Here is a 40,491-nt window from a genome sequence, read left to right on the forward strand (position 1 = left end):
CCAAGGCCTCGCGTCCATGCAGCAGGCGTTCGCGAAAGCGGTCGTAGTCGGCCGCCTGGGGCGCATAGAAGGCCTGGAGCCGCTCGGCGTGAGACCCCCGGCGGGGCTGGCCGAGCAGTAGGCGCATCAAGATACGGGCGTCGGTGGCAATCATGCCCTGACGTCCGCGATGTGAAAGCCGGCATAGGTGTGGACGCGGTCGAGGAGACTCAGGCGTTGCGCCAGCTCTGGGTGGAATCGAAGCTGTTTGCGCAGCGGGGTGCGTTCCGCGCCCAACTCGATGCGGTCGAGGTAGGTCGGCGTCGCGTGCGCGCTGCGGAAGATGATGCGGGCGTCTGCGGTCGCGCGCTGCAGGATGGCCTCCCACTCCTCGGTCAAGGCGTCGGGGTAGTAGGAACTCATCCAGTCCATGTGATCGAGGAGGACGAACTTGGAGATCGGCTCTTCCGTGTTGCGAAGGAAATCCGTGACCGTCGAGGTATGCGTCAGGATCCGATCGACGAGTCCGTCCTTCAATGCCGCGAAACTGTCAGGCTTCAGATACTCGGGGCAGCAATCCTCGGTGTAGCGGCCGCGGAGATAGACCGACCAGAAGTAGTTGGAGGAGATGGGCAGCTGTCGGAAGACATACTCGATGGCCTCTTGAACGAAGCCGGCCACACCGCGCAGGTGCTGCGCCTGGACCTCCTTGCGCTGCGGATGCGGCACCCCGAGCATGCTCATGGTCAGCTGTCTTGAGAGCGTCCACTTGACACTGGGTGTCCAGATGAGGGGGCTGACCCGGGTGTCGTAGATGCGGCGCTGATCGTCGAGCGAACTGCTCTCGAAGAGCGCGTGCACGCTTGCCGCAAGGCGGGGGCGCACCTTGAGGTAGGTGTGAAAGAGTCGGGCGACGATTCCGGACAGACCATGGAAATAGAAGCTGCCGTTCGGATTGCCGAACCAGGCGACCCGTCGATCCCAGAACTCGGTCGCGGATCGCGACAGTTCTGCGCGCAGCACGCCCAAGTAGATGTCGCGGAGTTCGGGATGATAGCCATGACCGAAGATGGCGAAAAAATCGGCGTGGTCCAAGCGCCGGATACCCGCGAGCTTGAGTTCCAGCAGGGCGTTCTGACGCGGGTTCGCGTCGACGGCGTGGATGCACCTGGGGCCGGTCAGGGCGTAGTCGAGGACGTTGCATCCAGCGCTGGTGATGACCAGCAGGGTGTCGTCGGGCTTGAGTTCCAGGGCGATCCGATCGACCGCAGGATCTTCCCAGCAGGTGTTGTACACCAGGGCGCGCGAATAGATGGCGTTGAAGACCCGCTGATCGATGCGGTCGGAGAGGGTCGGCTTGGCTCGAACGGGGTGCGTGCTCAGAGTGAAGCTCCCGGCGATGTGGCGCTCCGGCCGCTCGCCATCAAGGTCGATGAAAATCGTGCCAGGATAGGCGCTTGAGATGACCGCGTGATGGCGATTGGAAGACGTCTGCATGGCGGCTGGATGACGCTCATGTTGCGTTGCGGCAATTAGAGCGCACGGTAGCGTTGCTCCCTCCTCGCCTTCGGCTCACAATCGTGGGCTAGGCGTCGCAAACAGCTTGGCTCGCTGCATCAGTCAGCGAGCGGCGGCAGGGCCGTGGACAACAAGAGTCGCGAGGCTCCCATCGTCAGCAAGCCCGCGACCATCCATCCAGTCAATGCAAACTCGGAGAACGATCGATGTCAGACAAGGCCCCCTGGATCACCTTCAGACCAGAGCTCAAAGTGCTCGATTGCACCGTCAGGGACGGGGGGCTCGTGAACGCCCATCAGTTCAGCGACGAGTTCGTCAGAGCCGCCTATCAGGCGTGCGTTGACGCGGGGATCGACTACATGGAGATCGGCTACAAGAACTCGCCCAAGACCTTCCCCAAGGAAAAGTTCGGTCCATGGCGTCACTGCGACGAGGCGGACCTGCAGCGAGTGGTGGGCGACCATGACGCGGAGAAGACTGGGCTCAAGCTCGCGGCCATGGCAGATGCCGGTAAGAGCGATTGGGAGACGCAGATCGTGCCTGCGGCCGAGAGTCCGCTGTCGACGATTCGTGTCGCCTTCTACGCTCACCAGGTCTCAGAGGCGGTGGACATGATTCGCCATGCCGACGCGCTGGGCTACGAGACCACGGCCAATCTCATGGCCGTCTCCAACATCACGGAAGAAGAGATCGACACCGTGCTGGAGGCCATCGCGGTAACGCCGGCGAGCACTATGGTGATCGTCGACAGCTTCGGCTACCTCTACCGCGAGCAGATCGATCGGCTCTACAAGAAGTATGCGGCGGCACTGGAGGGCACCGGCAAGGACATCGGCATCCACGCGCACAACAATCTGCAGCTGGCCTTCGCCAACACCATCGAGGCGATCATCCTGGGCTGCAACCGTGTCGACTCCACCCTGTTCGGCTTCGGGCGCGGCGCGGGCAACTGTCACACCGAGCTGCTGCTGGGCTTCCTGCGTAATCCCAAGTTCGAGGTGCGCCCGATCATCGACGTTATTCAGAAACACATCATGCCGCTCCGCCAAGAGCTGGATTGGGGGCCGTCGATCCCCTACAACATCACGGGCCAGCTCAATCAGCACCCGCGCAGCGCCATCGAGTGGCGGGAAGGGGCGACCCCGGACGATTTCCTGGGCTTTTATGACAAGGTCGTGGCCGAGGTCTGAGACAGGTCTAGCGGGGCGGCCCAGGTCTCTCCGAAGGCATTACGTCGGCTCCCGATGATGGATCGGGGCGACAGGAGCGCTTCAATTCAGCGTCCGGCGCAGCGCCGACTCGAGTGTTTTCGAATCTACCGGGAAAGGGATCGCGGCGAAGATTGGAAAGCGGTCCTCGAGGAGATCGAGCTTGTGTCGATACTCCTCCTGGTAGAAGCAGATGACCTTCACGTCCGGGTGCTTTTGCAGCCTCGCCATGAGTGTCTCGAGGTTGCTGGTCCGATCGCGAAAATCGGACTGGAAGTTGTACTCGGCGACGATGACGTGCGGAATCCATCGCTTGAGAAGTGCCTGCGCGCGACGCTGAGAGTTCACGACCTCGACTTCGAAACCCAGCGAGCGGTAGAGCGGCGTGAGATTCGGATAGCCGCCCAGCTCGATGATGGCGAGCAGCCGGGGCGCGCTCGGGGCCGCCTCCGAGGTCATGCGAAGACCACCCAAGTGGTGGCGATGTACTTTGCGCCTTGCCGTACTTCGGCGGCGCGGTGCTCGTGTGTCCAGAAGGGCGGGAAGAGCACCAGCTTCCCGCACTCTGGCCGGACGCTGATTCCCTGGTGCAGGAACTCGGTCTCCCCGCCTGGACCCGGTACCTCGTTGAGATACCAGAGTGCGACCAGCTGACGCTGACTCAGCTCATGACTGCCGCTGTCGATGTGCCAGTGGTAGTAATCCCCCGCCCGATAGCGCTGGACTTGATAGCCTTCGTCCTTGAAGGGCCCCTTGAAATAGGGGAATGCCGCGCGGAATTCCTTGATCGCGGCTGCGAGCGAGGCGAAGAACATCTGATCTACATCCTTCCATTCGGGCTTGTTACTGACCACCAGATCCCTGGTGCGCTTGATGCTGCTGTTCTCCGTTCGCAGCTGCCCGATGCGCCCGGCGTATTGATGTTGCGGGTTGGCCTCGAAGCGCTCGATCACCGCCTCGCAGAAGGCGGGGGGAAGGGCTAGCGGGCGTTCGAAGATGAAGCTACCAGGCTTCACTTCGCGGATGGTCTTGAGGTCGGGCAAGTTGTGCGCTGTGATGGCAGACATAGATGTCGATCTTCTGGTGGTTGCTTGCCCTATTTTCCGGATGCGCATCCCGGCGGGTCAATCGCGCTCGACTGATTTGCGCGAGCTTGACCGCTCGATGAGCATCGAGAATGTCGCTTGGCCTTGGTCATCAGTTGGGCCGTTAGGGTGGACGAGCGAGAGCGAAATCCACCGAATCCCGCGTCGGCGTTGGTGGACTGCGCTGCGCTTGTCCACCCTAAAGAAGACGACTGGCCGAAACGATGAGCGACGCCTGCCGCTTCTTTGCGTGTTTCATCGCTGAGCCTGACACAGGCGTCTGCTTGGACGCTCGCTACGCGGCACAATGGCCCTCATAGCGGCTGCGCCAGGACCAGCTCGCGGATCGATTGAGCAGATTCGACGCCCTGCTTGCGGTGGATCTCAAGCATGGATTGGGCAAGGCCCAGCCAATGTGTTCGCCCTCGGGCCGAGATCTCGTTGAAGCCCTCCAAACGGCCGTCGCCGAGCCAGTCAAGGTAGACCTGCTGCAGACTGGGGAAGATCTCTTTGCGCATGCTTGTCAGCTGACCCAGGAAAAAGTCGATCGAAGCAGTCTCCGCCTGCTCGGCGAGGGTAGGGAGCGTGACCAGGCAATCGGCGAGATGATCGCGCACGGCGCGTGCCATGATCTCGGCCGGCGTTCCCGCGAGGTCCTGGAGCATGGCACCCCAGGTATCGCCGAGCTGCTGGCCGGCGAGGACTTCTCCTTGCTCATGCAGGAGCAGCGTCTGGATCTGCTGATCGGTCATGGCATCCAGCGAGGCGTCGAGCGCCTCGTCGAAGTCGTAGCAGGCGAAGGCGCGACCCAGGGCGTTGTCCGGTCGGTTCCAGCGCCAGCTCTCCAGCTTCTCCCAGAGCATGCGACGCAGGGATTCGCGACGCACGAAGATGTTCTGTCCCAGGGTCATGGCCGGCGGCGCGGCGAGATCCCTTGCATATTCGCTCGCGACGATGAAGACGGATTGATCTCCCTCGCGCTGGTGCCGCTCGAGATCGCCAAGCACGAAATGGGGTTTGGCACCGCCGCCGAGTCCGCCGCTGTAGACCAAGCCCTGAGGCATCAACTCAGTGTTGATGGCATCGGCGTCGAAGGGGTCGTAGCATTGCCCGTCGATCTCGATGGGGCGCAGCTCGGCCTGCTCGAGCTGCTCCCACAGCTGCTCGCGCGCCTGCAGCCATTCACCGACCTGCTGTCGCTCCAGAGGCGCACCGAAGGGGAGCCGCTGCTCCCAGCGGAAGTACTCGCGCATCTTCATGAGGTAAATGCACAGCGAGTAGTCCGCGCCATGGCGGGCGTCGGAGATGTTGCAGTTGTATTGCACGGTCTCGGCCAGATGATTGAGGGCTGAATTCGTCATCGACTCACCTCTTACGCCTGGGTCGCCCGCGCCTTGCGGGGCGCGCGCCCTGGGCTTGGCTGTCTGTCTTGGTGCTCCGCGCACGGCCAGTCTTGCAGCGGCGCGCAAGCTTCGTAACCTAGGAGAATACTGTGGCCTTACGCATCAAAAGCCATTGGAAGGATGAGGATAGGGAGCGTTCGCTGCCCGAGATCTCCAGTGCGCTTGCCTACATCGCCTGGCGAATCGCCATGGACAAGGCGATCAATCTGCACTGCGAGCGTTTCCTCTATCGCGACGACGCCCAGCGCTTAGCGGTGATTCAGGAGTATCTGGTGTTCCTGATCCAGATCGCGGATCGACTGGCGCATGGCGATTTGGACGATGAGAGTCGCCGCCTGCTCGTGACCGAGTTTGCGAAGAACCTGTTCGCGCATGTTCAGGACAACAGTCAGGATCTGCTCGGGCCCGGCGACTATGGGGGGCCATTCATTGGCCTGCTGAATGCGCGCTCAGGTGATTACGCCGACTATCAGTTCGCCGACGATGGTCCCAGCTATGCTTTCTTGCGTCACCTGGGCTACGAGATCCAGACGCTCATGGGCGACAAGGAAGAAAATCGCTGGGTGATCGATCAGGTCATGGATAAGGACGGCTGGGATGCATACAAGAAGTTCGCCAGGGCTTACCGCGATCTCTTTGAATGAGAGCCTGTCCCAGCCTGATATCGCTCGGTGTGAAAAGGGTTCACCCTCGCGGATCTTCCGAAGGCATCATCGCCGTAAGTGCTCAAGCTGTGTGATGAGGATGCCGCCCAGGATGAGCGCTAGGGCATAGAGATGGTTTGGCTCGGGGCGCTCATGCAAGAAGAAGATGCCGCTCCCGACCGCCCACAGCGGGATCAAGTAGTTGAGCTGTGAGACGAAGGCAGGACCTGCCACCGTCACCAGCCTGAAATAGACGATGGCGGCCAGTGCGGTGGAGAAGATGCCGAGCAACCCGACCGCAATCAGCTCTGAGCGAGCAATTTCGAGCACTGCGACCGACTCGACGCCCGAGAGCGCCGACGGCGTCATGAGCACGGCGGCGATCGAGATCGTTGCCGCAGCCGTGAAGCGAGCGTCGCTGCGCGGACGCAGTCGGGCCAGGATGGAGGAGACCGCGTAGCTGATGGCTCCCGCGAGAACCGCCAGCATGGGTAGGATCTGAGTCTCGCCGTTCATCAGCGCATGCCATGCTGACGGACCCATGAGCACCACCACACCCGAGAAGCCCGACAAGAAGCCACCGATGCGATAGCGCGTGATGCGCTCGCCAGGGATCAGCCAGTGCGCAAGCCCCAGGGTGGCGAGCGGCATCACCGCCATAAGGATCCCTGCAACGCCACTCTCGATGAAGCGCTGGCCCCAAGAGACGAGTGAAAATGGCAGGGCATAGCCAAAGACGGCGATGAGGACCATGAACATCCAGAGGCGCGGGGTGGTCCTCGGTCGATGTCTCAGCGCGAGCGCCACGGGAATGAGCAGCATGGCGGCGACATAGAGTCTTCCCGCGACGACCAGGGCGGCTGGCAGTCCGCTCACCGCCACCTTGGTCAGGGTGAATGCGGAGCCCCAGAGCACCGTCAGCGTGAGCAGCATGGCCCATTCGAGCGGGCCGTGTTTGTGGGTCACGCCAGCTCGCGGTCTCTTTGCGGCTGTCCGGGAGCACTCGTCTGACAGCTCGGGCACCAGTAGGTCGAGCGCGGATTGCGACCGAGCATCTGTCTGACGATGGGCACCCCGCAATGCAGGCAGGGGAGTCCGGAGCGCTTGTAGACCCAGAGGCGACCACGACCGTCCTGGTGCTTGCGGGTGACGCGCGGGCCATCGGACAGGTTGTCCCTGAGCAGCCTCGCGGCGGTCTCGTAGAGCCGTAGAGTCAGCGGAAGCGGGACGTCGCGCAGCCTCGCGAGCGGCGGCACCCCCTGGAGGAAGAGCACCTCGGACTTGTAGACGTTTCCGATGCCGGAGGCAATTCGCTGATCCAACATGAGGTCGACCATGAGTGTGTCTGGCTGTGCCATCTGCGCCAACCGCTGCTCAAGCACTTCGGCGTGGGGCGGATCGCGCGTTAGATCAGGTCCTAAACGTGCTCGTTGGTCGCGCGCGTGGAAGCCCTCCGCATCCGTTAGTTCCACCTCCTTGGCGTTGAAGCAGACGTAGATGCGTTTCTCGAGCCCAAGCACAAGACTGGCCTGCCGCTCGGGCTTTTGCCAAGGCTCCCTCGGCCAGTAGCGGTGCCAGGAGCCATAGAGTCCGAGGTGGGTGCGGATGCTGAGGCCGTCGTCGAGCTGGATGAAGAGGTGCTTACCTTTGCTCGTTACCCGCGTGATCCGGGGGTGATCGGCGGTTGGCTGTGATCTGTGGCGGATCCAAAGCCGCTCGATGCGCTCGCCGAGCAACTCTGGCGCGAGCACGGCAGCAAGCTTGTGGATGGTATCGCCTTCGGGCATTTCAGACTCCTGGGGGCGCTTCGCGGTTCTTCGAGGCGTGATTTGGGTCGAGTGCCTCCTGGCAGCAAGCTGGTCTTGCAATTCGAGCGCTTGAGCGCCATGATCTCGCCGACGCCGCAAGTCTCGTGAATGCGACCCCTCCGCTTGCAGAGACACCTCCGCGATGTAGTCACTCTTTAAGAGGCGATACGCCCTCGTTTAGGATCCCGCTCGGTGTTCACGGCGCGCGCAAGACGCGAGCTTCGACCGAGTCTTTGGAGAACGTCAAGTATGGTTTTAAAGATAGGCGGCGATACGCTAGCGTTGGATGCCGAAATCCGTCGCCAAATCGAGTCAGAAGCCCAGAAGCTCGCCGATCGGTTCCCAGGCGAACGCATCGAAGCTCAAGTCAATGTCCAAGAAGAGTTCGATCAGCTCCACGGCCATCGCGTTCGTTGCGAGTTAAGCGCGAAGCTCGCGTCCAGCCGTCAAGTCGTCGTCCGCGAGGCTCGAAAGACCGCAAAAGAGGCGATCGCCGAGGTGTTCCTGGCTGCACGACGCAATGTGCGCCGGTTACGCCGCCAAAGTGTGATGGGTGTTGCGCCTAAGGCGCCCGCGCCGCCACGCGCCGCTCATGTCGTCACGCGCTGATGCCAGTTGGCTAGGATAAAGCGCAGCACCTCTCCCCGCTCCTGATCCGCATCGTGCGCTCGATCTGCCCACCGATCGTCCCCATCTTCGTCGACAAGGTTCGGCCTCGACTGACTGAGGTCCTTGTTGGCCGACTCTAGAGGGTTACCGCTGGGTGCATGTTACGCACTCTATCGGCGCCACATTCGGTGCGACGGCTCCCGATCTGCTGCGCCCCTATCGTGGCCGGTCGTTTGAAATGAGCAGGGCCTTTTATTCCGCATGAAGATGCCTCCTGCTCGCGATCTCCTCTAGCGTCGATTGCTGCTCAATTGCTGTAAGGAGAGATCCATGAAGGTTGCGATCATTGGCGGAACTGGGTTCGTCGGCTTCCATATCACGCGTCGCCTGGCGGCGGCCGGCCATGTTCCGCGACTCCTCGTGCGGCCCGGAAACGATGGCAAGGTCGCTCAGCCCGGATCCTGTGAGATCGTGCATGGTGAAGTCGGCGACTCCGCTGTATTGGAGGCCTGCCTGACGGGGGCGGATGCGGTCATCTATCTCATTGGTATCTTGCGCGAGTTTCCGGCGCAGGGGATTACCTTCGAGGCGCTCCAGCACCAGGGGGTCTTGGATACTATCGCCGCAGCGCAGAAAACGGGTGTCGGCCGTTTCCTGCTCATGAGCGCCAATGGCGTGCATGGCGACGGCACCAGCTATCAGCGGACCAAGTATCAGGCTGAAATGGCGCTCAAGTCCTCGTCGCTACGCTGGACCATCTTCCGACCCTCGGTGATCTTCGGGAATCCGGAAGGGCGGATGGAATTCTGCTCGCAGCTCAAGAAGGACATCATCGACAGTCCGATCCCGGCACCCTTGTTCTACGAGGGGCTCTTGCCCGTCAATGCCGGGGCCTTCGAGCTGGCGCCCGTCAGCGTCACGGATGTCGCGGATGCCTTCGTGCTGGCGTTGACTGAGTCCAGAACCGAATCCCAGACTTACAGCCTTTGCGGTCCGGAGCGACTCAGCTGGAAGGCGATTCTGACCACCATTGCCGCCGCCGCCGGGAAGACCAAGGTCATGCTGCCGGCGCCCGTGGTGGCGATTCGGGCGACGGCGGCGATGCTGGATCGTTTTCCATGGTTCCCGATCTCACGCGACCAGATCAAGATGCTGATGGAAGGCAACGTCTGCGCTGAGAATGACAGCTTCGCCAGACTTGGGCTGACGCCAACCCGTTTCGCTGTCGAGCAACTCGACTACCTCTGACAGCGCGCTTGCAGTCGCTCCAGTTCTTCCTCGTCGAAGCCGGCGCGACGGCGATCAGCGAGATTCAGAGGGCCGCGAATCTCGCCGGTCATGTATTGGTCGAGCAGACTGAAGTAGTGTGAGCGCGGCTCGAGTCCGCGCGCCTCGCAGAGCGACCGGAGCCAGCGTGATCCGGCCGCGACGTGGCCGACCTCATCGCGCAGGATGATCCTCAGGCGGCTTGCCGTCTCAGGGTCATCCGCAGCCTCGAAGCGCGCGATCATGCCGGGTGTGACATCGAGCCCTCTGGCCTCCAACACGCGTGGGACGAGCGCCATACGAATCAGCGGGTCGTGCGCCGTGCGCTGCGCCATCTCCCAGAGACCATTGTGGGCCGGGAAGTCGCCGTAGTCGTGACCGAGATCGCGCAACCGCTCGCGCAACAAGCCAAAGTGCGTCGCCTCCTCTACGGCGACCCGGATCCAATCCTCGTAGAATTCCCCAGGCATGTCGCGAAAGCGTTGGACGGCATCCCAAGCCAGGTTGATGGCGTTGAATTCGATATGCGCCACGGCGTGAATCATGGCTGCGCGCCCGTCGCGGCTGCTCAGCTTGCGCGCGACAAGCTGGCGCGGCGGCACCAGCTCGAGCTGGGCAGGAAGACCTGCTGTCTCGGTTGTGGCTGCGGCCTGGGTCGCGTCTGGCGAGAGCCGTCCGGTCTGCCAGGCGGTCGCTGTTTGCTCTGTGAGTGCCAGCTTTTGTTCGGGATCGGGCTCCGCCAGGCAGCGGGCCGCGGCGGTGAAGAGGCTTTCAATCGGGGCCTTGCTCACGTCTTGAGTCCTAAAACGATGTCCATCACGTTGGTGCCGGTTGGGCCAGTGCGGACGAGATCGCCGCTGGCCTCGAGCAATGTGCCGGCATCCGCCCGGCTCAAGGCCGCTTGGGCGCTGAGGCCGGTCATTTCCGCGCGATCTAGGGTGTCGGCATCCACCAGGGCTCCGGCGTCTTCGGTCGGGCCGTCGGTGCCGTCTGAGCCGGCGCTGAGCAGGAAGTGGCCTGCATGGCCCGCCAGCTCGATGGCGGCGGCGAGGGCCAGATGCTGGTTTCTCCCGCCGCGTCCCGGGCTGGACGGCAGCTGAACGGTCGGCTCGCCGCCCCAGATATGAAGCCCGCGCTCGCTGGCTAGCAGTGCTTTCGCCAAGTCGCGCCCGAGCGTTGCGGCGTCGCCCTTGAAGCGGTCCTCGTGTAAACGGACTGGCAGCCCGCGGTGGCGGGCCGCTGCAGCGATCGCTAACTTCGCTTGTGAGAGATTCGCCACGATCTCGACCGCAATCATTTCTGGCTGGCATGATCCGCGCTCACGAATGCCTCGATCGACCCATGCAGCGAGCCAATCGGGCAGATCGAGTTGACCGACACGTTGGGCCAGATCAGGCTCAGGGGTCAGGAGGCCCGACCCGATGACCTCGGGCAGGTCGCCGGGAACGTCCGAGATGGCTAAGGCACGCAGGGATCGGCCTTCGAGTTGACGCAGCAGACCGCCGCCCTTGATGAGGGAGAGCGACTTGCGGACCAGGTTCATCGCGGATATCGGGAGCCCGCTTCCCAGCAGCCAGGTGTTGACGCGTTGCAGCTCTGGGAGGCCGATACCTTGAACCGGCGCCTCGACGAGGCTGGAGGCCCCGCCTGAAATCAGAAAGAGGAGCTTGGCATCTGCTGGCAAGGTTCTCAGCGTCGTCAGAAGGTCCTGTCCCGCCTCGAGGCTGCCGTTGTTCGGCACTGGATGCCCCCCGATGCGCACGCGGATGCCGCGTCCTTCGAGCGCTGGAACCTCGGCATGACCGAGCTTGGTAACAACGAGTCCGGCGTCGAGCCGGTCGCCAATGACGTCACTGGCCCCCAAAACCATGGCCTCTGCCGCTTTTCCGATGGCGCAGACCCAGACTGGCTGTTGCATGGGGGTGTTGGCCAAGGCGCTGCGGACGGCGAGACGTCCGTTGACGGCTTTCAGCCCCGCCATCAACAACTCCAGCATCAGTTCGCGTGCTCCAGAGACGGCATCCTGGCTGGCGCTGGTCGATCTGGGTGTCATGGATGGGGCCTGAACCTGTATTCGCCTGAGCTGTCCAATGAGACTAGTGGGACTCGAAGTGTCTTGGGCTTTACGCTCGCTCTGCGCTGCGTCGTGACAGCCCGATTTGCCATTGAAGATCTCGACGACAATACTTCAAAAGACAACTTAGCCTCCTGCCATGGTAACGTGGAGGCCTTATCTCTTGCGAGAGCAGCTGTTCGGGGTTGAACCTCGAGACTCGAGGAGAGTACTGATATGAAGCTCTGTCCGAAATGCGGCCGATCCCGTTGGCCGTTCGTCATGGTCTTCGCGATTGCAGTCTTCATCGCCGGCATGACTTGGCTGATGCTTGGCTTGGCCACCATGGATGCTTGGATGCGCGTGCTCGTTGCGGTCGGGGTCTTTCTTGGTGTCGGTGCTACCTTGCTTCACTATGTTGTGAGCTGCTTGCGCCGACATTGCCGGCATGGGCATGAGTCACCAGCAGCGGCGAAGCCTGCGCTGGGCGGTTGAGTGCTAGGTTGGGCTCATGGCCGATGACAGGCCGCCGATCGGTGATGCTTTGGACCTGCTACAGCTCGGTCCCTGGCCATGGAATGCTGGCGAAAAGGACGGCGGGGAGCGGAGGTTAGTTGCGCTAGGCTGTGCGCGTAACCTGATCGCGTAGATAAATCGGTATGGCTTGCTCTGGAGGCAGTTGGCGGCCGGCGGAGAATTCTGTAGCGGCCAGCGTTGCGATGTCGCGAGCCTCGCAGAATGCCTCTGGGCTGGTCGTTTCCACAGCTCCGCCCATGCGCGCTTGCAGGATGGCTTGGTAGGCCGACCATCCAGGTCCCACCCCCGCCCAACCTTCGCTGGTGGGTGGCAGCGGGGCCCGGTCTGGTGGACAGACGCACTCTTCGCCATGAAGTTCGGCGAGCCCCGCGTCCCCGATCTGGTAACACCCCCAGTAGACCTCATCCATGCGCGCATCCAAGGCTGCAAGCAGGCGGCGCTGGCCCCTGCGTCTGAATTGACCTTGGGCCATGGCGGCGAGCGTTGAGATGGGGATAACCGGCAGATCCGCTGCGAAGGCGGCACCTTGAGTGACAGATGCCGCGATGCGCACTCCGGTGAAAGAGCCTGGTCCCCTGCCGAATGCGATGCCATCAAGCTCGTGGAGCTGCAGCCCTGAATCATCAAGCAGACTCTGCATCATGGACAGGATCAGCTCCCCGTGACGCCGTGGGGCGATCTGTAGCTCCTGTTGCACCCTGTCGTCGACGAGCAGCGCGGCGGAGCAGGCGTCCCCCGAGGTGTCGATCGCCAGCAGCTTCATCCGCAATCAGTCCGATAGGGCGAGACCGGGTGACTGGATGCCAAAGGCGCTAGCGCCGAAGGGACCTTCGATCTCATGGATGTAGGGATAGGGCGGGTGGAGTACCCAGCCCCTGAACGGGCTGTCGAGTGTGCTTTCAAGCTGGCGCGCCGGTCGATCTTCCGATACTTCCACGATAATGAGTCTGATGCGTCCGAGCAAGTTGTGAGGATCATCCAGATGGGTCTGAACCGCCCAGCCCTCGAGTCCGTCCATGAAATACTCGCTCTGCAAGATGGATTCCTTCGTCTTGACGGCGAAGCCGAGCAGGAGCAGAACCTTGTATTCAAAGACCGGATCGAAATCGCCGATGACGTCGGAGTGTGCGCCCGGCTCCCAGGAGCTGCCGACCCGTCGCGACATCAAATAAAGCTGAAGCTCATGCAGGTCTCGCCAAGTCCCGGCTGGCAGGGGTGTCCGCCAGAGCCCCGCGTAGCGGACTTGGCGATTCGCGAAGCGAAAGATGTTGCGGATGGTCCACTGCCGACGGCGTAGCTGGCGACGGCTTGGAAGCGGGTACTCTTGGTCGAATTGGTGCAATGCCTGGAGCAGGTTTACGAACATCAGCCGGCTCAAACGCTGCTCGAGCGTAACACCCGAGCCATGCTCGGCACCCGTGTCCTCGCCCGAATAGGGCTTTGGCAGGCCAGCGCAGGTCTTGAGGAGCGGGACTTTGAGTGTCGAGAGGATGGCGAGTCGGCGTTTGGCGCTGAGGTCTTCCTTACGCAGATTCTCCAAGGCCATCAACAACGCTGGCCCGGATTGCCGTACGCCAGCGCTCTTGAGCATGGCGAGCCAATCCTTCAATTTCTCCAGATTGCCATCGAAGCGCGGTCTCGTGCATTCCCGCATGACGAGCGGTGAAGGCAGCGAGGGTGCATCGAAGCTCAACATGATGCAGCCTCCTGATATCTTGGGCGATACGAATACACCTAGCCCTGAGTCTAGTGGGCCAGGGACGCCTTCGTAAGCGCGGATTGTCCCCTGTTAACCGCAATGCTAGCGATTTGACGCAACCGAGAGTGTCGAACAGGTCGCAGTTCGCCTTTCCCTATCCCCTTCTTGAGCCTGCTCCCCGAGCATGGGTCGAGACGATGCGAAATCACTGGAGGTATCGGCCAGGACCTGCGAATGCTTGAGGTCAGGCGGCGGTCTTGTCGGCGCCGTTCCGCCGAGGGGGCAGTGCTTGGACAGGAATTGCGCGACTCCTGAGCGTCCTGGTGCTCAGTCACCCAAAGTGCTCGGTCACCCAAAGCGTCTCGAAGTCCTGTCCACTTTGCGGTCTGAGGCTCGGGCCGCGCCGGCCTTCTAGTCGAAGGCCTTCAGGATGCCTTGCGTCTCTGCGGCGGCGATCCGCGGGCCGAGCGATGTGACGAGCTTGGCCGAGGCGGCCGAGGCGAGATCGCCAGCGCGTTGGAAGCTCCAGCCTTGGCTGAGTACGTAGAGGAAGGCCCCCGCGAACATGTCTCCGGCGCCGACGGTGTTTACCGCCTCGACCTTGATGGGGTCGATCTCGATCAGCACTTTGCCGTCCCAGACGATGGCCCCCTGAGGTCCCCGTGTAATCGCAAAGCCCTTAGCGATGGTCTTCATGTAGGCCACGGCTTCATTGAGGTCTTCGCTCTCGGCCATGCCCATGGCTTCGAATTCGTTGGCGAAGAGCAGGTCGACGCCCGAGCCGATCATCTCGAGCAGGCCCTCCTTGAAGAATTTCACCATGTTGGGGTCCGACAGGGAGATTGCCGTCTTCACGCTGGCGGCGTCGGCCAGGCGTTTCGCCTCGATGGCGGCGGCGCGCGCGGAGTCAGAGGTGACGAGATAGCCTTCCGTATAGAACCAGTCGGAATCGCGCAGGGCATCTTCGACGATCTCGTTAGCCGAGAGATTGCCGCTTACCCCCAAGAAGGTGCACATGGTACGGTCGCTGTCTGGCGTGACCAGCACGACGCAACGGCCGGTGTGGCCTTGCTGCTTCTCGGTGTGGTGATTGGTGTCGACGCCACCGTCGATGAGGTCCTGCATGTAGAAGTGCCCGAGTTCGTCATCGGCGACCCTGCAGGAGTAGTAGCCTTTACCGCCGAATTGGCTGAAGGCGATGATGGAGTTCGCCGCGGATCCCCCCGAGCCACGCTGATGGTGATGATCCTTGAGATGATTCATGATGCTGGTCTGCTGCTGCTCATCCACCAGGGTCATGACGCCCTTGTCGATGCCGAGGATGCCCAGATCATCGCTGTCGACCTTGTACTCCATATCTACCAGGGCGTTACCGATTCCGTAGATGTGATACTTCGACATGATTTCTCCGTTGGTTGATCGATGAGCTGCTGCATTGTACAGGTCGATGGAGCGGCTTCCGACCCTTTGAGCCGCCCATGACGACTTCGCCCGCTCCCGTGAATGCTGACGCGCCGCCGGTGCTCCGACTGGAGGCGCGCCTGGCCGCGAAATACCGCGGCCGCATCGCCGCGACGCATTCGGCGCCGGCGTGTTCCGCTCAATGGCGCGATTTTCCGACCGATTTTCCGCCGCAGCTTGCCCAGGCGCTGCACGAGCGCGGTATGGAGCGCCTCTACAGCCATCAGCGCGCGGCCTGGGATCTCGCGCGCGCCGGGCGCCACCTGGTGGTGGCGACCCCGACCGCGTCCGGCAAGACGCTCTGCTATAACCTGCCGGTCCTCGAGTCGGTCTTGACGCGCGGGCGCAAGGCCCTCTACCTCTTTCCCACCAAGGCGTTGGCGCAAGATCAGGTCGCCGAACTCATGGAGCTGAGTCGCGCGCTGAGCGCCGCGGGCGGGGCAGGTATCAAGGCCTTCACCTTCGATGGCGATACCCCGGGCGATGCCCGCAAGGCGGTGCGCACGCGCGGCGACATCGTCGTCAGCAATCCGGACATGCTCCACCAGGCCATCCTGCCGCATCACACCAAGTGGGCGCAGTTTTTCGAGGGGCTGGCCTATGTCGTCGTCGACGAGCTGCATAGCTACCGGGGCGTCTTTGGCTCTCATGTCGCCAACGTCTTTCGCCGGCTGAAGCGCATCTGTCGCTTCTACGGGGTGGAGCCGACCTTCATCTTTGCCTCGGCCACCATCGCCAATCCGGCTGAGCTGGCGGAGCGCCTGTGCGGCGAACCGGTCGAGGCGATCCAGGAGAGCGGGGCGCCGCAAGGGGCGCGGCATCTGTTGCTGTGGAACCCGCCCGTCATCAATCCGGATCTTGGTATTCGCGCCTCGGCCAGGTCGCAGACGACCCGCATCGCCCGCATGGCGGCCAAGGTCGGGCTCAAGGCGATCGTCTTCGCCCGCTCGCGGCTGATGGTCGAGGTCATCACCAAGTACCTCAAGGACGTCTTCGACCATGACCCGCGACGTCCCGCTCGGGTGCTGGCCTATCGTGGCGGCTATCTGCCGAGCGAGCGACGCCGCGGCGAGCAGGCGATGCGCGCGGGCAAGGTCAATCTGGTCGTGGCGACCTCCGCGCTGGAGCTGGGCGTCGACATTGGCGCCCTGGATGTCGCCATCCTCAACGGCTATCCGGGTACGGTGGCCGCCACCATGCAGCGTCTCGGGCGGGCAGGGCGCCGGCTGCGGCCATCGCTCGGCGTCCTGGTCGCCACCAGTGACCCGCTGGATCAGTTCCTGGTCCGTCACCCGGAGATGCTCTTCGGTGCCTCGCCCGAGCATGCCCGCATCCACCCGGATCAGCTGTTGATCCTGCTCGAGCATGTGAGATGCGCGGCCTTCGAGCTGCCCTTTCGCGACGGCGACGCCTTCGGCGGCGAGGACTTGGGGGAGATGCTGGGCTATCTGCGCGACGAAGGCGTGCTCCAGCATCAGGGCGATCGTTGGTATTGGGTCGCCGACAGCTATCCGGCCAATGCGGTCTCCCTGCGCTCGGTCGCGGAGGGCAACTTCGTCGTCATCGACACCACCGAGGGTGCCCAGACCATCATCGCGGAGGTCGACTACAGCTCGGCGCCTGGCACCATCTACGCAGGGGCGATCTATATGGTGCAGTCACAGCCCTATCAGGTGGAGCGTTTGGACTGGACCGGGCGCAAGGCCTTCGTCACCCGTACTCGCGCCGATTACTATACGGACGCGATCGACTACACCAGGCTCAAGATCCTGGACCGCTTCGAGGGGGCGGTCCTCGGGCGCGGCGTTGCGGCCAATGGCGAGGTGCATCTGGTGCGCCGCTATCCGGGCTACAAGAAGATCCGTTATTACAGCCATGACAACATCGGCTATGGCAATATTGATCTTCCCGATCAGGAGATGCATACGACCTCTGTTTGGTGGCAGGCCGAGCCGAGTGCCTTGGAGGCCGCCTTGCCGGACCGTCAGCAGGCGATTGAGGGCTTCCTGGGTGCGGCCTATGCCCTGCATCATGTCGCGGCGCTCAGGTCGATGGCCGAGCTGCATGACCTCGGGCGCGCGGTGGGGGACGGTCAAGGAACCTGGTTTGCCGTGGTCGGTGGCGATGGGCGTGGGCAGATGCGCGGGCCTGGCAACGATGCCATGGATCCGGCGGAGCAGGATCGCTTCGAGCCGACCCTCTTTCTCTATGACAATTACCCTGGCGGGGTGGGGCTTTCCGCGCCGCTCTTCGATGCCGCAGGACAGCTGGTCGGCGACGCGCGCGATCTCGTCGTCGGTTGCTCATGCGCCGCAGGCTGTCCGGCTTGCGTCGGCCCGGTCCTGCCGGGGGATGAGGAGCGCGCGCTCACGCCGCGTCAGGCCGCACTCGCGGTGTTGGAGCTTTTGTTATGTCGCGAAGGATAAATGCAGCGCTGCTGATCGGGCTCATCGGCACGCCAATCGCCGGCTCAATGGTCGCTATGGACTATGGTCGTGCCCTGTGGGGCGACGATCAGATCTGGTGGACGCCGCGCACCCAGGCGCTTGCGCTCGAGGAGACGGACTCCAACGTCCGGATCTATTTGGAGAACGAGCCCTTGCGTCACCATTTGGAGCGCTCGTCATTGACGGCCTTGGGCCAGGACGGTATGGCCTATTTCGTCACGCCGGACCTCTTCCGCGTGCGGATCAACAACTGGGATCGCGTCAAGGCGGGCTATCTGCATGCTGCGGTCTATTCGGCCTTCGGCTTGGGCGTCGCGCTGACCTGCTTGGTCCTGGGGCTGATTCAGTTCTTCCGAGAGCCGCCACAGTCGCGGCGGCGAGTCGCTGGTGCGCGGCCCCGATCGATCCGTCGCTGACCGCCTGAGGCGCCTTCGGGGGCAAAGCGGACTGCCCGAGGCGACTGCGCAACCGCCGTTGACCGCGTCGCCTGAGCAGGCGTCTTTCTCAGACCGCGTGCGCAGGCTGATGGTCGGCCCTCAAGGGGCTCGTCCAAAGACGGGAGACGCGGCTGCATTGGCGGAGCAGCTGGGCGCGGAGCCCATCGCGCCTGGGGTTCTGCTAATCGAACGGCGGCTTGGCGCGCGTCTGCGCCATGGTCGTGTTCTGCTCAAGCCCGAGGTCGCCGAGGGGGCGCGGGTGCCGCCTAGCTTGATCGAGCTTGCTTGGCGCGAGCCCTCTCCCGATTCCGCACCGAGTCGCCTGCTGTTCTTGGATACCGAGACCAGTGGGCTGGCCGGCGGCACCGGGACCTGGGCCTTCTTGACCGGCATCCTGATCGGAGCGCCGGATACCTTGATCCTGCGTCAGTACCTGCTCACCAGCCTGGACGCCGAGTCGGCCTATCTGGATGCGGTGGGCGGTGAGCTGTCAGCGCCAGCGACGCTCGTGAGCTACAACGGCCGTGCCTTCGACGCGCCCTTGCTGACGACGCGCTTTCGTCTTTGCGGTCAGCCCGATCCGCTCGGCCAACTCTGGCATCTCGATCTCCTGGCGCCGGTGCGCCGCGCCTTCGGCCGCGTCTGGCCCGATTGCAGACTCATGAGCGCCGAGTCGAAGCTTCTCGGGTTCGCGCGTGAGGATGACTTGCCGGGATCGGCGGCGCCTGCCGCTTGGCTCGGTTGGATTCAGCGGGGGGAGATGGCGGCGCTCGGGGGTGTCCTACGCCACAACCGCTGGGATCTGCTCTCCTTGGCCGGACTCATCCCCGTGCTGGGCGAGGCCTTCGAGGATCCCGGATGCCATGGCGCGGATACGCATGCTGTCGCGCGACATCACTGGGCCCAGGGGCGTCTGGGGCAGGCTCTGAGTCTGTTGGAGGCCGACTCCAGTCGGCTGACCGACACTGGGCTCATGGACCTTGCCGATCTCTATCGCCGCCAGGACCGCTGGGCCGACTGCTGCGCCATCTGGCAGCGGCTCGCGAGCCAGGGCAGCCAAGATGCGCTGAGCGCATTGGCCAAGTATCACGAGCACAAGCGTCATGACCTACCGCTTGCGCTCGAATACGCGGAGGCATTGGCCCCGAGCGCGGAGCGCGAACACCGCTGCCAGCGGCTGCGTCGGAAGCTCCAGGGCTGAGCCTGTTGGCGCTGCCTGTCACCTGAGAGACAATCCTGACTGCCACCTGCCACCTGCCACCTGCCACCTGCCACCTGCCACCTGCCACCTGCCAACTGCCAACTGCCCTCACCCCGAAGCCTCGGTCTTAAGCTCCGGTCCGACCGCCAGAAGTGTCGCGGCCGTGGCCTTTGGCACGATCGAGGCGTCGCCGCGCGCCAGTTCGCGGCCCTGGTCGAGGACGAGCACCTGATCGACCCAGTCCAGGCCGGCCGGACGATGGGTAATCAAGAGGACCGTTCGGTCGGTCATGAGCTTCGCCAATGCCTGCATGAGGTCGCGCTCGGTGGCCGCATCCAGCCCTTCGGTTGGCTCGTCGAGCAGCAGAATCGGGGCGTCCTTCAGCAGCGCCCGTGCCACTGCGATGCGACGACCCTGGCCGCCGGAGAGCCGGACGCCCGTTTCGCCGACCCAGGTGTCATAGCCGTCGGGCAGCTCGCTGATGAAGTCGTGGATCTGAGCGACCCGACAGGCCGCTTCAAGCGCACCCTGGGATGCCTCGGGGTTGGCGATCAGCAGATTCTCGCGAATGGTGGTATCGAAGAGGTAGGTGTGTTGGCTGACGACCGCGATATGGCGTCTGAGGTCGTCGCCATGGAAATCGAGCACGTCCTTGCCGCCGATGCGAATGGCACCCGAGTCAGGCGCCCAGAATCGCAGCAAGAGGTTGAATAGGGTGCTCTTGCCGGATCCGGTCGCCCCGATCACCGCTGCGCGACTACCCGCGGGAACCTGGAGCGAGATCTCAGCGAGGGCGGGCTTGCTGCTGCCTGGATAGTTGAAGGTGACCTGCGCCAGCTCGATGTCGAAGCGCGCTGGCATTGGTGAGATGCCGCTGGGGGCAGGGACGGCGGGCTGCGTATCTACGATCGCGAACAGGCGGCGTGCTGCGGCGAGGGTGCGGCCCAGCATTTGAAAGGCCTGGGGCAGGGGGGCTACGGCCTCGAAGCTCGCAAGCGTAAAGAGCGCGAGCATCGCCAGCTGCGGCGGGAGGATCCGCCCATCATGCACCATGGGGATGGCCAGCCATAGGAGCGCCCACAGGCTCAGGCTCGCGCACAGACCGACGGCGGCCTGGGTGAGGCCGTGATCGCTGCTGAGTCGGGTTTGATCCGTGACCAGGCGGCGGCTGATATCGTCGATGCGCAGTGCTTGGCGCTCGGTCATGCCGTAGAGCGTGAGTTCGGCCATCCCTTGCACGCCGTCGACGACGGCGGTTCGCAGGGCCCCTTCCTCCTCGGCGATGCGCTGCCCCGGGGCTTGCCCGCGCCTCTGTGACCAAATCGGTAGGCCGACGCCCGCGAGGAGGAGGAAGCTCAGCCCAGAGACAGCCAGCAAGGGATGATAGAAGAGTAGGAAGAGGGTGAAGAGGAAGATACTGACGTTGGCGACCACGACCGGCACCAGAACGCGCACGTAGAGGTTATCCAATGCGTCGATATCCGCGCGGATGCGACTGAGCAGGTCACCGCTGTGATATTGCTGCAGACGCGCGGGTGCCAGGGGCTCCAAGTGCCGGTAGAACCAGACACGCAGGCTCGCGATGAGCCTGAAGGTTGCCTCATGATTGATCAGGCGCTCGCCATAGCGGCCCCCGGTGCGAATCATGGCGCTGCCGCGGATGAGGGCGGCCGGCGTGAAGTAGTTCATGGCGACACCTGAGATGCCGGCTGCGGCCATTGCCGTCAGGAACCAGCCGGCTGCGGCCATGAGCGTCACGTTGGCAATCAGGGTCAGAATGGCGGCCAGCGTCCCCAGTAGCATCCAGCCTCGATAAGGCCGGAACAGCAGCCATAGGCGTTTCAGCTCTGTCATGCGCGATCCCCAGTTTCGGCCTGCGAGGCCGATGCGGCCTCGGGACCGCCGTAGGCGGTGATCATTCGAGAGTAAAGCCCCGCAGCCCCGGCAAGCTCCTGGTGGGTCCCTTGCTCGACGATACGCCCCTGGTCGAGCACCAGGATGCGGTCGGCGCCGCGCACGGTTGCGAGCCGGTGAGCGACAACCAAGAGGGTGCGGTCTTGTGCGAGTTCGTCGATGCCTTCCTGCACCAGGCGCTCGCTCTCCGGATCTAGGTTTGCCGTCGCCTCGTCCAGCACGACCAAGGGTGCGTCACGCAAGAAGGCGCGGGCGAGGGCGATGCGCTGGATCTGGCCGCCTGATAGGCCAGCGCCGCGCTCGCCGACAAGGCTGTCGTAGCCGGAATCGAGCCTCTCGATGAATTGATCCGCGCGAGCCCGACGCGCCGCATTGCGCACCGCCTCGACATCGGCGTCGGGTGCTCCCAGTTTGATGTTGTCGGCGATCGTGCCCTGGAACAGCCGGGGCTGCTGAGGCACCCAGGCGAGATGGCGGCGCCAATCGTCCAAGTCGAGGTCGGCGACATCTTGCTCGCCCACGAGGATACGGCCCGTGGTTGGGGTCAAGAATCCGAGCAGCAAGCTCACCACCGTCGTCTTGCCGGCGCCGCTGGTGCCGACCAGGGCGATGCGTTGGCCTGGCGGAATGTCGAAGGTCAGTCCCCGAAGGGCCTCCCGGCCAGCTTCGTAGCTGAAATGCACGGCGTCGAATCGGATCCCGAGCGGGCGTGTGGCGGCGAGCGGCTGGGTGCCCTGATTGGCTTGTTGCGGCTCGGTCTCGAGGATTTCGATGAGGCGCTCGGCTGCTGCGACCGCACCCATCTTGGCGTGGTATTGCGTGCCGAGATTGCGTAAAGGCGCGTAGAACTCCGGCGCGAGCATGAGGACGAAGAGCCCTTGCAGATAGCCGATGTCGGGGATCGCGATCCAGGGCGGCACGGGAACCGCCAGGTCGTAGAGACGGAATCCAATGAAGACGGCAACCAGGGCGATGCCGACGCTGGCGAAGAACTCGAGGACAGCGGAGGAGAGGAAGGCAATCCGCAGCACTTGCATGGTGCTGGCGCGATAGTCGTCCGAGACACGGGCAATGACATCGACCTCGCGGCGGCTTGCGCCGAAGAGCTTCAGCGTTGTCAGGCCCTGGATGACATCGAGAAAATGGGCGCTCATGCGCGTGAGCTGCTTCCACTGACGTTGATTGCGTGCCTCCGCGCCTGAACCAATGATGATCATGAACAAGGGGATCATTGGCGCGGTCACCAGGAGCACGAGCCCTGCCAGCCAGTCGGTTGGAATGACGGCGGTCAGGATGGCCAACGGCAGAATCATCACCAGGGTCATCGCTGGCAGGAAGCGCGCATAGTAGCCCTCCAGATCGTCGATCCCCTTGGTCAGGGTTTCGACCAGGGCGCCGCTGCGCTGGCCGGCGAGGTAGCTGGGGCCCAGTGTTTGTAGGTGTCGGTAGACCTGATCGCGCAGGTTGATACGCACGTTCGCCGCAGCCTGGAAGGCCGATCGCTCGGCCAGCCAGACGATGGCGGCTCTAGCGAGGAAGACACCGAGCAGGCTCCAGAGCCATGGTTGAACAGCGGCGAGATCCGCTTGCGCGAAGATGACGCCGTTGAGGACGACGGCGAGCAGCCATGCCTGTACGATGGCGACGAGGCCATTGGTGGTGCTCAGCCAAATGCTATGGGCGAGTGCTTTACCCGCGAGTGGCCGTTGCGACTTGAGCCAGGCTGTGACTGACATAGGTGGTCGTTCTCAGGGCCTCGATGGTTTTCGAAGCCGAGAGGATACGGAACCACGGGCGGGATCGCCAATGCGGATTCGCGAAATTCCCGTCATCTTAGAAAGCATCGAGCGACGCGCGATGGGGCGTTAAGGCGAAGCTCAGCTAGTGAATAGAGGGTCTAGTGCCCCTGCGGATAATATGGTTGCGCGATGACCTTGGGTTGACGGTGTCGCTAGCGGAGAGAATCGAACGCTGATCCTGCACGTGGTTGTCTAGCGGCTGGATTCGATCGCGTCACGCTCGACACCGTGTTTTGCCATGAGGCGGTAGAGGGTCATCCGCGACACGCCCAGGTCCTGCGCGGTGCGGGTCACATTGCAGGCATTGCGCTCCAAAGCGTACTCCAGGTTGCGCTTCTCCGATGCCTCGCGCGCACTCTTGAGGGTGCCGATGACATATCTTCCAGTCGAAGCGCCGTTGTGCTTCTCCGTGGCGTTTCTCCCGCGCCCGGCATAGCTGCCAATCGCGCCCCGGCTTTGGCCCTGGATCTTGAGATCCGAAGCGCGAATGGTGATGCCTTGGCAGCTGAGGGCCGCTTGAAAGATAACGCTGCGCAGCTCGCGCACGTTGCCAGGCCAGGGGTGGCAGCGCAGCGCAGCGACGGCGTCCTTCGCCAGATTGAGTTGGCGGGTGCCAGCCTCACGTGCGGCCTCGTCGAGGAAGTGCTGCGCGAGCAGCTCGATGTCGTCGCCACGCTCGGACAGTGGCGGCGTCTCGACCGTCAGAAAGGCCAGCCTGTAGTAGAGGTCGGCGCGAAAGCGCTTGTCTTCGATTGCTTGCTCTAGATGGACATTGGTCGACGCCAGGACGCGTACATCAACATGCCTTCCGCGGGTGCTGCCGATGGGCGTGACGATCTTGTCTTCCAGAAAGCGCAGCAGTGTGGCTTGGGACTCCATCGGCATGTCGCCGATCTCGTCGAGAAAAAGGGTGCCTCCGGCAGCGCTTTGGATGTAGCCGGCCTTGCGGGCGTTCGCGCTGGTGAAGGAGCCCTTTTCGTGGCCGAAAAGCTCCGATTGCAGCAGCGCTGGCGGGATCGCCGCGCAGTTGATGGCGACATAGGGGCCACTGGACCGCTCGGAGTGATCATGGATCGCCCGGGCCGCCAACTCTTTTCCTGTGCCGGTCGGTCCAGTGACGAGCACGGATACGTCTGATTCGGCGGCGTGCTGAAGCATCCGGTAGAGGTGGCGCATCGGAGGGCTTTCACCGACGAGTCCAAAGCGGCTCGGGGCCTTATTGATCTCCCGGTGATGGGCGAACTCGCGCTCTAACCGCGCCATGCCGTAGGCGTGGCCTAGGACTGTGGTGAGTCGATTCCCCTCGAGTGGGTAAACATGGAAGTCATAGATATGGGTGGCCACGAAGTGCTTGATGTCATGCTCGCAAAGCTGCTGTTCCGACAGCACCGCCACCCACTTCAGTTGTGGTAGTCCTGCAACGATTTGTTGTAAGTGCTCGTCAATGCGGGTGTCACGCAATTGAGGGAAGAGGACGATGCCGACGAGAAGGTGCTTGTCGGTGGCTAATTTAACAGCCGTGTCGGAGTCTCTGGCATAGCAGGCGGACCACTCACTATCGCTTAGGGAGCGAGCGACGTCATCGGCTAAATTATCTTTTGAAACAACAAGTAGCTCGCGCATTTTAGTATATCCATGGCTGATCGGATGGCGTTCGAGCAGATTCTCGCTGATGGCCAGATGCGGCCTAATCGTCACGATCCTGCTTCCGCTGATCACCTGTTCCTACAATCGGGTGCTTGGATAAAGCATAACAAAGTTGCGACAGTTGTTGTCACCCTTGAGTGACGCTTTTGTTGCTTTCTTGTCGGGATTTGTGAACTTGCTAGCAGCTCGGCGCGAGTTTGTGACGGAGTTGTCGCTTGCGTCGAGAAATGGGGTGTGCGGCCTATCGGCGCTAGCCTGAATCCTGCATCCAAGGCTCTCCCCTACCGGTGGTCGTGGTGAGTCAAGTTTCGTGCCTGTCCTTTGAAGTCGTTATTTTTCAGAAAGCTATATGTTGCTTTCGGGATTTTCGATGCAGTGACAGCCAGTGGCTTAGTCGGTTTTACGACAGCTTCTGACATTTCTTGCCGCTTGAATTGGGGGTCGTAGCGAGCGGATGTCAGAGTCAGGTTGTCGGGTATTGTTTCGATGTTGGGGGTAAACAGGGTGATGGCGATCTCGCGGACTAGGGCCGTCTTGGTTTTATGCTCAGGGGCGGTATTTTTCGTCATGATCCTTCGGCAAGCACCGACCGGGCGAGCGTGGGCGCCGACGAGGCGGTTCCATCCCGTCGGATGAACCCGAATTGGTGCTTCCATTTCTCTCCAAGTTCTGTATATTTGCGCGTTTACCTGCGGGGCGGTCCCGCATTGCCAAATATCAGTCTTGAGCCAGGACAGCACATGGTCACGATTCGTTTATCTCGGGGTGGTTCTAAGAAGAATCCCTTCTATCAGATTGTCGTCGCGGATATTCGCTCAAAGCGGGACGGTCGCTACATCGAGCGTATCGGCTTCTTTAATCCGAACGCCCAGGGCGGCGAAGTCGGGCTGCGTGTCGATAACGAACGCGCAAACCACTGGATCAGCCAGGGCGCGCAGCCGACCGATCGCGCGAAGCAACTGCTGAAGCAGGCTGCGCGCGAGGCGGCTGCAGTCGCCGCTTGAGGCGGCCGCGCGGCATGCGTCGGCGTTGAACGCACGGACTGGCCCGCCTCGCATCGTTCTCGGGCGCGTCTCCGGGGTCTACGGAGTCAAAGGCTGGGTCAAGATATTCTCCGAAACGGATCCCCGCGAGGGGATACTCAAGTACCAGCCTTGGCTGCTCGGTCCGGATGCCAAGCCATGGCGTTTCGCCGAGGGTAAGCGTCACGGCAAGGGTGTCGTCGCGCGGCTTGAGAACTGTGAGGATCGCGACCAGGCGGCCATGTTCGTCGGCCAAGAGATCGCCATCGATCGCAGACAGCTTCCGCCCGCGAGTCCGGACGAGTTCTATTGGATCGACCTAGAAGGGCTTGAAGTGATCACGGTGACGGAGGTCGCCTTGGGTCGCGTCAGCCATCTATTCTCGACTGGCGCGAACGATGTCATGGTCGTCAAGGGTGAGCGCGAGCGACTCATTCCCTTCGACTGGGGCGAAGTGGTGCGAGAAGTGGACTTCGAGCGCGGCCGGATTCAGGTGGACTGGGATCCGGAGTTCTAGACGTCGGATTCGACGTGGGCGACGAGGTTTGCGCCCAGCTGGATTCGGCAGGCTGCGGGCTGTCGCTCATGCGCTTCGATGTCATCACACTCTTCCCTGATCTTGTTCGCGCGATTGCAGATCAAGGTGTGCTCGGACGTGCTCTTGCGCGTGGCTTGGCCGAGATGCACCTTTGGAACCCTCGCGACTACACCACCGATGTCCACCGAACCGTGGATGATCGGCCTTACGGTGGGGGTCCGGGAATGCTGATGAAGGTCGAGCCGCTGCGCGATGCCGTCCTGGCAGCGCGGGCCCAGGCCCCCGAGAGCAAGGTGGCCTATTTGTCGCCGCAGGGGCGTGTTCTCAATCAGGCGGCCATGATCGATCTCTCGTCGCAGCCTGGTTGGATTCTGATCGCTGGTCGATACGAGGGCGTCGATGAGCGCCTGATCGACGAGTACGTCGACGAAGAGTGGTCGATCGGCGACTATGTCCTTAGCGGGGGCGAGCTGCCTTGCATGGTGGTGATGGATGCGGTCATCCGCTTACTGCCGGGCGCCTTGGGTCACGCAGAGTCGGCCCTACAGGATTCGCATATGAGCGGACTCTTGGATTGTCCCCATTTCACGCGTCCCGAGGAGATCGAGGGGCGCAGAGTTCCGTCTGTACTGACAGGCGGCAACCATGCCGCTATTGCGCGCTGGCGGTTGCAGCAGGCGCTGGGGCGAACCTGGCTGCGCCGACCGGATTTACTCGAGCGCCGTGGCCTCGACGAGAGCGAGCGTGCGCTGCTTGACGAATTTATGCTGGCCCATCCTGAAGATGGCGCCGGGTGAGAGAACAGGAGCCTGAGGAAACCATGAGCAACATCATTCAGCAGCTCGAAGAAGAGCAAATGAACCGTGAAGTCCCTGACTTTGCCCCCGGCGACACCGTTGTCGTTCAGGTCAAGGTCACAGAGGGAAACCGCGAGCGTCTTCAGGCGTTCGAGGGTGTCGTGATCGCCATCCGCAACCGCGGTCTCAACTCGTCCTTCACGGTGCGCAAGATCTCGCACGGCGAAGGCGTCGAGCGTGTTTTCCAGACCTACAGCCACGCAGTCGCTGCCATCCAGGTCAAGCGCAAGGGTGACGTTCGTCGCGCCAAGCTCTATTACTTGCGAGGTCGTACCGGCAAGGCGGCTCGTATCAAGGAAAAGATCTAAGGCGATTTCTGTCAAAGCTCGTCCCCGCTGACTTGTCTCCAGGCCCGCCTTCCGTGTCGCACCTGCGGTCACATCGCTCGGCTATGCTCCCGCCGGTGCTCCTTGAAGGCAAACCTGGATCCGGCGCCACCTGGCATGCGATTTTCCCACAATCGCCTCATCCGCCTGCGGCCGGTCCTCCGGATCGGCCGTGGTGGTGATTAGGGCTCCGACCCGTGCCTCAAAGCTTTTACTGGCACGATTATGAGACCTGGGGCGCGGATCCGCGTCGCGACCGACCCTGCCAATTCGCCGGCCTCCGCACTGACGCCAATCTCGAAGAGGTCGGTGATCCGCTCGTCATCTACTGCCGCCCAGGCGCGGATGTGCTGCCGCATCCCGATGCCTGTCTCATTACCGGCATCACCCCACAGCTCGCCGAGCGAGAAGGGCTCCTTGAAGCCGACTTTGCCGCCGCGATCCATGCTGAGTTGAGCCGTAGCGGCACCTGTGGTGTGGGCTACAACAGCATGCGGTTCGACGATGAGATTTCGCGCAACCTCTTCTACCGCAACTTCTTCGACCCCTACGCGCGTGAGTGGCAAAACGGCAATTCGCGCTGGGATCTCATTGATGTGCTCCGGCTTGCGCATGCCCTAAGGCCTGAAGGGATCGACTGGCCGACTCACGACGATGGCACCGCGTCCTTCAAGCTCGAGCAGCTCAGCGCGGCCAACGGTGTCGCGCATGGGCAGGCCCACGACGCGCTTGCCGATGTGCGCGCCACCATCGCGATGGCGAGATTGCTCAAAGGGGCGCAGCCCAAACTCTTCGACTACGCGCTGACCCTGCGCGACAAGTGGCGCGTTCGCGAGATCCTCGAGAAGGGACGTCCGCTGCTCCATGTGTCAGCCCGCTACCCGGCGGCACTTGGATGCATTGCCCCGGTCTTCCCGGTAGCCCCGCACCCGACCAACTCGAACGGCGTCATTTGCTTCGATCTGCGCAGCGATCCCTCGATGCTGCTCGACTTGAGCGTCGAAGAGATCCGTGAGTGGCTCTTTACCCCGTCAGCCGAGCTTCCGGACGGGGTCGCGCGTATCCCGCTCAAGGTGGTTCATGTGAATCGCGCCCCAGTGCTTGCACCCATGCAGACGCTCTCCCCTGAGGCCGCGGAGCGCTGGCAGATTCACCCGGACGAGGCCGCTGACCAGGCTCGGCGCATCCTGGACCATGCCGGGCAGATTCGTGATCGGGTGCAGGCCGTGCATCAGGCATTCACGCCAACCGCCGACACCGATCCGGATCTCATGCTCTACTCCGGTGGTTTCTTCTCCGATCGGGACCGGCGATCCATGACGGCTGTGCGCCAGTCGGCTCCTGCCGACCTGGCCCAATCGCCACCGGCCTTCGAGGATGCTCGTTTGCCTGAGATGCTGTTCCGTTATCGGGCGCGGAACTGGCCGGATACCCTGACGGCGGAGGAGCGCCAGGACTGGGATGCGTTTCGTCTGGCGCGCCTGACTGAGCCCGACGGTGGGGGTAGCATCCAGGTGGACGTTTTCGAGGAGCGCCTCAGGGTCCTGGCGGACGCCCACGCGGAGGACCCGGCGAAGCTGGACATTCTCCACGCCCTTGGCGATTGGGCGGAGATCATCCTCGACGCGGACGGCTGAACGCGGTCGCCGACAACTTGGTTCATGGGAGGAGGGGGCTCAGGGGGGCAAGCCCGCCATCCCTAAGAAAGCGCTCATCAATTGTTTCCCGATGTGAGCGATCCCGTCCGAAATCCCCCCTGGCCCCCCCTTTGCGAAAGGGGGGAAGTTGTTGATGGTCACTTTCTAACCATTCTGCGTCGGTGGATCGCGTTCAGAGCGATACGAGCGGTTGGTGCGCGGATTGAAGTTTCCACGCATTGAGCCGACACTTGCAGGGCTAGTGATCTGGAATCATCGACCAGCCGGCCGTCGCCGAGCTTGCGGATGAGGCGACTCGGAGTCGTGTCGTGGCCGGTCGTCTCTTGGATGCGAGCGAAAACCGAGGATCTGCCGCATGCGCTTCTACCGACCCTTTATCGCCGCCTTGACTGCCCTTGGACTTGTCGCCTGCGGCGGGACGAGCAGCACACCACCTGAGACTTCTGTCGCCTTGCCCGCCGTGGATACCATGGCGGTCGAGCGGCTATTGTCCTCTGAAGAGACCCTTGAGGTACTGAGCTTCCCCACCGTCGGGCGCATGACCCAGGTCGGTGAGATCGTGGGCTACGCCAGTGCCGCCTATGCGGTCCCGGTCGCGGCTGGCCAAAAGCTGCTGGTCACCCTGGAAAGTCCCAGTAGCAATGCCTACTTCAATGTCCAGGATGCGGCCGATAGCAGCGGCGCCGCTGTCTTCCGCGGAGAGGTCGAAGGTCGTGAGGCTCGCATCCAGGCAGAGTCTGATGCCGCCTATGTGATTCGTCCCTTCCAGCCCCGAGCAATGGCGCGCCGGGACGAGGTTGCCCCCTACAGCCTGACGATCGAGCGTCAATGAGCACCTCTGCGCAGGATACTCAGGCCGACGAGTGCGTCAGCTCACTTATGAGATGGAAAGACGATCGAAAGGCGCTCACTGCTTTCGCGCCGCCGCGATGGACCAATCGCGAGCTGCGAGTATTCGGCTTCTGGTCACGAGGCATCAGCTTCGTGACCGATGCGATGGAGTTTGGGGCTTGCGCCACGGCTGCTAGCCTTTGCTGACCTGAATCACCTCGATTTTCTCTTGCTCCAATCGCCACCGAATGTTCAGCTCGCACAGCCGCAGCCCAAAGTCTCTTCGTTGCGGATAGCGATCCATGTATCCTGGCCTCGGGTCTTGGGCCAAGACCTGCTCGATCAGGGTGCGCAGGCCTCGCCGGCCATCAGGGTCTAGTGCGCTCAGCTGCTGCCTGGCCGTTTCTGAAAAGCCGACCTCTACCACCGCGCTCTCTGGTGGCGTGGCGAAGCCGGACTTGGCGTGCGGCACGGCGTCCGCATAAGGCACGTAGGGCTTGATGTCGAGCACGGGTGTGCCGTCGAGCATGTCCATGCCCCGAATTCGAAGTGCCAATCTTTGGTTGTAGCGTGTCAGCCCCAGATGCTCCACGGCCGAGATTCCGATCGGATTTGGACGGTAGGGTGCGCGGCTTGCGAAGACCCCGACCGATTCACGCCCACCTAGGCGCGGCGGTCTTACGGTTGGTTTCCAGCGAGCGGTGAGGCAGTCTTCATGGAAGAGAAAGATCACCCAAATATGCGAGAAACCTTCAAGTCCCTTGAAGGCCTCCTCGCGCGCGTAGGGCGTCAGCAGCTCGATCCTGCCCTCGGCCGACGCGACCAGTCCGGGTTGTCGCGGAATACCGAATTTGTCCGTATAGGGTGACCGAAGGATTCCGATGGGCTCGAATCTCATGGCATCAGATTATCGCGGTCCGACGGCTTCGGGGCCAGCCATCCTAGCAAGCAGCGCCTTGCTCAATAGAAGTGGTCTTGATGCTTGGGGCGCGGTGGGACTCTGCGTTCTCTGGCAACCTTGCCCGTTCCAGGGCGGACTCAGCGCCCTGTTGCCTCTCTTCCGTAAGCGCATCGGTGCTAGGAGCCTGTCCGACTTAGAGCGTGTCCATCAATTGTTTCCCGATGCGAGCGATGCCGCCCGAAATCCCCCCTAACCCCCCTTTGTGAAAGGGGGGAAGTTGTTGATGGACGCTTTCTTAGGATGAATCGGCTGCGGAATCGGGAGAAGGGTCCCTTTCGCCCCGCTTTTTCGTTACATAGAACCACTATGCGCCTCAAAACCGGAACGAAATGGCCTCGCTCTCCCACTTCCTCGCTTCGATCCCCCCAAGTCGGACAGGCTCCTAGTAGGCTCGATGCCTCCTGCATGCTGCAAGACTAGAGTCCGGTCGCTCGCCTCAGTGGTTGCGCAGCCCTGCCGCTTGCCAAGGCGCAGCGACTAGCCAGAGGCGCGCATCGCATGCGCGCATCGCATGTTAGAAGGCTTTGGGCAGTGGGTCACACATTGGGCGTTTCGCCCGGTTGCGACAGGCTGTTGGGACTAGACTTTCACTGTGGAAATACGGACGACCACTCAGTGCAGATCCACTCCGCAATCAGTAGCACTTCCTATCCCTTTGCACGCCCAGGGGGCGCGCAACCCTCTGTTGCGCCCGCAGAGGACGAACGTCCAGAGAAGGGGGCGCTCAATCCGGCAAGCACCCCAGCCGAGGGTGAGGTCGATCGGGAAACGGATCGGAAGGTTGCTCCGGCCTCAGAATCAGACTCGGCAGAGCAAGCGCTTACGCAGGACGAGCTGCGCGAGGTCCAGCTTCTGGCACAGCGCGATGCTGAAGTGCGCGCGCATGAGCAGGCGCATATCGCCGCGGGCGGGCCCTATGTCAATGGCGCGGCCAGCTACAGCTATCAGATGGGTCCTGATGGCAAATCCTATGCGATTGGTGGTGAGGTTGGGATCGATACCTCAATGCGCTCCGGTGATCCTGAGGCCAATCTCGAAAAGGCGCGCACCATTCTGCGCGCGGCACTCGCCCCCGCCGAGCCTTCGACGCAAGATCGCAGTGTTGCTGCGGACGCACGCGCTATGGAGATCGACGCCCAGCGCGAACTCGCAGCGCTGCAACAGGCGGAGCGCGAGGCGGGCATGGCCGAGATGGGCCGCTCCGATGGCGACGCATCTGAGAGCCAAGAGGGCGCGGATGCGCCGGAGGCTGAAACGACGAGCGTGATCAGTATGAAGGGGGCGCGGGCGAGGCTTGAGCAGAGGATTGGACAGCTCTTTGCGGAGCCGACGCAGAGTGCGCTAAACGAGGTTGCTTGAACTCCGTAGCTCAGTGCTAGCGGTTGCTCCAGCGCGAAGCCCTCCCGACTCTTGAGGCGGATTGAAAGCTTACGCCATGCTGGAGGTCCACAGGGTCTGGGGCGCGTCGTGCGCAAGCGGATCATGGCTAACAGCCGCTCCTCGCCTGATGTGCCGCACCCCTTCAGCCGGTCCGGTCGCGACTCGATCTGGCGCGGAGCTACGCCGTGACGTTGATGTTTCGCCCCACGTTGTCCGGCAGGGCTTCTGTCGGAACCTCAGGAACGCTCTGAACCATCTGCGTGGCCATCTCGGCTTGGGTGTCCAGCGCCTTCTTGAGTGTTGCGATGCCGACCTGGGTTGAGACCTGATTGCTCGCCGAGGTGTTGGTGTAGCTCGCGAGTCCAGCGGTTGATCCAACGTCCATCTAGAGTCTCCGGTTGCGGGTTCGTCCGCTGAACTCGGGCGATTTGTCGTAGAGTGTTCGAGGTGACACTCGCCATTCTCAATCAGCACCAGCGAGCGGACGTTTTGGAAGCCCGCCCTCTAGAGCGGGGGGCAGCCTGAATGTCTGGGCGGTACTCCAGCCGCACATTTACGTGCACATTGCCCCTTTATGGCAATTCTAGATGCCGACGATCCCGCCGAGTGCCAATTCGCTCACAGTTTTGCTTGATCCTTCAATAGACCATAACTCCTCGGCCAAAGCCAGGGGGTCGCTCAAGTTTGCTTGAGGGACGCCGTTACAGCGGTGAATCACCAAGGAGAACAGTCGATGCAGATCAATCGGGATACCTTGAAGGTTGATGCCGCGCAGGCCCCCGATGCGCCAAGGCGGCTGACGTTTGACGGCCTCATGACCGGTTTCCTGCCGGCCTTCAGGCATCTCGAAACGGGCGAGGTTCGGCTGTGCCGGATGGAAAACGGTCAGATTGCGCGCGAGCATCTCCTCGACGGATTACCCGATCACTGGATCATCGATCGCGACTCTAAGGGGCGCGCGTCCGCGCTGGTCTATGCCATCGAGCCGGGTTTCATGCGCGGGGCCGAGTTCTGGACCCTGTCTGATTTCAACCATCCGGCGCTCGATGGCTGAGGCTTGCCGAGAGTCTGATGATGAGTCCTGTCTCGGATCGGCGGCAGCACCAGCGCCTACCCATGGAAGTCGAGGTCGAGCTGCACCAGGAGGGAGAGCCGGTGCGCATCGTTCGCACGGAAGACTTGAGTCAGGGCGGGGTGCTGCTGGTGCTGAACGGGCATGCCCGGCCTGCGGTTGGCTCGCGGGTTCAGGTTCGTGTCTGCGGGCTCCTCGGCGGGGGCGAGGCACCGCCCATGGTGGAGGCGACCGTTGTGCGCCACATTGAGGCGGGCGTGGCGGTTCAGTTCATGGGGGATTTTGGGGGCGAGTGATCAGTCAGTGCGATCTGCGCCCAGCTCATGGCGAGGCTGCGCGTTGATGCAAGCTGGATGCGGCGGTTGGCAGGCCTTCATCCGGCGGGTGAGTCAGCCGGAGGCCTCAACGCTCTCGAGCAATGCGCCGCATCAAGCGGGGAGCGGTCAACTGCTGGATCTAGTTGTGCCAAGAGGATCTAGTTGTGCCAAGAGGTCGTTGAGTCGGCACATCCTTAGGTCGTACCAGCATTTGAGCCCAAGTCGAGGCTCTGCCGAGCAGAAGCGAGAATTGGTAGCACTCAGAGGTTAAGATCATGCTACGCCCTATCTCAGTTAACGGGTTGTTCTCAAACGGGTCTTTCCCGAGCCAGACTCGACAACCAGGCACGTCCGTCGAAAGGGGGGCCGCGTCCAGATCGGGTCCGGACAGCGCCACGCTAGCGAGCGGGGGAGAGGTCGTCGATCTTGCCGCGGATGTCGCTAGACTCATGGAGCAGGACCTCGACTATCAGATCCTCCGCAAGAACTTTGCGATCGAGAGTGGGTCGGTGATTGCTGAAGGGCGGGGCTCTGATGGAGCGCCAGCGGAAGGTGTCGCCACCGAGGGCCAATCCATCACGCCTGGTGCGCGTCAGGGGTTCGATCTTGCTGTGGAGGCCACCTCTCAGGTCCAGCTTGAGCTGTCCTGGCATCAGTCTTCAAGCGCGGGAATCGAACTCTCCGCGCGGACGCAAGACGCTGGCTTTTGGACGCAACGTCTCTCTATGGAGCAAGAGACCGTCGCACTGGACTTCAGCATTGGACAGCCCGGGGCAGTTCAGCTCGGTGACCCCCTTGCGCTGGATTTGGGCGGTCGTGGTCTACAGACGACAGGGTTGGATGCCGCTGTGGCATTCGATCTGGATGGCGACGGCAAGCTTGATCAGATGAGCACGGTTGCTGGCGACACTTGGTTCTTGGCGCTGGATTGGAGTCAGAACGGTCGGATCGACGACGGCACCGAGCTGTTCGGCGATCAGAACGGTGCCGCGAATGGCTTTGATGCGCTTGCAAAATACGATAGCAATGGAGATGAGCGTATCGACGCCAATGATGCCGTGTTCGACCAGTTGCGACTCCTGCAGATCAGGGGCGACGGCACTCAGGTGACGCAGACACTGGAGCAAGGGAATGTGACGTCCATCGAACTCGGCTATCAGAACACCCGCAAGGCCCTGAACGTCTATGATCAAGTCGCTCAAACCTCAAGCTTCACGCTGAAGGACGGCAGTCGTGGAGAGGCCGCTGACCTGCTGCTTGGGCACCGTCGAGGCGGTTGAGGATGATCAGCAAGTCAAGAGGGCGGAGTGCGCACCCTGCAGGATGTCGGCCGGTTCACAGAGCTGAGATTTGTTGGTCACGCCGAGTTCAAGCGTCGGGGATGATACTGCTAGACTAGAGAGCAACCGACCGAACGCAAACACCATTAGGATGAGCGACTGTCGGGCATTGTTCAGTACCGCCGAGTCCCCAAGACCAAGGACGCCAAGAATGCAGCAAACATCCGACGAGATCGCCTTACTGGCTGATCTCGAGCTGACACGGGACTTGCCTGACGACGCGCGCGAGGAGCTTGCGGCCAAGTGTCGCTTCCAAGAGGTCGGCGGCAAGAAGCGGGTCAAGGTCGCCGGTCTCAACGGTGATCGTATCTTCCTGGTGGACGGTCATGCCGTGCGCCTATCCAATGGCGTCGCTGAGCGCCTGCAGGCCTTTCAGGGCCTGAGCGAGCCTGAGGATCTCTGCGGCGATAGTCCTGGCGCCGAAGACTGCTTCGTCACGGAGAGTCCCTGCATCGTTTTCCGCATCCCCGGCGCGGAGTTGGCGCGGCTGCTGTCGGATGGCGTGCGGGTCGAGGACATGGAACTCGATCCCAAAGAGGGCGAGTTCCTTGCTGAGATCTATCACCTCGTCAGCAACAACACCTTGGTGCTGCCCGCGAGGCCGGAAGTCGCTCTCAAGATTCAAGAGATGACCAACGACCCCGAGGCCGGCATTGCTGATCTGACGGAGATCATCCAGTCCGACGGCACCATCGCGGGGGCGTTGCTGCATGCTACCAATAGTCCATTGTTCCGCGCAGCGAAGGAGATCAAATCGATTCGCGAGGCGGTCGTCCGTCTGGGCTTCCGTAATACGCGCATGCTGGCCGTGAATCTGGCGCTTCGTCAGGCCTTCCTCGCCAAGCATGCGGTGACCAAGGAAGCCATGGAGGCGGTCTGGACAGACAGCGTTCTAACCTCGGCGTTTAGCTACGTCATCTCTGACCATCTCAAGATCCTGGATCGGGACCGCGCGCTCTTGGGCGGCTTGGTGGCTGGGATTGGCGGCGTCCCCATCATTCAGTTCATCGAGCTGCGTGAGTCTGAGCCTAAGATGACGACTATCCAGTCGTTGCTCGGCAAGCTCTGCAGCATCACTGGTGTCCTGGTCATCAATTACTGGGGCATCGGTGACGACCTGGTTGCGGTTGCGGAGAACTTCGACAACTGGTCTTATGAGCCGGATAGTCCGGACTACGCCAGTATTGCGATCGTCGCGCGCTGGGCCGCACTTCAGAGCGAGGGTGCCGCGCACCCGAGCGCGTCCGAGGTGCCTGCGTTCCGTGTCCTCGGTTTGACGCCGCCAGAACCTGGCGAGGCGATTGCCGAGCTGGAATCGAGCAGCAAGACCTTGGAATCGCTCAAGTCCATGTTCAATCTTTAGACGATAAGGATTTATCTGGTCTTGGGTGCGGAATAGGATGGACCGGTCGCTTCAACCTGAAAATGGTAGCTGAATCGCAAAGGATAGCTGAATCGCAAAGGATAGCTGAATCGCACAGGGGCGCTGGACCGCAATGAGCACCAAGAGTCTAGGGATTTTCAATCGGTTGTCGGGCTGGACGCATTCACCCAAGGGGTGAATGACTGTCTGTGACATCAGTCCTTATTCCGCTGCGCCGACTGGGCGCTTTCTTGGCTCAAGTGCCGAATCGATGCTCAAGCACCTTGAGTGCTTGAAGCTGCAGCGACACACAGGTTTTGCCTCGGGTCTGCTGGCTGTTTGGAGTGCTAGGCTAGGGATGCCGGGCTGTCTCCGCTTCGAGGGGGCTTCGCGAGAGCGAGACCATCGGACTGGGATCAGCAAGCTGCTCGGCCAGGGGAAACGACCTGAGGCAAGGACATTGACGACTTGGGGGATTTGGAGCAAACGCGCGTGTCAAAACCAACCTTGAATTCCCTGGTCAAGAGCACCGGCCAGTTGCTGGCGATTCCGCGCGTGGTCGGCGAGATCATGCGTTTACTGGATGATCCCAACAGCAGCCAGGCCCAGCTCGCTCAACTCCTTGCGCAGGACCCTGCCTTGGTGGCGATCGTCCTGCGGCTTGCCAACAGTCCCGCCTTCGCCACGGCACGCACCGTCGACTCCGTGGACCGCGCGATCATGCTGCTGGGCCGCGCGAACGTGCGCCGTCTCGTCATCGCCGGGGCCTTGACGCAAGCGTCCGGAAAGCTACCAAACCAGGGTATGCTCCCTTTGGAGCTGTTCTGGAGGCACTCTTCATACTGCGCTACCATCGCCAGACTCTTGGCGGAGAAGACGTCACCTGCGGATGCGGGCGCTGTTTTCTTAGGTGGGCTGCTGCATGATCTTGGGCTTCTCATCCTGTTCACTCAGGAGCCCGAGGCTGCCCACAAGGCCTTCCTCAGCAGCCTCAGTGAGCCGTCGACATTTTCACCTCAAGAGGCGGAGCGTTCTGAGCTGGGGTTCGATCACGCCGAATTGGGGGGTGCCCTGGCAGAGCATTGGGGGCTGCCGCATAGCCTTTGCGCCTGCCTGCGCTTTCATCATGCGCCACTCGACGCGCCCGAGGAATTTAAGACCCCGGTGGCCTTGGTGCATGTCGCCAATACGCTCGCCCATCTCGCCGAGCTGGATTCGCGCGATCTGCGCGACGCCCCGCCGCTCGAGCCCCAAGTCTTGGAAGGGCTGGGTGTTCAACCCGAACTACTCATGGATCTCATCGAGAAAGCACAGTATCAAGTGCTTGCGGTAGAGGCTTTGAGGAGCCCGGAACTCGCGGATTGAGCCTCCGGCGAGCTTGCTTCAGATTTGGCGACTTGAGCCGCCATGGGGCAAAGCAGAGGAAGAAAACGAGGGGCTTGATTGACGCGCAATGCTCAGCCATTGGGTGAGGGGCATCGACCAGATGACGCATCGAGCCCCTTGGCCTGATGCGTGCGCTATCCGAAATTCCACTTCCCCTCTTGGCTCATTGATCCGCGCGTTGCAGCTCAGCCTTCTCTAGAATTCTTGAGTCGGTATCGGTATCGGTATCGGTATCGAATCGACGATCCCGATTCCGATAGCGATCCCGATAGCATGACTCGTCGGTCTGAGGCGAAGCCTCTCCAGCGAGGCTCAACCCGCCCCTCCGCGCGGCGCAGCCGTTGCGCCGATTTTCGGCGCAGTCTGAGGTTGACTGGCTGTCGGGTCCAGCTTGATCGGCTCTAGAAGCCTGGATTCGAAGTCTGTCAGCACACTGAACTCGACTCGCCGAGAGGCCTCTGGGTCTTCCGCGCCATCCGGGTCGTGGACGAGCCGCGAGGATGAGAGTCCAACGGCTGCCACGCGGTCTCTGAACCAGGTGGCGTCCTCCAATCCCTCCAGGCCATAGGCAAACCGCAGCACGGCTTGGGTGCGCTGCTGACTCAGCTCCATGTTGAGGAAATAGGCCTGCAATGGCGCTGTGTCGGCGCTCCACTCACTTGAAGTGTGTCCCTCAATGCGGATCTCGCGAATGACGTCCTTGAAGCCGCTCAGTTGTGCCAGATAGCGCGGCAGGAAGTCGCGGAGGATGGCCTCGAACTCAGGTTTGATCCGGGCCGAGCTGCGGTCGAAGAGCACGTCCGGCTCGCGGAAGCGCAGCGTCAGCGTGGGCTTTACCAGTTCGGCTCTCCAGCGCGGCAGATCCTCGCGGAACTCATCTTCCAAGGCCTGGTAGATGGCTTGCCGCGACTCGGCGGCGGTTGCTCTGACCTCGGTCTCGACCAAATGGGTACGCTCCACCTGGGCCATGTGCAGGACTGCCAGGAAGAGAAAAATCATCATCAGGGTCGCCATGAGATCGGAGACGACCAGCCAATGGCTGTCTTCCTCAGGTCCAGCGGCAGAGGGGCGCAGCGATGCGAGCCTTGGTTTCATGCCTGGGCCCTCGCGGGTGGATCATTGCGGGCGTCGCCAAAGGCAGTCTCAACACCGTACTGCCCAAGACGCTGCTGGGTGCTAAGTCCAGCGATGACGGCATTCTCGATGCTCTCCAACATGGCGCTCAGACGCTGGTCAATGGCGGGGAAGGCGTCCTTGGCTTTCTCGCGCAGCTCGGCGATGCTGCCCAGCACGGCCTCGAGTTCCATGGTCTCGCGCTTGAGCGCCTGCATGGCGGACTCCTGGTCTTCGACGTGTGTCGAGATCAGACGCGCCTGCCGCGTGAGTGCCTCTAGACTGGTCTGAGCGTTCGAGACGCCCGCGATCGCATTGTCGAGCTGATCTCCCAGGGCTTCCATGTGTCTGCGATAGTCGTCCTGCCACTGCAGAAGCTTCTCCACGGCGCCGTCGAGGCGGCTGAAGTTCTCGCCGAACTGCTCGCCGAGGTTGCTGTTGAAGTCGCGGATGACGGATTCGAGCGCGGCGATGAGCTGACGCGAGCCCATTTCGCTGAGCTGCTCGGCGAAACCTTGCATCGCGGCCAGGTGGCTTTGGTGTTGGCGTTCCAGGGTTTCGATCAGTCGCTCGTCCATCTGGCTCAAGCGGTCGCTGAGCTGCAGGGTGGCGGTCAGCTGGGCCTCCGCGATTTGTCCTTGCTGCTCAATGAGCGTCAAAAGATTGGCATCCGCAGGCGAATCGCTCGCGAGCTGCTCTGGGGTGTCTTCAGGCAGCGCGCTGTCATGCCGAGTGACGAGCAGCAGGCGGAGTGCTGCCGAGAGCAGAATGCCCACAATACTGGTCGTGAAGGCCGTCTTCAGGCCATCAAGCAGCAATGGAATGCTATACTCGATCCGCGTGGAATCGAAGTCCAGCAGGCCGATGGCGATTCCCAGGAAGGTCCCGAGAATGCCCAGGGTGGTCAGTAGCGTCGGCGTGCTCTGGTAGAAGGCCGTTGCCCGTCTCATGACGATGGTCGTCACGGCAACGGCGAAGAAAATCAGCATGACGACCACAAAGATCCCCGTGACCATGGTGGAGTCCATGCTTTCGAGCATCCCGACGACGCCAAGGGCGATCGATTCGAACATGACGGGCCTTCCATTTGGAAAAATGATCATCGGCCCGCTCAAACTGGGCCTCTTGCCATCCTGTTCTGCAGGAACTGGGCCATGAGATCAGCCGGGACGCGTGAGCGGATTGGCGCAGCTCGCCCGGGAGCCGCGTCTGGCCAGGGTCGGACGCCACGGGATCGACGATCCAGGCGACGCTGCGCTGATTAGCTTCGTCAAGTTTTCGACGGAAACCGCCTCAACACCTAGCGGTTTCCCGAAATCAACCGGAACAGCCGCTCCAAGCCTGCGTAGCCAGGCCATGCTGGCCTGGTTTGCCAGGGCTGGAAGCCCTGGCTACATAAAACCGATCGATGGTGAGCGGAAACCGCAGCAGCGCTTGCGATCGGGTGGCGGTGTGGACAGGAACAATCCGGCGCTGGGCGGGGCAGACGGCCCCAGGGTGTATCCGTCGGTGGCCTTAGGGCTTGGCGACGCTAAGGTGATTTCCGAATAACAGTTTACCCGGTTAAGATGGGATTTACTCAACAGACTGACCCTATCGAGTCCGACCATGT

The 40,491-nt window shown here is 62.3% G+C and carries 40 protein-coding genes; 21 read left to right on the top strand and 19 right to left on the bottom strand.

All coding sequences use genetic code 11. The features are described from left to right. Positions 1 to 150: 150 nt before the first annotated feature. On the bottom strand, positions 151 to 1,476 hold the full coding sequence (locus tag G3480_RS12645; protein ID WP_164654253.1) for a BtaA family protein: 1,326 nt from the start codon (positions 1,474 to 1,476) through the stop codon (positions 151 to 153). Between the two features lie 227 nt (positions 1,477 to 1,703). Here G3480_RS12645 and G3480_RS12650 point away from each other — a divergent pair, with 227 nt between their 5' ends. Beyond that, a complete protein-coding gene (locus G3480_RS12650; protein WP_164654254.1) occupies positions 1,704 to 2,687 on the top strand; it encodes an aldolase catalytic domain-containing protein in 984 nt (327 codons plus the stop codon). Positions 2,688 to 2,768: 81 nt separating this feature from the next. Here G3480_RS12650 and G3480_RS12655 read toward each other — a convergent pair whose 3' ends face one another. The 3 genes from G3480_RS12655 to G3480_RS12665 all read right to left on the bottom strand — a co-directional run bounded on the left by G3480_RS12655 (position 2,769) and on the right by G3480_RS12665 (position 5,151). Continuing rightward, complete coding sequence (locus tag G3480_RS12655) at positions 2,769 to 3,164, bottom strand: hypothetical protein (RefSeq protein ID WP_164654255.1); 396 nt, start codon at positions 3,162 to 3,164, stop codon at positions 2,769 to 2,771. Continuing rightward, a complete protein-coding gene (locus G3480_RS12660; RefSeq protein WP_164654256.1) occupies positions 3,161 to 3,772 on the bottom strand; it encodes a 2OG-Fe(II) oxygenase family protein in 612 nt (203 codons plus the stop codon). Before G3480_RS12660 ends, G3480_RS12655 begins: the two co-directional genes overlap by 4 nt. A 332-nt stretch (positions 3,773 to 4,104) precedes the next feature. Continuing rightward, positions 4,105 to 5,151 carry an Sfum_1244 family protein gene (locus G3480_RS12665; RefSeq protein WP_164654257.1) on the bottom strand — a complete coding sequence of 349 codons (1,047 nt, stop codon included), beginning with the start codon at positions 5,149 to 5,151 and terminating at the stop codon, positions 4,105 to 4,107. A gap of 131 nt (positions 5,152 to 5,282) precedes the next feature. Between G3480_RS12665 and G3480_RS12670 the strand changes: the two genes are divergently transcribed. Beyond that, positions 5,283 to 5,837, top strand: a complete 555-nt coding sequence (locus tag G3480_RS12670) for a hypothetical protein (protein WP_164654258.1) — start codon at positions 5,283 to 5,285, stop codon at positions 5,835 to 5,837. Positions 5,838 to 5,903: 66 nt separating this feature from the next. Here G3480_RS12670 and G3480_RS12675 read toward each other — a convergent pair whose 3' ends face one another. Together G3480_RS12675 and G3480_RS12680 are read right to left on the bottom strand one after the other, a co-directional pair. After that, the gene (locus G3480_RS12675; protein WP_338114130.1) at positions 5,904 to 6,803 is read right to left on the bottom strand and encodes a DMT family transporter; all 900 of its coding nucleotides are present in this window, start codon (positions 6,801 to 6,803) and stop codon (positions 5,904 to 5,906) included. Further along, complete coding sequence (locus G3480_RS12680) at positions 6,800 to 7,624, bottom strand: DNA-formamidopyrimidine glycosylase family protein (RefSeq protein WP_164654259.1); 825 nt, start codon at positions 7,622 to 7,624, stop codon at positions 6,800 to 6,802. Before G3480_RS12680 ends, G3480_RS12675 begins: the two co-directional genes overlap by 4 nt. Before the next feature lie 270 nt (positions 7,625 to 7,894). Here G3480_RS12680 and G3480_RS12685 point away from each other — a divergent pair, with 270 nt between their 5' ends. Both G3480_RS12685 and G3480_RS12690 read left to right on the top strand, forming a co-directional pair. Then, entirely contained in the window at positions 7,895 to 8,254 is a 360-nt protein-coding gene (locus G3480_RS12685) for an HPF/RaiA family ribosome-associated protein (RefSeq protein WP_164654288.1), read from the top strand. 330 nt (positions 8,255 to 8,584) lie between these two features. Beyond that, positions 8,585 to 9,502 (top strand): NAD(P)H-binding protein, encoded by a 918-nt coding sequence (locus G3480_RS12690; RefSeq protein WP_164654260.1) that lies wholly within the window; start codon positions 8,585 to 8,587, stop codon positions 9,500 to 9,502. On the opposite strand, the gene G3480_RS12695 is transcribed toward G3480_RS12690, so the two are convergent. Together G3480_RS12695 and G3480_RS12700 are read right to left on the bottom strand one after the other, a co-directional pair. Continuing rightward, entirely contained in the window at positions 9,493 to 10,311 is an 819-nt protein-coding gene (locus G3480_RS12695) for a ferritin-like domain-containing protein (RefSeq protein ID WP_338114131.1), read from the bottom strand. The genes G3480_RS12690 and G3480_RS12695 overlap by 10 nt on opposite strands. Beyond that, a complete protein-coding gene (locus G3480_RS12700; protein WP_164654261.1) occupies positions 10,308 to 11,573 on the bottom strand; it encodes a glycerate kinase type-2 family protein in 1,266 nt (421 codons plus the stop codon). The genes G3480_RS12695 and G3480_RS12700 overlap by 4 nt, the downstream gene beginning before the upstream one ends. A gap of 237 nt (positions 11,574 to 11,810) precedes the next feature. Here G3480_RS12700 and G3480_RS12705 point away from each other — a divergent pair, with 237 nt between their 5' ends. Further along, complete coding sequence (locus tag G3480_RS12705; RefSeq protein ID WP_164654262.1) at positions 11,811 to 12,068, top strand: hypothetical protein; 258 nt, start codon at positions 11,811 to 11,813, stop codon at positions 12,066 to 12,068. A 124-nt stretch (positions 12,069 to 12,192) separates the two neighbouring features. On the opposite strand, the gene tsaB is transcribed toward G3480_RS12705, so the two are convergent. The 3 genes from tsaB to G3480_RS12720 all read right to left on the bottom strand — a co-directional run bounded on the left by tsaB (position 12,193) and on the right by G3480_RS12720 (position 15,210). Then, positions 12,193 to 12,873 (bottom strand): tRNA (adenosine(37)-N6)-threonylcarbamoyltransferase complex dimerization subunit type 1 TsaB, encoded by a 681-nt coding sequence (gene tsaB, locus G3480_RS12710; protein ID WP_164654263.1) that lies wholly within the window; start codon positions 12,871 to 12,873, stop codon positions 12,193 to 12,195. 6 nt (positions 12,874 to 12,879) lie between these two features. After that, positions 12,880 to 13,806, bottom strand: coding sequence for a hypothetical protein (locus G3480_RS12715; RefSeq protein ID WP_164654264.1), 927 nt, complete (start codon positions 13,804 to 13,806; stop codon positions 12,880 to 12,882). Positions 13,807 to 14,220: 414 nt separating this feature from the next. Then, positions 14,221 to 15,210 carry an adenosine kinase gene (locus tag G3480_RS12720; protein ID WP_164654265.1) on the bottom strand — a complete coding sequence of 330 codons (990 nt, stop codon included), beginning with the start codon at positions 15,208 to 15,210 and terminating at the stop codon, positions 14,221 to 14,223. A 77-nt stretch (positions 15,211 to 15,287) separates the two neighbouring features. Here G3480_RS12720 and G3480_RS12725 point away from each other — a divergent pair, with 77 nt between their 5' ends. From G3480_RS12725 to G3480_RS12735, 3 genes are all read left to right on the top strand, one after another. Then, on the top strand, positions 15,288 to 17,696 hold the full coding sequence (locus G3480_RS12725; RefSeq protein WP_164654266.1) for a DEAD/DEAH box helicase: 2,409 nt from the start codon (positions 15,288 to 15,290) through the stop codon (positions 17,694 to 17,696). After that, a complete protein-coding gene (locus G3480_RS12730) occupies positions 17,681 to 18,133 on the top strand; it encodes a hypothetical protein (protein ID WP_164654267.1) in 453 nt (150 codons plus the stop codon). The genes G3480_RS12725 and G3480_RS12730 overlap by 16 nt, the downstream gene beginning before the upstream one ends. A 157-nt stretch (positions 18,134 to 18,290) precedes the next feature. Further along, a complete protein-coding gene (locus G3480_RS12735; protein WP_164654268.1) occupies positions 18,291 to 19,355 on the top strand; it encodes a ribonuclease H-like domain-containing protein in 1,065 nt (354 codons plus the stop codon). A 108-nt stretch (positions 19,356 to 19,463) separates the two neighbouring features. Here G3480_RS12735 and cydC read toward each other — a convergent pair whose 3' ends face one another. The 4 genes from cydC to G3480_RS12755 all read right to left on the bottom strand — a co-directional run bounded on the left by cydC (position 19,464) and on the right by G3480_RS12755 (position 25,371). Beyond that, a complete protein-coding gene (cydC, locus tag G3480_RS12740; protein ID WP_164654269.1) occupies positions 19,464 to 21,209 on the bottom strand; it encodes a thiol reductant ABC exporter subunit CydC in 1,746 nt (581 codons plus the stop codon). After that, entirely contained in the window at positions 21,206 to 23,005 is a 1,800-nt protein-coding gene (gene cydD, locus G3480_RS12745; RefSeq protein WP_164654270.1) for a thiol reductant ABC exporter subunit CydD, read from the bottom strand. Before cydD ends, cydC begins: the two co-directional genes overlap by 4 nt. A 255-nt stretch (positions 23,006 to 23,260) precedes the next feature. Beyond that, the gene (locus G3480_RS12750; RefSeq protein ID WP_240905786.1) at positions 23,261 to 24,691 is read right to left on the bottom strand and encodes a sigma-54 dependent transcriptional regulator; all 1,431 of its coding nucleotides are present in this window, start codon (positions 24,689 to 24,691) and stop codon (positions 23,261 to 23,263) included. A 305-nt stretch (positions 24,692 to 24,996) separates the two neighbouring features. After that, complete coding sequence (locus tag G3480_RS12755) at positions 24,997 to 25,371, bottom strand: hypothetical protein (RefSeq protein ID WP_164654272.1); 375 nt, start codon at positions 25,369 to 25,371, stop codon at positions 24,997 to 24,999. An 84-nt stretch (positions 25,372 to 25,455) separates the two neighbouring features. Here G3480_RS12755 and rpsP point away from each other — a divergent pair, with 84 nt between their 5' ends. The 6 genes from rpsP (at position 25,456) to G3480_RS12785 (ending at position 29,948) form a co-directional block, all read left to right on the top strand. Further along, positions 25,456 to 25,719, top strand: coding sequence for a 30S ribosomal protein S16 (rpsP, locus tag G3480_RS12760; protein ID WP_164654273.1), 264 nt, complete (start codon positions 25,456 to 25,458; stop codon positions 25,717 to 25,719). A 25-nt stretch (positions 25,720 to 25,744) separates the two neighbouring features. Beyond that, positions 25,745 to 26,254 (top strand): ribosome maturation factor RimM, encoded by a 510-nt coding sequence (gene rimM / locus G3480_RS12765; protein ID WP_164654274.1) that lies wholly within the window; start codon positions 25,745 to 25,747, stop codon positions 26,252 to 26,254. Between the two features lie 68 nt (positions 26,255 to 26,322). Continuing rightward, positions 26,323 to 27,072, top strand: coding sequence for a tRNA (guanosine(37)-N1)-methyltransferase TrmD (gene trmD, locus G3480_RS12770; protein WP_164654290.1), 750 nt, complete (start codon positions 26,323 to 26,325; stop codon positions 27,070 to 27,072). A 23-nt stretch (positions 27,073 to 27,095) separates the two neighbouring features. Then, a complete protein-coding gene (rplS, locus tag G3480_RS12775; RefSeq protein ID WP_164654275.1) occupies positions 27,096 to 27,440 on the top strand; it encodes a 50S ribosomal protein L19 in 345 nt (114 codons plus the stop codon). Between the two features lie 215 nt (positions 27,441 to 27,655). After that, a complete protein-coding gene (gene sbcB / locus G3480_RS12780) occupies positions 27,656 to 29,095 on the top strand; it encodes an exodeoxyribonuclease I (protein WP_164654276.1) in 1,440 nt (479 codons plus the stop codon). Positions 29,096 to 29,471: 376 nt separating this feature from the next. Continuing rightward, a complete protein-coding gene (locus G3480_RS12785) occupies positions 29,472 to 29,948 on the top strand; it encodes a hypothetical protein (protein ID WP_164654277.1) in 477 nt (158 codons plus the stop codon). 192 nt (positions 29,949 to 30,140) lie between these two features. On the opposite strand, the gene tsaA is transcribed toward G3480_RS12785, so the two are convergent. Continuing rightward, positions 30,141 to 30,845: a tRNA (N6-threonylcarbamoyladenosine(37)-N6)-methyltransferase TrmO gene (gene tsaA / locus G3480_RS12790; protein ID WP_164654278.1), complete on the bottom strand. Its 705-nt coding sequence runs from the start codon at positions 30,843 to 30,845 to the stop codon at positions 30,141 to 30,143. Between the two features lie 678 nt (positions 30,846 to 31,523). Between tsaA and G3480_RS12795 the strand changes: the two genes are divergently transcribed. Next, positions 31,524 to 32,267 (top strand): putative metalloprotease CJM1_0395 family protein, encoded by a 744-nt coding sequence (locus tag G3480_RS12795; RefSeq protein WP_206171699.1) that lies wholly within the window; start codon positions 31,524 to 31,526, stop codon positions 32,265 to 32,267. A gap of 199 nt (positions 32,268 to 32,466) precedes the next feature. Here the strand turns inward: G3480_RS12795 and G3480_RS12800 are convergent, their stop codons facing one another. Beyond that, entirely contained in the window at positions 32,467 to 32,673 is a 207-nt protein-coding gene (locus G3480_RS12800; RefSeq protein WP_164654280.1) for a YjfB family protein, read from the bottom strand. Between the two features lie 348 nt (positions 32,674 to 33,021). Between G3480_RS12800 and G3480_RS12805 the strand changes: the two genes are divergently transcribed. The 5 genes from G3480_RS12805 (at position 33,022) to G3480_RS12825 (ending at position 37,745) form a co-directional block, all read left to right on the top strand. Next, positions 33,022 to 33,342: a hypothetical protein gene (locus G3480_RS12805; protein ID WP_164654281.1), complete on the top strand. Its 321-nt coding sequence runs from the start codon at positions 33,022 to 33,024 to the stop codon at positions 33,340 to 33,342. A 17-nt stretch (positions 33,343 to 33,359) separates the two neighbouring features. After that, entirely contained in the window at positions 33,360 to 33,656 is a 297-nt protein-coding gene (locus G3480_RS12810) for a PilZ domain-containing protein (RefSeq protein WP_338114133.1), read from the top strand. 470 nt (positions 33,657 to 34,126) lie between these two features. Beyond that, on the top strand, positions 34,127 to 34,957 hold the full coding sequence (locus tag G3480_RS12815; protein WP_164654282.1) for a hypothetical protein: 831 nt from the start codon (positions 34,127 to 34,129) through the stop codon (positions 34,955 to 34,957). 211 nt (positions 34,958 to 35,168) lie between these two features. Beyond that, positions 35,169 to 36,380 carry an HDOD domain-containing protein gene (locus G3480_RS12820; protein ID WP_164654283.1) on the top strand — a complete coding sequence of 404 codons (1,212 nt, stop codon included), beginning with the start codon at positions 35,169 to 35,171 and terminating at the stop codon, positions 36,378 to 36,380. A 492-nt stretch (positions 36,381 to 36,872) separates the two neighbouring features. Continuing rightward, a complete protein-coding gene (locus G3480_RS12825) occupies positions 36,873 to 37,745 on the top strand; it encodes an HDOD domain-containing protein (RefSeq protein ID WP_164654284.1) in 873 nt (290 codons plus the stop codon). A gap of 333 nt (positions 37,746 to 38,078) precedes the next feature. Here the strand turns inward: G3480_RS12825 and G3480_RS12830 are convergent, their stop codons facing one another. Further along, positions 38,079 to 38,861, bottom strand: coding sequence for an OmpA/MotB family protein (locus G3480_RS12830; protein WP_164654285.1), 783 nt, complete (start codon positions 38,859 to 38,861; stop codon positions 38,079 to 38,081). Then, entirely contained in the window at positions 38,858 to 39,952 is a 1,095-nt protein-coding gene (locus tag G3480_RS12835; RefSeq protein ID WP_240905787.1) for a hypothetical protein, read from the bottom strand. Before G3480_RS12835 ends, G3480_RS12830 begins: the two co-directional genes overlap by 4 nt. 100 nt (positions 39,953 to 40,052) lie before the next feature. Between G3480_RS12835 and G3480_RS12840 the strand changes: the two genes are divergently transcribed. Further along, entirely contained in the window at positions 40,053 to 40,430 is a 378-nt protein-coding gene (locus G3480_RS12840; protein WP_164654286.1) for a hypothetical protein, read from the top strand. Positions 40,431 to 40,491: the final 61 nt, after the last annotated feature.

Source organism: Thiorhodococcus mannitoliphagus (genome assembly GCF_010915725.1).
In the GTDB taxonomy this organism is placed as follows: Bacteria; Pseudomonadota; Gammaproteobacteria; order Chromatiales; family Chromatiaceae; genus Thiorhodococcus; species Thiorhodococcus mannitoliphagus.

Excerpts from the sequence above, each read along its gene's own strand:
- G3480_RS12645 (WP_164654253.1), bottom strand. The coding sequence starts at position 1,476 with ATGCAGACGTCTTCCAATCGCCATCACGCGGTCATCTCAAGCGCCTAT.
- G3480_RS12650 (WP_164654254.1), top strand. The coding sequence starts at position 1,704 with ATGTCAGACAAGGCCCCCTGGATCACCTTCAGACCAGAGCTCAAAGTG.
- G3480_RS12655 (WP_164654255.1), bottom strand. The coding sequence starts at position 3,164 with ATGACCTCGGAGGCGGCCCCGAGCGCGCCCCGGCTGCTCGCCATCATC.
- G3480_RS12660 (WP_164654256.1), bottom strand. The coding sequence starts at position 3,772 with ATGTCTGCCATCACAGCGCACAACTTGCCCGACCTCAAGACCATCCGC.
- G3480_RS12665 (WP_164654257.1), bottom strand. The coding sequence starts at position 5,151 with ATGACGAATTCAGCCCTCAATCATCTGGCCGAGACCGTGCAATACAAC.
- G3480_RS12680 (WP_164654259.1), bottom strand. The coding sequence starts at position 7,624 with ATGCCCGAAGGCGATACCATCCACAAGCTTGCTGCCGTGCTCGCGCCA.
- G3480_RS12685 (WP_164654288.1), top strand. The coding sequence starts at position 7,895 with ATGGTTTTAAAGATAGGCGGCGATACGCTAGCGTTGGATGCCGAAATC.
- G3480_RS12690 (WP_164654260.1), top strand. The coding sequence starts at position 8,585 with ATGAAGGTTGCGATCATTGGCGGAACTGGGTTCGTCGGCTTCCATATC.
- G3480_RS12700 (WP_164654261.1), bottom strand. The coding sequence starts at position 11,573 with ATGACACCCAGATCGACCAGCGCCAGCCAGGATGCCGTCTCTGGAGCA.
- G3480_RS12705 (WP_164654262.1), top strand. The coding sequence starts at position 11,811 with ATGAAGCTCTGTCCGAAATGCGGCCGATCCCGTTGGCCGTTCGTCATG.
- tsaB (WP_164654263.1), bottom strand. The coding sequence starts at position 12,873 with ATGAAGCTGCTGGCGATCGACACCTCGGGGGACGCCTGCTCCGCCGCG.
- G3480_RS12715 (WP_164654264.1), bottom strand. The coding sequence starts at position 13,806 with ATGTTGAGCTTCGATGCACCCTCGCTGCCTTCACCGCTCGTCATGCGG.
- G3480_RS12720 (WP_164654265.1), bottom strand. The coding sequence starts at position 15,210 with ATGTCGAAGTATCACATCTACGGAATCGGTAACGCCCTGGTAGATATG.
- G3480_RS12725 (WP_164654266.1), top strand. The coding sequence starts at position 15,288 with ATGACGACTTCGCCCGCTCCCGTGAATGCTGACGCGCCGCCGGTGCTC.
- G3480_RS12730 (WP_164654267.1), top strand. The coding sequence starts at position 17,681 with ATGTCGCGAAGGATAAATGCAGCGCTGCTGATCGGGCTCATCGGCACG.
- cydC (WP_164654269.1), bottom strand. The coding sequence starts at position 21,209 with ATGACAGAGCTGAAACGCCTATGGCTGCTGTTCCGGCCTTATCGAGGC.
- cydD (WP_164654270.1), bottom strand. The coding sequence starts at position 23,005 with ATGTCAGTCACAGCCTGGCTCAAGTCGCAACGGCCACTCGCGGGTAAA.
- G3480_RS12750 (WP_240905786.1), bottom strand. The coding sequence starts at position 24,691 with ATGCGCGAGCTACTTGTTGTTTCAAAAGATAATTTAGCCGATGACGTC.
- G3480_RS12755 (WP_164654272.1), bottom strand. The coding sequence starts at position 25,371 with ATGGAAGCACCAATTCGGGTTCATCCGACGGGATGGAACCGCCTCGTC.
- rpsP (WP_164654273.1), top strand. The coding sequence starts at position 25,456 with ATGGTCACGATTCGTTTATCTCGGGGTGGTTCTAAGAAGAATCCCTTC.
- trmD (WP_164654290.1), top strand. The coding sequence starts at position 26,323 with ATGCGCTTCGATGTCATCACACTCTTCCCTGATCTTGTTCGCGCGATT.
- rplS (WP_164654275.1), top strand. The coding sequence starts at position 27,096 with ATGAGCAACATCATTCAGCAGCTCGAAGAAGAGCAAATGAACCGTGAA.
- G3480_RS12785 (WP_164654277.1), top strand. The coding sequence starts at position 29,472 with ATGCGCTTCTACCGACCCTTTATCGCCGCCTTGACTGCCCTTGGACTT.
- tsaA (WP_164654278.1), bottom strand. The coding sequence starts at position 30,845 with ATGAGATTCGAGCCCATCGGAATCCTTCGGTCACCCTATACGGACAAA.
- G3480_RS12800 (WP_164654280.1), bottom strand. The coding sequence starts at position 32,673 with ATGGACGTTGGATCAACCGCTGGACTCGCGAGCTACACCAACACCTCG.
- G3480_RS12805 (WP_164654281.1), top strand. The coding sequence starts at position 33,022 with ATGCAGATCAATCGGGATACCTTGAAGGTTGATGCCGCGCAGGCCCCC.
- G3480_RS12810 (WP_338114133.1), top strand. The coding sequence starts at position 33,360 with ATGATGAGTCCTGTCTCGGATCGGCGGCAGCACCAGCGCCTACCCATG.
- G3480_RS12815 (WP_164654282.1), top strand. The coding sequence starts at position 34,127 with ATGGAGCAGGACCTCGACTATCAGATCCTCCGCAAGAACTTTGCGATC.
- G3480_RS12820 (WP_164654283.1), top strand. The coding sequence starts at position 35,169 with ATGCAGCAAACATCCGACGAGATCGCCTTACTGGCTGATCTCGAGCTG.
- G3480_RS12830 (WP_164654285.1), bottom strand. The coding sequence starts at position 38,861 with ATGAAACCAAGGCTCGCATCGCTGCGCCCCTCTGCCGCTGGACCTGAG.
- G3480_RS12835 (WP_240905787.1), bottom strand. The coding sequence starts at position 39,952 with ATGTTCGAATCGATCGCCCTTGGCGTCGTCGGGATGCTCGAAAGCATG.